This window comes from Kitasatospora purpeofusca (assembly GCF_000718025.1).
Classification (GTDB): Bacteria; Actinomycetota; Actinomycetes; order Streptomycetales; family Streptomycetaceae; genus Kitasatospora; species Kitasatospora purpeofusca.
The window spans coordinates 169199-226869 of record NZ_JODS01000020.1 but is presented as its reverse complement, the minus strand read 5'-3'; the positions used below and the strand labels follow the sequence as shown (position 1 = coordinate 226869).

The 57671-nt window shown below is 72.9% G+C and carries 53 protein-coding genes, 1 pseudogene and 1 riboswitch (2 of these 55 running past the window's edge); of the genes and pseudogenes, 9 read left to right on the top strand and 45 right to left on the bottom strand.

Annotated elements, in window-relative coordinates; genetic code table 11:
- Positions 1-33 carry the end of a transcriptional regulator BldD gene (gene bldD, locus IF01_RS0126560; RefSeq protein ID WP_030300254.1) on the top strand. 471 nt of this gene lie to the left of the window's left edge, so 33 of the gene's 504 nt are visible here — the last part of the coding sequence; its start codon lies beyond the left edge, outside the window; its stop codon occupies positions 31-33.
- 175 nt (positions 34-208) lie between these two features.
- Here the strand turns inward: bldD and IF01_RS0126555 are convergent, their stop codons facing one another.
- The 6 genes from IF01_RS0126555 to nicT all read right to left on the bottom strand — a co-directional run bounded on the left by IF01_RS0126555 (position 209) and on the right by nicT (position 5820).
- A complete protein-coding gene (locus IF01_RS0126555) occupies positions 209-1129 on the bottom strand; it encodes a DUF8829 domain-containing protein (RefSeq protein WP_030396068.1) in 921 nt (306 codons plus the stop codon).
- Between the two features lie 288 nt (positions 1130-1417).
- On the bottom strand, positions 1418-2257 hold the full coding sequence (locus IF01_RS0126550; RefSeq protein WP_030396067.1) for a thioesterase family protein: 840 nt from the start codon (positions 2255-2257) through the stop codon (positions 1418-1420).
- Positions 2258-2416: 159 nt separating this feature from the next.
- Positions 2417-2854, bottom strand: a complete 438-nt coding sequence (nusB, locus tag IF01_RS0126545) for a transcription antitermination factor NusB (protein WP_030396066.1) — start codon at positions 2852-2854, stop codon at positions 2417-2419.
- Positions 2855-2858: 4 nt separating this feature from the next.
- On the bottom strand, positions 2859-3422 hold the full coding sequence (gene efp / locus IF01_RS0126540; RefSeq protein ID WP_030396065.1) for an elongation factor P: 564 nt from the start codon (positions 3420-3422) through the stop codon (positions 2859-2861).
- Positions 3423-3488: 66 nt separating this feature from the next.
- Positions 3489-4595, bottom strand: a complete 1107-nt coding sequence (locus IF01_RS0126535; protein ID WP_030396064.1) for a M24 family metallopeptidase — start codon at positions 4593-4595, stop codon at positions 3489-3491.
- A gap of 64 nt (positions 4596-4659) precedes the next feature.
- Positions 4660-5820 (bottom strand): Nickel transporter NicT, encoded by a 1161-nt coding sequence (nicT, locus tag IF01_RS0126530; RefSeq protein ID WP_037781170.1) that lies wholly within the window; start codon positions 5818-5820, stop codon positions 4660-4662.
- Between the two features lie 32 nt (positions 5821-5852).
- Positions 5853-6045, bottom strand: a riboswitch (cobalamin riboswitch).
- Positions 6046-6128: 83 nt separating this feature from the next.
- On the opposite strand from nicT, the pseudogene IF01_RS0126525 reads away from it, so the two are divergent.
- Positions 6129-6464: pseudogene (locus IF01_RS0126525) on the top strand (ArsR/SmtB family transcription factor); the annotation flags it as partial.
- 139 nt (positions 6465-6603) lie between these two features.
- On the opposite strand, the gene IF01_RS0126520 reads toward IF01_RS0126525, so the two are convergent.
- From IF01_RS0126520 to IF01_RS0126460, 13 genes are all read right to left on the bottom strand, one after another.
- A complete protein-coding gene (locus IF01_RS0126520; protein ID WP_030396061.1) occupies positions 6604-7437 on the bottom strand; it encodes an Fpg/Nei family DNA glycosylase in 834 nt (277 codons plus the stop codon).
- Positions 7438-7544: 107 nt separating this feature from the next.
- Positions 7545-8402 carry an AAA family ATPase gene (locus IF01_RS0126515; RefSeq protein WP_375341002.1) on the bottom strand — a complete coding sequence of 286 codons (858 nt, stop codon included), beginning with the start codon at positions 8400-8402 and terminating at the stop codon, positions 7545-7547.
- A 230-nt stretch (positions 8403-8632) separates the two neighbouring features.
- A complete protein-coding gene (gene aroQ / locus IF01_RS0126510) occupies positions 8633-9061 on the bottom strand; it encodes a type II 3-dehydroquinate dehydratase (protein ID WP_030396059.1) in 429 nt (142 codons plus the stop codon).
- Between the two features lie 8 nt (positions 9062-9069).
- Positions 9070-10161, bottom strand: coding sequence for a 3-dehydroquinate synthase (aroB, locus tag IF01_RS0126505; RefSeq protein ID WP_030396058.1), 1092 nt, complete (start codon positions 10159-10161; stop codon positions 9070-9072).
- Positions 10154-10675 carry a shikimate kinase gene (locus tag IF01_RS0126500; RefSeq protein ID WP_030396057.1) on the bottom strand — a complete coding sequence of 174 codons (522 nt, stop codon included), beginning with the start codon at positions 10673-10675 and terminating at the stop codon, positions 10154-10156. Before IF01_RS0126500 ends, aroB begins: the two co-directional genes overlap by 8 nt.
- Positions 10672-11856: a chorismate synthase gene (aroC, locus tag IF01_RS0126495; RefSeq protein WP_078880310.1), complete on the bottom strand. Its 1185-nt coding sequence runs from the start codon at positions 11854-11856 to the stop codon at positions 10672-10674. The genes IF01_RS0126500 and aroC overlap by 4 nt, the downstream gene beginning before the upstream one ends.
- A 269-nt stretch (positions 11857-12125) precedes the next feature.
- Entirely contained in the window at positions 12126-12956 is an 831-nt protein-coding gene (locus IF01_RS0126490; RefSeq protein ID WP_030396055.1) for a shikimate dehydrogenase, read from the bottom strand.
- Between the two features lie 34 nt (positions 12957-12990).
- Complete coding sequence (mltG, locus tag IF01_RS47725; protein WP_063764303.1) at positions 12991-14985, bottom strand: endolytic transglycosylase MltG; 1995 nt, start codon at positions 14983-14985, stop codon at positions 12991-12993.
- A gap of 156 nt (positions 14986-15141) precedes the next feature.
- Entirely contained in the window at positions 15142-16428 is a 1287-nt protein-coding gene (mltG, locus tag IF01_RS45045) for an endolytic transglycosylase MltG (RefSeq protein WP_063764302.1), read from the bottom strand.
- A 109-nt stretch (positions 16429-16537) separates the two neighbouring features.
- A complete protein-coding gene (gene ruvX, locus IF01_RS0126475; RefSeq protein ID WP_030396052.1) occupies positions 16538-17017 on the bottom strand; it encodes a Holliday junction resolvase RuvX in 480 nt (159 codons plus the stop codon).
- A gap of 16 nt (positions 17018-17033) precedes the next feature.
- Positions 17034-19703, bottom strand: a complete 2670-nt coding sequence (alaS, locus tag IF01_RS0126470) for an alanine--tRNA ligase (protein WP_030396051.1) — start codon at positions 19701-19703, stop codon at positions 17034-17036.
- Positions 19703-20146, bottom strand: a complete 444-nt coding sequence (locus IF01_RS49360; protein ID WP_063764301.1) for a DUF6167 family protein — start codon at positions 20144-20146, stop codon at positions 19703-19705. Before IF01_RS49360 ends, alaS begins: the two co-directional genes overlap by 1 nt.
- A 4-nt stretch (positions 20147-20150) precedes the next feature.
- The gene (locus IF01_RS0126460) at positions 20151-20627 is read right to left on the bottom strand and encodes a DUF948 domain-containing protein (RefSeq protein WP_030396049.1); all 477 of its coding nucleotides are present in this window, start codon (positions 20625-20627) and stop codon (positions 20151-20153) included.
- 266 nt (positions 20628-20893) lie between these two features.
- On the opposite strand from IF01_RS0126460, the gene IF01_RS48510 reads away from it, so the two are divergent.
- Both IF01_RS48510 and IF01_RS0126450 read left to right on the top strand, forming a co-directional pair.
- Complete coding sequence (locus IF01_RS48510) at positions 20894-23056, top strand: ATP-binding protein (protein ID WP_030396048.1); 2163 nt, start codon at positions 20894-20896, stop codon at positions 23054-23056.
- 153 nt (positions 23057-23209) lie between these two features.
- A complete protein-coding gene (locus tag IF01_RS0126450) occupies positions 23210-23503 on the top strand; it encodes a tetratricopeptide repeat protein (protein ID WP_051742183.1) in 294 nt (97 codons plus the stop codon).
- 112 nt (positions 23504-23615) lie between these two features.
- Here IF01_RS0126450 and rpsD read toward each other — a convergent pair whose 3' ends face one another.
- From rpsD to ppk2, 3 genes are all read right to left on the bottom strand, one after another.
- Complete coding sequence (gene rpsD, locus IF01_RS0126445; RefSeq protein WP_030396046.1) at positions 23616-24230, bottom strand: 30S ribosomal protein S4; 615 nt, start codon at positions 24228-24230, stop codon at positions 23616-23618.
- Positions 24231-24552: 322 nt separating this feature from the next.
- Complete coding sequence (locus IF01_RS0126440) at positions 24553-26082, bottom strand: replication-associated recombination protein A (protein WP_244215630.1); 1530 nt, start codon at positions 26080-26082, stop codon at positions 24553-24555.
- Positions 26083-26186: 104 nt separating this feature from the next.
- Positions 26187-26972, bottom strand: coding sequence for a polyphosphate kinase 2 (ppk2, locus tag IF01_RS0126435; RefSeq protein WP_030396044.1), 786 nt, complete (start codon positions 26970-26972; stop codon positions 26187-26189).
- Positions 26973-27305: 333 nt separating this feature from the next.
- Here ppk2 and IF01_RS0126430 point away from each other — a divergent pair, with 333 nt between their 5' ends.
- Positions 27306-28292, top strand: a complete 987-nt coding sequence (locus IF01_RS0126430; RefSeq protein ID WP_030396043.1) for a LysR family transcriptional regulator — start codon at positions 27306-27308, stop codon at positions 28290-28292.
- Here IF01_RS0126430 and IF01_RS0126425 read toward each other — a convergent pair.
- From IF01_RS0126425 to IF01_RS0126410, 4 genes are all read right to left on the bottom strand, one after another.
- The gene (locus tag IF01_RS0126425; protein WP_030396042.1) at positions 28289-28795 is read right to left on the bottom strand and encodes a GNAT family N-acetyltransferase; all 507 of its coding nucleotides are present in this window, start codon (positions 28793-28795) and stop codon (positions 28289-28291) included. The two genes, IF01_RS0126430 and IF01_RS0126425, sit on opposite strands and share 4 nt — an antisense overlap.
- Positions 28796-28897: 102 nt before the next feature.
- Positions 28898-30688 (bottom strand): aspartate--tRNA ligase, encoded by a 1791-nt coding sequence (aspS, locus tag IF01_RS0126420; protein WP_030396041.1) that lies wholly within the window; start codon positions 30686-30688, stop codon positions 28898-28900.
- Entirely contained in the window at positions 30685-31947 is a 1263-nt protein-coding gene (gene hisS / locus IF01_RS0126415) for a histidine--tRNA ligase (protein ID WP_030396040.1), read from the bottom strand. Before hisS ends, aspS begins: the two co-directional genes overlap by 4 nt.
- 11 nt (positions 31948-31958) lie before the next feature.
- On the bottom strand, positions 31959-32666 hold the full coding sequence (locus tag IF01_RS0126410; protein ID WP_030396039.1) for an MBL fold metallo-hydrolase: 708 nt from the start codon (positions 32664-32666) through the stop codon (positions 31959-31961).
- Between the two features lie 279 nt (positions 32667-32945).
- Between IF01_RS0126410 and IF01_RS0126405 the strand changes: the two genes are divergently transcribed.
- Positions 32946-33779, top strand: coding sequence for a peptidylprolyl isomerase (locus IF01_RS0126405; protein ID WP_030396038.1), 834 nt, complete (start codon positions 32946-32948; stop codon positions 33777-33779).
- A 265-nt stretch (positions 33780-34044) separates the two neighbouring features.
- Positions 34045-35274 (top strand): DUF349 domain-containing protein, encoded by a 1230-nt coding sequence (locus tag IF01_RS0126400; RefSeq protein ID WP_030396037.1) that lies wholly within the window; start codon positions 34045-34047, stop codon positions 35272-35274.
- A gap of 72 nt (positions 35275-35346) precedes the next feature.
- Here IF01_RS0126400 and IF01_RS0126395 read toward each other — a convergent pair whose 3' ends face one another.
- From IF01_RS0126395 to pgsA, 16 genes are all read right to left on the bottom strand, one after another.
- The gene (locus IF01_RS0126395; protein WP_051756223.1) at positions 35347-37869 is read right to left on the bottom strand and encodes a RelA/SpoT family protein; all 2523 of its coding nucleotides are present in this window, start codon (positions 37867-37869) and stop codon (positions 35347-35349) included.
- A gap of 161 nt (positions 37870-38030) precedes the next feature.
- On the bottom strand, positions 38031-38582 hold the full coding sequence (locus IF01_RS0126390; protein ID WP_030396035.1) for an adenine phosphoribosyltransferase: 552 nt from the start codon (positions 38580-38582) through the stop codon (positions 38031-38033).
- 25 nt (positions 38583-38607) lie between these two features.
- Positions 38608-39708 carry a protein translocase subunit SecF gene (gene secF / locus IF01_RS0126385; RefSeq protein ID WP_030396034.1) on the bottom strand — a complete coding sequence of 367 codons (1101 nt, stop codon included), beginning with the start codon at positions 39706-39708 and terminating at the stop codon, positions 38608-38610.
- A 4-nt stretch (positions 39709-39712) separates the two neighbouring features.
- Positions 39713-41560: a protein translocase subunit SecD gene (secD, locus tag IF01_RS0126380; RefSeq protein WP_375341001.1), complete on the bottom strand. Its 1848-nt coding sequence runs from the start codon at positions 41558-41560 to the stop codon at positions 39713-39715.
- A 145-nt stretch (positions 41561-41705) separates the two neighbouring features.
- Complete coding sequence (gene yajC / locus IF01_RS42305) at positions 41706-42128, bottom strand: preprotein translocase subunit YajC (protein ID WP_051741811.1); 423 nt, start codon at positions 42126-42128, stop codon at positions 41706-41708.
- 271 nt (positions 42129-42399) lie between these two features.
- Positions 42400-43491: a Holliday junction branch migration DNA helicase RuvB gene (gene ruvB, locus IF01_RS0126370; protein ID WP_030396031.1), complete on the bottom strand. Its 1092-nt coding sequence runs from the start codon at positions 43489-43491 to the stop codon at positions 42400-42402.
- A 52-nt stretch (positions 43492-43543) separates the two neighbouring features.
- Positions 43544-44155: a Holliday junction branch migration protein RuvA gene (gene ruvA / locus IF01_RS0126365; protein ID WP_030396030.1), complete on the bottom strand. Its 612-nt coding sequence runs from the start codon at positions 44153-44155 to the stop codon at positions 43544-43546.
- The gene (gene ruvC, locus IF01_RS0126360; RefSeq protein ID WP_030396029.1) at positions 44152-44706 is read right to left on the bottom strand and encodes a crossover junction endodeoxyribonuclease RuvC; all 555 of its coding nucleotides are present in this window, start codon (positions 44704-44706) and stop codon (positions 44152-44154) included. The genes ruvA and ruvC overlap by 4 nt, the downstream gene beginning before the upstream one ends.
- A 129-nt stretch (positions 44707-44835) precedes the next feature.
- Positions 44836-45594, bottom strand: coding sequence for a YebC/PmpR family DNA-binding transcriptional regulator (locus IF01_RS0126355; RefSeq protein ID WP_030396028.1), 759 nt, complete (start codon positions 45592-45594; stop codon positions 44836-44838).
- Between the two features lie 92 nt (positions 45595-45686).
- Positions 45687-46304, bottom strand: coding sequence for a pyridoxal 5'-phosphate synthase glutaminase subunit PdxT (pdxT, locus tag IF01_RS0126350; protein ID WP_030396027.1), 618 nt, complete (start codon positions 46302-46304; stop codon positions 45687-45689).
- Between the two features lie 88 nt (positions 46305-46392).
- A complete protein-coding gene (gene pdxS, locus IF01_RS0126345) occupies positions 46393-47304 on the bottom strand; it encodes a pyridoxal 5'-phosphate synthase lyase subunit PdxS (protein ID WP_030300161.1) in 912 nt (303 codons plus the stop codon).
- A 212-nt stretch (positions 47305-47516) separates the two neighbouring features.
- The gene (locus tag IF01_RS0126340; RefSeq protein WP_078880321.1) at positions 47517-48017 is read right to left on the bottom strand and encodes a hypothetical protein; all 501 of its coding nucleotides are present in this window, start codon (positions 48015-48017) and stop codon (positions 47517-47519) included.
- Between the two features lie 74 nt (positions 48018-48091).
- Positions 48092-48460, bottom strand: coding sequence for a 5-carboxymethyl-2-hydroxymuconate Delta-isomerase (locus IF01_RS0126335; protein ID WP_030396025.1), 369 nt, complete (start codon positions 48458-48460; stop codon positions 48092-48094).
- Between the two features lie 105 nt (positions 48461-48565).
- Positions 48566-49750, bottom strand: coding sequence for a glycosyltransferase family 4 protein (locus IF01_RS0126330; RefSeq protein ID WP_030396024.1), 1185 nt, complete (start codon positions 49748-49750; stop codon positions 48566-48568).
- 64 nt (positions 49751-49814) lie between these two features.
- Positions 49815-50822: a phosphatidylinositol mannoside acyltransferase gene (locus IF01_RS0126325; RefSeq protein WP_244215629.1), complete on the bottom strand. Its 1008-nt coding sequence runs from the start codon at positions 50820-50822 to the stop codon at positions 49815-49817.
- A 16-nt stretch (positions 50823-50838) separates the two neighbouring features.
- A complete protein-coding gene (gene pgsA, locus IF01_RS0126320) occupies positions 50839-51486 on the bottom strand; it encodes a phosphatidylinositol phosphate synthase (protein WP_030396022.1) in 648 nt (215 codons plus the stop codon).
- 224 nt (positions 51487-51710) lie between these two features.
- Here pgsA and IF01_RS0126315 point away from each other — a divergent pair, with 224 nt between their 5' ends.
- On the top strand, positions 51711-53768 hold the full coding sequence (locus IF01_RS0126315; RefSeq protein ID WP_030396021.1) for an elongation factor G-like protein EF-G2: 2058 nt from the start codon (positions 51711-51713) through the stop codon (positions 53766-53768).
- Positions 53769-53821: 53 nt separating this feature from the next.
- Here the strand turns inward: IF01_RS0126315 and IF01_RS0126310 are convergent, their stop codons facing one another.
- Positions 53822-54247, bottom strand: a complete 426-nt coding sequence (locus tag IF01_RS0126310; protein ID WP_030396020.1) for a thiol-disulfide oxidoreductase DCC family protein — start codon at positions 54245-54247, stop codon at positions 53822-53824.
- Positions 54248-54433: 186 nt separating this feature from the next.
- Here IF01_RS0126310 and IF01_RS0126305 point away from each other — a divergent pair, with 186 nt between their 5' ends.
- The gene (locus IF01_RS0126305) at positions 54434-56077 is read left to right on the top strand and encodes an AbeC-like domain-containing protein (protein WP_051741816.1); all 1644 of its coding nucleotides are present in this window, start codon (positions 54434-54436) and stop codon (positions 56075-56077) included.
- A gap of 66 nt (positions 56078-56143) precedes the next feature.
- Here the strand turns inward: IF01_RS0126305 and IF01_RS0126300 are convergent, their stop codons facing one another.
- The gene (locus IF01_RS0126300) at positions 56144-56716 is read right to left on the bottom strand and encodes an HIT family protein (RefSeq protein ID WP_030396018.1); all 573 of its coding nucleotides are present in this window, start codon (positions 56714-56716) and stop codon (positions 56144-56146) included.
- A 72-nt stretch (positions 56717-56788) separates the two neighbouring features.
- Positions 56789-57671 carry the end of a threonine--tRNA ligase gene (gene thrS / locus IF01_RS0126295; RefSeq protein WP_030396017.1) on the bottom strand. Its footprint extends 1097 nt past the window's final position, so 883 of the gene's 1980 nt are visible here — the last part of the coding sequence; its start codon lies beyond the right edge, outside the window — the gene reads right to left on this strand; it ends in the stop codon at positions 56789-56791.

Genomic DNA, 57671 nt, shown 5'->3' with positions numbered 1-57671 from the left:
CGCCGTGCGGTGCGCGAGGAGGAGACGGGCTGAGTCCCGGCCCTCGGTTCCCCGCTCCCCGGTTCGCGGCCCACGAAACGGGAGCGGGAACGGCGAACACCAGCAGAAACGTCACGGCGCGGCCCCCGAACGGGGTGCCGCGCCGCGGCGTTCCCGGGCGGGCCCCGCCGCACCCTCCCGCGTGCCCGCGTGTACGCGTCCCCCTGTTTCAGCAGACCGTCTCCAGCCGGTAGCCCGGCTCGGCCGCCACGCCGTCCAGCCGCACCGGACCGGCCGCGGGCGTCCACACCCGCCCCTCGCTGGCCCAGGCCCAGGCGGTCTGCCGGTACTCCCCGCAGGCCGCCGCCGAGCCCTGCGCGCCGTGCAGCACCGCGAGACCGGGCAGCTCCCGGGCCAGCCCGGCGCAGAACACCGCGCAGAGCAGTTCGAGGTCCTCGTCGTTGATCCGCACCACGCCGTCCTCCCACTGGAGCACCCGGGCCGCCGCGGTCAGCCGCCCACCGGGCGCGTCCACCGACAGCCGCAGCTCGTAGACGCCGCTGCCGGCCCCCAGCAGCATCCGGCGGAACACCTCCGCGCCCTGCTCGTAGGCGCCGCGCACGGCCTCGTCGCGCTCACCGTGCAGGCGGCCGTCGAGCAGCAGGTCGGCGTGGCGCAGCGTCAGTCCGTTCTCCCGGGCCCGCACCAGCCGGGGCAGGAAGTCGCCGACCAGCTCCTCGCCCTGATAGGCCAACAGCTGGGTCTGCAGCGGCGGGTTGACCAGGTAGCGCTCACGGGCGGCCGGCTCGGCCGGGTCGAGGCCGTGCAGCAGACAGAACTCGGCGAAGTCCTGCGGGTGGAACATCCGCGCCCGGACGGTGTCGAACCGGCGCCGGGCGTCGGTGAGCAGCTCGGCGGTCTCGGCCAGGTACCGCTCGTGGTCCGGGGCGTCCGACAACTGCCAGGCGCGGGCCGCCTCGAAGTCCGCCGCGCTGGTGAGCACCCCGATCACGAACGCCTGGCCGGCCCCCTCGGACCGCTGCCGCTCGCAGCCCTCGGCCCGCTCGGCGGCGACGCGCGGACGGACCCGGGGGCGGTGGCCGGCGGCGGTGCAGTCGGGAGTGCGGCGGGCGCGGCCGTTGCGGCTCATCGGGGCTCCTCGGGCGGGGCGGGCGGGTCGGCGGCGGGTGCACCGCCGACCTTGTCCTCCCCAGCCCCGCGTGGCGCACACGTACGACGTGTCACAGGACTGTAACCGAGGGTGAATCGGATGTTTGGAGTCACGCACGGTTGTGCGCCCGAGCGGTCGCGCCCCGCGCATCCGCCCCGCGCGAGGCGCCGTCGTCACACCCCGTGCCCACCCGCTCACACCGTTTCAGCCATCCACGCCCGCGCACGCCCCGGCCCGCGCGCCCCCGGCCGAGCCCCCTCCTCCTGACTACCGCGGCACGCGCGCGAGTTGCCGGGACTGGGCGACCAGTCGGCCGGTCTCGTCCCAGACCTCGGCGTCCTCCTCGAAGTACCCGCCCGCCAGGTTCCGGGTCGCGTGCACGACCCGCAGCCAGCCGGGCGCGGGCCTGGCCCGCAGATGCACCGTCAGTTCCACGGTCGGCGCCCAGCCCGGCATCCCGAGGTCGAAGGTGACCGGCGGCAGCGCGTCGGCGACCAGCAGGAGCAGCAGCGGGTCGGGCTCGCGGCCGTCGGCGAGCCGGAACCAGCCCTGGATCCGGCCGGTGCCGGACGGCTGTCCGAGCGCCCAGCCGATGGTCGCCGGGTCGAGCCGCATGTCGAACCGCTCCAGCAGCGCGGCCTGCGCGATCAGTTCCTTGGGCGCGTGCTCGACGCCGACGCACTGGTCCGGCGGCGGCAGCTGCGGCGGGGCGGCGCTGGTCCGCACGTCCCCGTCGTGGGTGGCGAGGTCGCCGTGGGTGGCGAGCACCCGCAGGCGCTCCACACCGCCCTGGCTGAGCGCGGCGGTGCCGGTGGAGAGCGTGCGGCCGGTGCGGACGATGTCGGTGCGCACGGTGGCCGGTCCGGGGGTGGCGGCGGAGAGGTAGTAGCCGCTGATCGACACCGGGTCGGTGTGGTCGGCGCTCTCCGGGCGGGCCGTGTGCGCGAGCGAGAGCGCGTGGCCGGCGACGGCCAGCAGCATTCCGCCGTTGACGCCGCCGCCGATCTGCCAGCCGGCGCCGAGTTCGCCGTCGTACCGGTCGGGCTCGTCCGGGTGCGGGGTGAGGGCGATGCCCTGGTCGAACTCGCTGCGGATCGCCGTGGTCATGGGGGGTGGCCTGCCCTTCACTACGGGGTCGCCGACGGGCGTGGGCCGCCGGAGCACCAGGTTACTGGCGAGTAGTAACACCATACGCCGAACGGTTGAACACGCCGAACGGCCGCCGGACCGTTTCCGGTCCGACGGCCGTCGGTACAGGTGCGCGCCTCAGCGGCGGATGCTCGGCTTGAGCTCCATGAAGCGGGCCAGCAGACCGTTGACGAACGCCGGGGAGTCGTCGGTGGAGTACTCCTTGGCGATCTCCACCGCCTCGTCGACGACGACCGCGTCCGGGACGCTGTCCTCCCAGATCAGCTCGTAGGCACCGAGCCGCAGGACGTTGCGGTCCGCGATCGGCATCCGGTCGAGCGTCCAGCCGACGGCGTACTGCGAGATCAGCTCATCGATCCGGCGGGCGTACTGGACGTACCCCTCCACCAGCTCCATGGTGTACTCGCCGACCTGAGGCGTGCCCTCGTCCGGCTTGGGCTCCCGGGCCCGGGCCACCCAGTCGGCGAGGACCGTCAGCGGGTCGACCCCACGGTGGTCGGCCTCGAACAGGATCTGGAAGGCTCGCGTGCGGGCCTTGGTGCGTGCGGACGACACGGACTTACTTCACCCGGCCGAGGTAGCTGCCGTCGCGGGTGTCGACCTTGACCTTCTCGCCGGTGGTCACGAAGAGCGGGACCTGGATCTCGGCACCGGTCTCCAGCGTGGCCGGCTTGGTGCCACCGGTGGAGCGGTCGCCCTGGACGCCCGGCTCGGTCTCGGCGATGACCAGCTCGACGGCGGCGGGGAGCTCGATGTACAGCACCGCGCCCTCGTTCACGGCGACGAGCGCGTCGAAGCCCTCGAGCAGGTACTTGGCGGCGTCACCGACGACGACCGGCTCGATGGTCAGCTGGTCGAAGGTGTCCATGTCCATGAACACGTAGTTCTCGCCGTCCTTGTACGAGAACTGCATCGTGCGCTTGTCGACGTTCGCGGTCTCGACCTTGGTGCCGGCGTTGAAGGTCTTGTCGACGACCTTGCCCGTCAGGACCTCCTTGAGCTTGGTGCGCACGAAGGCCGGGCCCTTGCCGGGCTTGACGTGCTGGAACTCGACGACGGACCAGAGCTTCCCGCCGTCCAGCTTGAGGACCATGCCGTTCTTGAGATCGTTCGTGGAAGCCACGGGCGCACTAACTCCTGGATATAGCTGTCAAGGAACCAAGGGGTCGCGTCCTGGGACACGCCTGTGTCACAGGGCGAGGAGCTCCTTGGTGGTGATGGTGAGCAGCTCGGGCCCGCCCTCCTCAAGGGGGCGAACGACGAGCGTGTCCTCGATCCGGACCCCGCCGCGTCCCGGGAGGTGGACCCCCGGGCCGACAGTGACCGGCACGCGGCTGTCCAGTTTACCCATGTCCGTGGGGCCGAGACGCGGTGCCTCCCGGATCTCCAGCCCGATGCCGTGGCCGACCGGGTGCGGAGAGGTCTCCGTGTGCCCCGCCGACTGCAGGATCGCCCGCGCCGCCTGGTCGGGCACGTGCTGCTCGACCCCCGGGCCGAGCGCCTCCCGGCCGGCCCGCTGGGCCCGGAACACCAGCCGGTGCAACTCGACCTGCCAGGGGGCCGGGGCCGCCCCGATCACGAAGGTCCGGGCCGTCGAGACGCCGTAGCCCCGGTACCGGGCGCCGAGCACCACGGTCAGGAAGTCGCCCTCCTCGACCCGGCGGTCGGTGGGCTGGTGCGCCTGCTGGCCGGAGTGGCTGCCGGTGCCGACCGAGACCGGGAACGCCGCGCGGTCCGCGCCGTGGTCGATCATCCGGCGCTCCAGCTCCATCGCCAGGTGCCGCTCGGTCCGGCCGACCAGGATCGACTCCAGCAGCTCGCCGAGCGCCTGGTCGGCGATCTCGGCGGCGATCCGCAGATCGGCGATCTCGTACTCGTCCTTGACCACCCGCAGCCGCTCGACCGCCTGTCCGACGTCCGCCAGCCGGGTGCCCTCGACCAGCCCGGCCACGGCCCGGTGCCGGGTGACCGTCAGATCGTGCTCCTCCACCGCCAGCCCGGCCACCCGCAGCCCCGCCGCGGCACCGGCCGCGGCCAGCGCGGTGTCCGCCCCGGCCGCCACCTCCAGCCGGGTCACCTCGGGCGAGATCAGGTGCTCCCCGGTGTCGTCCGGCGGCAGGTCGTCGGGCAGCGCCAGCACCGCCCGGTCCCGGGTCAGCAGCAGGGTCGCCCCGCACGGCGGACACCCGGTGAGGTACCGCACGTTCGCCGCCCGGGTGATCAGCGCCGCATCGGCCCCGGACGCACCGCAGTGCTCCCGCAACCGCTCCCGCCGGCCCGCGTACGCATCAGCCATGCGTCGAGCCTACGAACCCCACCCCCGATCCGCCCGCCGAACGCCCCCACCCGGGCCCGGAGGGCTACTCGGCGGGCGCCGGGGCGGGCGCCGGGGCGGGTTTCTGGACAGCAGCGGGGGCGGCAGGGGCGGCCCACTTCTGCTCGACGCCGGCGAGGCGCCAGTAGGCGATGGCGGCGCCCCAGACGACGACGAACAGGCCGACGATGGCGTAGCCGACGTTGTCCAGGGTGATGTCCGCGATCCAGCCGGTCACCGGGTCGGTGAGGTCCAGCTTCTCGTGCAGGACGCCGACGAGTTCGATGGTCCCGATGATGAACGCCACCGCGATGGACAGTCCGGTGATGGTCAGGTTGTAGTACACCTTGCGCACCGGGTTGGAGAACGCCCACTGGTAGGCGAAGTTCATGAAGGTGCCGTCCAGGGTGTCGAACAGGCTCATGCCGGCCGCGAACAGCAGCGGCAGGCAGACGATCGCGTACCAGGGCAGGCCGGAGGCCGCGCCTGAGCCGGCCATCACCATCAGGGTGACCTCGGTCGCGGTGTCGAAGCCCAGGCCGAGCACCATGCCGACCGGGAACATCTGGCCGGGGCGGGTGATCGAGCGGGTGGCCCGGTTCAGCACCCGGGCCAGCAGGCCGCGCGAGTTGAGGTGGTCCTCCAGCTCGGCCTCGTCGAACCGGCCCTCCCGCATCGAGCGGAAGACCTTGAGGATGCCGAACAGCGCGGCCAGGTTGAGCGCGCCGATCAGGTAGAGGAAGGCCCCGGAGGCCGAGGTGCCGACCACACCCAGCCACTGGTGGGTGGTGGACTCGTCGTCCATCAGGGTGCTGGCCAGCTGCGCGCCGCCCGCCACCAGGGCGGCCATCAGCACCACCATCGAAGAGTGTCCGAGCGCGAACCAGAAGCCGACCGAGACCGGCCGCTTGCCGTCCGCCATCAGCTTCCGGGTGGTGTTGTCGATCACCGCGATGTGGTCGGCGTCGAAGGCGTGCCGCATGCCGAGGGTGTAGGCGGTGATGCCCAGGCCCACCCCGAAGACCTGGGTGCCCACCTCGTACTTCTCCGGCGCGACCAGGAAGATCAGCGTCCCGAAGGCCACCACGTGCATGGCCAGGATCACGGCCATCAGGCCGGCGGTCCGTACGGTGTCCTCCCGCCGCCATCGGAAGGTGGGCAGGGCGGTGGGCGCCGCCGGGGCGGCGACGGTTTCGGGCAGGGTCATCCTGGGATCACGCTCCAGCACCTCGTGGAAATACTTCGTGAGATGCCGCGGCCGGTCTCCTGGCTGACGGGGCTCCCGTACCCGCCTTCCCAGACGCGCGAGGCGCCCAGTGGCGACATGGGTACGGACACTTCCCCCCGATCACAGTGGCGAGGGCCGCTCCGGACTGGGACCCCTGGGGGTCTGTCACCGGTCTTCCCGAGCACCACGGCGGGCAACACCGTAGGGGGCGGGCGGTGACCCTTGCAAGGCTGCGCACCTGCGCAGGTGTCCAGGATCACAGCGTCCCGCCTGCGAGAATGGCCCGTATGCATCTCGTACCGGCCGACCGCGCGGGCCACCGCACCATCGACGGGCACCGGGTCTGCGAGGCCATCGCGGCGATCGGCGACACCGCCCACGTCCGCTCCTGGGCCGAGCGCTTCTCGCTGCTCGCCGACCCCGGCCGCCTCGCCCTGCTGCTCGCGCTGCACCGCACCGGGCCGCTCGCCGTCACCGACCTGGCGGTCGCCACCGGCATGCGCGACCCCGCCGTCTCCCAGGCCCTGCGGCTGCTCCGGACGGCCGGGGTGGTGACCGGCGAGAAGGAGGGACGTGTCGTGCGCTATCGGCTCGTGGACGCGAACCTGCGCCCCCTGCTGGACGCGTGCGCCGTCGACTCCCCCGAGCACCACGAGCACGACGAGCACCCGGAGCACCCCGAGCACCCGGAACGCCCAGGGCACGACGAGCACCCCGAGCACGACGCGGCCACCGGCTGACCCGGCCCGGTCAGCGGCCCGGTCAGCGGGCCGGGGTACCCGCCGGCTGGCAGGACGGGCACCAGAACAGATTGCGGGAGGCGTGCTCCTCCGCCCGGACCTCGGTGGCGCAGACCAGGCACGGCATCCCGGCCCGCCGGTAGACGTACACCTCGCCGCCGTGGTCGTCGACCCGCGGCGGGCGGCCCATCGCCTCGGGGGTGTGCTCGGGGCGCACGGTGTCGATGCGGCCCGCGCCGGCGCCCTCGCGCATCAGCGCGACCAGGTCGGCCCAGATCGCGTCCCACTCGGCCCGGAGCAGCTCGCGGCCCGTCCGGTGCGGATCGATGCCGTGCCGGAACAGCACCTCGGCGCGGTAGACGTTCCCCACCCCGGCCAGCACCTTCTGGTCCATCAGCAGGGCGGCGACCGTCGTTCGGCTGGCCGCCATCCGCCGCCAGGCGGCCTCCGGGTCGGCGTCGGCGCGCAGCGGGTCGGGGCCGAGCCTGGCGGCCACCGCGGCCTTCTCGGCGCCGGTGATCAGCGCGCAGGTGTTGGGGCCGCGCAGATCGGCGACGTGCTCGTCGTTCTCCAACCGCAGCCGGACCAGCCCGACCGGCGCCGGCACCGGGCCGTCGCCGATCGCGGCGAAGCCGAAGCCCCCGTACAGGCCGAGGTGGATGTGCACCCAGGCGTCCTCGCCGAAGCCGAGGAACAGGTGCTTGCCGACGGCCTCCGCCGCCTCCAGCTCCCGTCCGTCGATCAGCGCGGCGCCGTCCGCGAACCGCCCCTGCGGGCTGCTGGCACGGACCGCCCGGCCGCCGAAGGCACGGTGGTTCTCGGCGGCGAGGCGGTGGATGATGTGGCCTTCCGGCACGGGCGCGGCTCCCCCGGTCGAACGTTCAGGACCCGTCCATCATCGCAGTCGGCACCGACACACCCGCCGGGCCGGCGGGCCCCCGGAGCACCCGGCCACCGGGCCCCTCAGCGGACCGGGATGCCCATCAGCCGGGCCAGGATCACCCGGTCGAGCTCGGCGGCGGTGGCGGCCACGTCGAGGTGGGAGTTGTCGATGATCGGCAGCCCGGAGTTGTACCAGCCGGCCATCCGGCCGTGGATCCGCGCCACCTCCTCGTCGCCGAGCCGGCGGTTCCCGCTGCGCCGGGCGTTGCGGTGGAGCACCGAGTCGAGGCTCGGCAGCAGCACCACCGGGATCATGCCGGGCCCGATGTGCCGCTTCCAGCCGCCGAGGCCGATCGCCGGGCGGTCGGGGAAGACCGCGTCGTCGATGATGCAGGAGATGCCGTTGGCGAGGTAGTTGCGGCAGGCGAAGCCGCAGGTCCGGCGGGCCAGCCGGTACTGCGCCTCGGAGGCGTTGTTCCAGCCGGACTGCGGGTTGGCGAAGCCGGACTGCACCCACTCCCGGACGTCGTCGAGGCTGATGTGCGCGGTCGGGGTGGGGCGCCGCTCGGCCCAGTGCCGGGCGACGGTGGTCTTGCCGGCGCCGGCCGGGCCGATCAGCAGCACCGCGATCGGGCCGGCGGGCGCGTGCTGCTGCGGCGGCCGGGCGGGCAGCTGGACGGGCGCGCCGGAGGGCAGCAGGAAGTGCCCGGTGGAGCCGGCGGGCACCGGGGCGGGCGCGGGCGGCGCAGCCTGAGCCGGGGCGGGCGCGGGCGCGGGCGCCGGGGCGGGCACCGGTCCGGGCGGAGGGGACGGCAGCACCGGCAGCGGAACGGTCGGCGGCCCCGAGGAGTCGCCCGCGACGGCCACCGCAGCAGGCACCGCAGCACGCACCGCGGCAGGCACCGGCGCAGGCAGCGGAACAGGCACCGCAGCAGGCACCGCAGCAGGCAGCGGAACGACCAGTGGCACGACCGTCGGCACAGGCACCGTCCCGGCCGCCACCGGATACCCCGGCACCGGCGGAGCGACGGGACGTGGGGGGACGGATCCACCCCCGGCGTACTGCGTCACGGCACCTCCCGACTTCCTTCAGCGGGACACTACACGGCGGTGCGGCGGTGGACACAGCCCACCGCCGCACCGCCGCCGGTCACCCACCGGGCCCGGCGTCAGCCCGCGGCGAGCTGCTCGGCGAGCGCCCGCAGGGCCAGCTCGTACGAGCCGATCCCGAACCCGGCGATCGTGCCGGAGGCCACCGCGGCGATCACCGAGGTGTGCCGGAAGGTCTCCCGGGCGTACGGGTTGGAGATGTGCACCTCGACCAGCGGCGCGGTGCGCTGCGCGGCGGCGTCCCGCATCGCGTACGAGTAGTGCGTGAACGCGCCCGGGTTGATCACCACCGGCACCCGGCCGTCGGCGGCCTCGTGCAGCCACTCCACCATCTGCTGCTCGGAGTTGGTCTCGTGTACCTCGACCTCGAAGCCGAACTCCTTGCCGAGCGCGGTGCAACGCTCGACCAGCCCGGCGTACGAGGTGGCGCCGTAGACGTCGGGCTCGCGGCTGCCCAGCCGGCCCAGGTTGGGGCCGTTGAGCACCATCACCCTGGTCACGCGGACACCTCCGCGTAGGCGGCGACCAGCAGGGACGGGTCGGGGCCCTCCAGCACGGAGGTCTTGGCGAGGCCGTCCAGCACGATGAAGCGGATCAGGTCGCCGCGCGACTTCTTGTCGATCTTCATCGCGTCCAGCAGCTTCGGCCAGGCGTCCGCCCGGTAGGTCAGCGGCAGGCCGACCGAGGCCAGCACCGAGCGGTGCCGGTCGGCCGTCGCGTCGTCCAACCGGCCGGCCAGGCGGCCCAGTTCGGCGGCGTACACCATGCCGATCGAGATCGCCGCGCCGTGCCGCCACTTGTAGCGCTCGTTGCGCTCGATGGCGTGGCCGAGGGTGTGGCCGTAGTTGAGGATCTCGCGCTGCCCGGACTCCTTGAGGTCCCCGGAGACCACGTCGGCCTTGACCTGGATGGCGCGGCGGATCAGCTCGACGGTGTGCGGCCCGGCCGGGCTCCTGGCACCCTCGGGGTCGGCCTCGATCAGGTCGAGGATGGCCGGGTCGGCGATGAAGCCGCACTTGATGACCTCGGCGAGCCCGGAGACGTAGTCGTGCTTGGGCACGGTCTCCAGGGTGCCGAGGTCGGCCAGCACGCCCACCGGCGGGTGGAAGGCGCCGACCATGTTCTTGCCCTCGGCGATGTTGATGCCGGTCTTGCCGCCGACCGCCGCGTCGACCATGCCGAGCAGCGTGGTGGGCATCGAGATCCAGCGCACCCCGCGCAGCCAGGTGGCGGCGACGAAGCCGGCCAGGTCGGTGGTGGCACCGCCGCCGAGACCGACGACGACGTCGCTGCGGGTGAACCCGGTCTGCCCGAGCACCGACCAGCAGTACGCGGCCACCTCGGCGCTCTTCGCCTCCTCGGCGTTCGGCACCTGCAGCGCGATGGCGTCGTAGCCCTCGCCCGCCAGGTCCTCGCGGATGGCGTCGGCGGTGGCGGACAGCGCCTCCGGGTGGATGATCGCGACCCGCTTGGCCCTGGTCCCGATCAGCGGGGACAGCTCACCGAGCAGCTGGTGCCCGATCAGCACGTCGTACGGGTCGTGGCCGGCGCTTCCGGCGACGTGGATCCTGACGGTGGTGTCAGTCATGGGGGGTCTTCAGCTCCAGTGCTTCCATTACGGCGTCCGCGACCTGCTCGGGGGTGCGGCCGGCGGTGTCGACGACGGCGGTGGCCACCTCCAGGTAGAGGGGGCGGCGGGCCTCCATCAGCTCGCGCCAGCGGGCCCGCGGGTTGACCGCCAGCAGCGGGCGCGGGGCGTCCAGGCCGACCCGCTTGACCGCGTCGGCGAGCGGGACCTCCAGGAACACCACCGGCAGGTCGCGCAGCAGCTCACGGGTCGGCCCGGCCATCACCGCGCCGCCGCCGAGCGCCAGCACCCCGGTGTGGGTCCCGGCCGCGGCGCGCACGGCGGCCTGCTCCAGCTCGCGGAAGTGCGGCTCGCCCTCGTCCACGAAGATGTCCGGGATCGGCTTGCCGGCCCGCGCCTCGATATCGGCGTCGGTGTCCCGGAAGTCCACTCCGAGGCGCTCGGCGACGGCCCGCCCGACGGTGGACTTGCCACTGCCGGGCGGACCGACCAGCACGAGGACCGGAGCGGTCATCGGACGATCAGGTTGTCGAGGTAGCTCTGCACGTTGCGCCGGGTCTCCGACACGTGGTCGCCACCGAACTTCTCGTTCACCGCGTCGGCGAGCACCAGGGCCACCATCGCCTCGGCGACGATGCCGGCCGCCGGCACCGCGCAGACGTCGGAGCGCTGGTGGTGCGCCTTGGCGGGCTCGCCGGTGCGCACGTCCACGGTGCGCAGCGCGCGCGGGACGGTCGCGATCGGCTTCATCGCGGCGCGCACCCGCAGCAGCTCCCCGGTGGACAGACCGCCCTCGGTGCCGCCGGAGCGGCCGGAGACGCGCTTGGCGCCGTCGGGGCCCGGCACGATCTCGTCGTGCGCCTGCGAGCCGGGGACGCGGGCGAGGTCGAAGCCGTCGCCGACCTCGACGCCCTTGATCGCCTGGATGCCCATCAGCGCGGCGGCCAGCCGGGCGTCGAGGCGGCGGTCCCAGTGCACGTGCGAGCCGAGGCCGACCGGGACGCCGTAGGCGAGGACCTCGACGACGCCGCCGAGGGTGTCGCCGTCCTTGTGGGCCTGGTCGATCTCGGCGACCATCGCCTTCGACGCGTCGGCGTCCAGGCAGCGCACCGGGTCGGCGTCCAGCTTCGCCTCGTCGGAGGGCAGCGGCAGCACCCCGGCCGGGGCCTTGGCGGCGGCCAGCTCGACCACGTGGCTGACGATCTCGATGCCGCAGGTCTCCTTGAGGTAGGAGCGGGCGACGGCGCCGAGCGCGACGCGGGCGGCGGTCTCCCGGGCGCTGGCGCGCTCCAGGATCGGGCGGGCCTCGTCGATCGAGTACTTCTGCATGCCGGCCAGGTCCGCGTGGCCGGGGCGCGGGCGGGTCAGCGCCTCGTTGCGGCCGAGACCGGCCAGCACCTCGGGGTCGACCGGGTCGGCCGACATGACCTGCTCCCACTTGGGCCACTCGGTGTTGCCGACCATGACGGCCACCGGGCTACCCATGGTGAGCCCGTGCCGGACGCCGCCGAGGAAGGTCACCTCGTCCTGCTCGAACTTCATCCGTGCGCCGCGACCGTAACCGAGCCGGCGGCGCGCCAGGGCGTCGGCCACCACCGCGGTGGTGACCGGTACACCGGCGGGCAGGCCCTCCAGAGTCGCGACGAGTGCGGGGCCGTGCGACTCCCCCGCCGTCAGCCAGCGCAACGTACCCAACGGAGCTCCTTCATCAGCGGACCGGCGCGGGGCTGCCGCACCCGTCCGGGCGTGCCTTCTCTCCCCGAATCCTTTCATGCCGGACGGCCGACCGGACCTGGAGTCCGATCACCGGACATCATTCGGCCGACCGGCGGACGGGAATGGCCGGTCACCGCGCGACCGTCGGCCGGCCGGCGGGACACCACCACGCCCCGGGCACAGTACGGACACGGTGGGCGCACCGCGGACGCACACCGTCCGTGCACCACCCACGGTGCGGGCGGCGGTCAGCCCGCCGCGAGCGCCGCCTCGCCGGCCGCGCGGACCGCCGCCAGCGGACCGGGGGTGTGCCCGGTGAAGAGCTCGTTCTGCAGGACCGCCTGGTGCACCAGCAGGTCGAGGCCGCCCAGCACGGTCGCCCCGCGGTCCGCGCAGGCGGCGGCCAGCGCGGTCGGCCACGGGTGGTACAGCACGTCGAACAGCGCGCCCGGCCCGGCGGTCAGGCGCGCCGCGAAGGCGTCGGTGGCCCCGACCGGGGTGGTGGCCACGGTGAGCGGGTGGGCCAGCGCGTCGGCGCCGCGCTCCCAGTCGGCGGTGCGCACCGCCACGCCGAGCCGTTCGCCCAGCGCGGCCATCTCCCGGGCCCGCTCGGGGGTGCGGACGTAGACGGTCACCTCGCGGGCGCCGAGCCGGGCCAGCGCGGCCAGCGCCGAGGAGGCGGTGGCCCCGGCGCCGAGCACCGCCGCCGCCGGCACCTCGGTGATGCCGCGCTCGCGCAGCGCGTTGACCAGGCCGGGCACGTCCGTGTTGTGGCCCTCGCGCCGGCCGTCGGCGGTGAAGACCAGGGTGTTCACCGCGTCGACCGTCCGGGCGGTCCCGCTCACCTCGTCGAGCAGCGGGATCACCGCCCGCTTGAGCGGCATGGTCAGCGAGCAGCCGGCCCACTCGGCCTCGTCCAGCCCGGCGACGAAACCGGGCAGGCCGGCCTCGTCGACCTCGAACCGGTCGTAGCGCCAGCCGTCCAGACCGAGCGCCGCGAAGGCGGCCCGGTGCAGGGCGGGCGAGAGCGAGTGGGCGATCGGCGAGCCGAGGACGGCCGCCCGGTGCTTGCTGGTCACGCTGCTCACTTCCTCCGTCGCCTCCCGGCGGTCGTCACTTGGTGGTGCAGTGGACGGAGGCTGCGTCGAACTTCTGCCCCGCCGCCAGGCAGTAGGACTCGACGTTCTTGGCGTGCTCCGCGTCCGTGTCGGCGAACAGCGTCTGGGTCGGGGACATCGCGATGAAGTACAGCCACTTGCCGTCCGCCGGGTTCAGCGTGGCCTTCAGCGCGGCGTCGCCCGGGTTGGAGATCGGGGTCGGCGGCAGGCCGGCGTTGTAGTAGGTGTTGTACTTGTTGGACGCGTCGTTGATGTCCCTCTTGTCCAGCGTCTTGCGGCCCAGCGCGTACTGCAGCGTGGTGTCCATGCCGAGCTTGCCGTTGACCTTGCCCTTGTCGGCCAGCCGATTCTGGATGGTCCGGGCCATCTTGGCGAAGTCCTCGGGGTTGTTGCCCTCGGCCTGCAGGATGCTGGCCTCGATGACCACCTCGTAGCCGGTCTTCAGCCCGATCTTGGACGCCTCGGCGTCCAGGCTCGCGTAGCGGTCGACGGCGTTCTTGACCATCTGCTTGAGCAGTTCCTCGGGCTTCATGCCCTCGGTGATCGAGTAGCGGGTCGGCCAGAGGAAGCCCTCGATGTTGCCGTTGGCGTACGGCGGGAGGCCGAGCGTGGCCACCTGCTCCTTGGCGACGGCCGCGGTGGTGCCCTTGGCCAGCTTCAGCTTGTCGTCGATCTTGACGTAGGTGGCCGCGGCGGTCAGGCCCTCCTGGACGATCAGCTTCTCACCGCCGTTGGCGTCCACCAGGAACTGCACGGCGCCGTCGGCGGACATCTCCGTCGGCATGCTGTAGGTGCCGGGCTGGATGGTGGTGCACTTGACGTTCTTGTCGCAGGCCTTGCTGAAGGCGTCGACGCTCTTGACCACGCCGGCCTGCTTCAGCGCCAGGCCCATCTGGCTGCCGGCCGCGCCCTGCTTGATCTCGACCTTGACCGAGCCGCTGCCCGGGCCGGGGAAGTCCGGCGGCGGGCCGAAGTGGTCCTTGTAGAAGCCGTAGCCCCACCAGCCGGCGCCGCCCATGATCCCGAGCAGCACCAGGGCGACCACCAGGCAGGCGCCGCCGTTGCGCCGGCCCGACTTCTTGCCGTTCTCCTTGCGCTTCTTCTTGGCCTCGCGGGACTGGTCCTCCTCGCCGAGGAAGCCGTTCCCGTCCTCGTCGGAGCCGTCGCCGCGGTACTCGTCCTCGGCGTACTCGTCCTCGTGGCCGTCCCACTCGCCCTCGGCGTGCCCGGCCTCCTCACCGGCGCCGACCGGGTCGGCCCCGGCCTCCAGCGCGGCGGCCTCCGCCTCCCAGTCGATGCCGTCCGGTCCGGGGCCCGCGGGCCGCGCGGCGGCCGGCTGCTTCTGCTCCGCCGGAACGGCCCGGCCGGGGCCGCCGGGCGCACCCTGCTGCGGCAACTGCTGCTGGGGCGCGCCCTGCTGGGGCATCTGCTGGGGAGTGCCCTGCTGCGGCATCTGCTGCTGCGGGTAGCCCGGCTGGCCGCCGCCGTACTGCTGCTGACCCTGAACGCCCTGCTGCGGACCCTGGCCGCCCTGCTGCTGCGGATAGCCCTGCTGACCGCCCATGCCCTGCTGCTGGGGGTACCCCTGCTGACCCATCCCCTGCTGCGGGTAGCCCTGCTGGCCCATGCCCTGCTGCTGCTGCGGATAGCCCTGCTGCTGCGGGTAACCCTGCTGGCCACCGTACTGCTGCTGGCCCTCGACGCCCTGCTGCTGCGGATAGCCCTGCTGACCGCCCATGCCCTGCTGCTGGGGGTACCCCTGCTGACCGGCGCCGTACTGCTGCTGACCCTGAACGCCCTGCTGCTGGGGATAGCCCTGCTGCCCCATGCCCTGGCCGCCGTCGCCGTACTGCTGCTGCTGCTGCTGGGGATTCTGCTGCCACTGCCCGTCCTGCTGGCCGGGGACCGGCTGCTGACCGCCGTACCCGGGGTCTCCCGGATGCCACGGCTCGGAGCCCTGGGGGCCGTAGCCCCGACCCAGATCGGTCATTGATCCCCTTATACCGACGGAGACGACCGGAGGATCGGCCCGGTCGCCCGGGACGGCGTCCCGGCTGCTTGTCGAACCGGCGTGCTAGCGCAACACCTGGACGGAGACGCTACCGTACCGCAGTCGGCCGTCCGGCCGGGGCCGCAGCCGCTGCGCTCAGTGACCGCCCGCGCCCGAGGGCGCCCCCGCCCCGGCGGAGCCCGACGCGGGCGCCGACCCGGAGGACGCGCCCGAGGACGAGCCGGACGCCGGGGCCGAACCCGAGGCCGTCGCGGACGGGCTCGCGGCCCGGGTCGCGTTGAACTCGGCGACGTTCTTCTGCTGCACCTCGAAGCTGTCGGTGAACCGGGTGTCCCCGGGCTTCACGGTCACGAAGTAGAGCCAGTCCCCCGGCGCCGGGTCCACCGCCGCCATGATCGCCTGCCGTCCCGGGTTGGAGATCGGGGTCGGCGGCAGCCCGGCGTGCTTGTAGGTGTTGTAGGGGGAGTCGAGCCGGGTGTCCGTGACGCTGGTGTTCAGCGTGGAGCGTCCGAGCGCGTAGTTGATGGTGGAGTCCAGCTGGAGCGGCATGTTCTTGGCCAGCCGGTTGTAGATCACCCGCGCGACCTTGGCCATGTCCTCGGAGTTGTCGGCCTCGCCCTGCACCATGCTGGCGATGGTCACCAGCCCGTACAGGCTCTGCCCGAGATTGGTCGCGACGACCTCCGCGTCGTCCCGGGCGAACTCCTTCCCGGCCCGGTCGACCATCTGCTTCAGCAGCTCGGCGGCGGTGGTGTCCTCGGTGACGCTGTAGGTCGCGGGGAACAGATAGCCCTCGGGGGTGCCGTTGGCGTTCTCCGGCAGGCCCAGCTCGGCGGCCTGGTCCTTGGCCGTCTGCTCGGTGGTTCCCGCGGCCAGCTGCAGCTTCTTGTCGATCGCCGCGAAGATCTGGCTGCCGCGCCAGCCCTCGGGGATGGTCAGACCGTTGGCGTTGGCCGGGTCGACCAGGACGGCGAGCGCCGCGGCCGCCGACATCCGCTGCCGCAGGGTGTACGTGCCCGGCTGGATCCGCCCGGCCGCCGCCGCGCTGCCCTTCGCCGCCCGGGTAAAGGCCAGCGAGCTGGCCACCACGCCGTTGCGCACCAGGGCGGAGGCGATCTGGCTGAGGCCGGCCCCCTCCGACACCGAGACCTGCACCGACCCGGACCCGCCGCCCGTGAAGTCTGCGGCGGCCGGCGGCTTGCGCTGCCCCTGCAGCCAGCTGAAGCCCGCCAGCCCGATCCCGCCGAACACGACCACCAGCGACAGCGCGGTCAGCAGGCAGGCCAGTCCGTTGCGCCGCCGGTGCGGGTCCGGCGGTTCGGGGCGCGGGGCGGGCGGGCCCGGCGGACGGCCCTCCGGTTCGATCACCGGCGCACCGAGGTGCCCGGGGCTCAGGCCGGGTGTGAGGTCCAGGTCGGTCACGGCACGCCCCCTCGGCGGTCCGCACGGAGTGCGGCACGACGGCAATGGCAGAGGGGTCCGTGCGGACGCGTCCGCACGGACCCCTCACCGGGACGTTAGAACAGGCCGGTCAGCCCGCCACCTCGACGCTCTCACCGGGCGGGCGTCCGCTCACCCGTTCGGACTCAAGGGCGGTCTGCAGGATCACCACCGCGGCGGCCTGGTCGACCACCGAGCGGCCCTTCTTGGCCTTGACCCCCGAGGCGCGCAGCCCGTGGGTCGCGGTGACGGTCGACATCCGCTCGTCGACCAGCCGGACCGGGACGGGCCAGAGCCGGTTGGCCAGCCGGACCGCGTAGCCGCGGACCTTCTCCGCCGCCGGGCCCTCCTTGCCGCTGAGCGAGCGCGGCAGACCGACGACCACCTCGATCGCGCCGTACTCCTCGACGATCGCGGCGATCCTGGCCTGCGACTTCACTCCGGCCGGGACGGTCTCCACCGGGGTGGCGAGCACCCCGTCGGGGTCGCAGGACGCGACCCCGATCCGGGCGTCCCCGACGTCGACGGCGATCCGCCGCCCGCGCCGGAAGGGCTTCTCCTCGATCTCCATCAGAACGCGGACCCCATCAGGAGGCACGCTCCGCGACCAGGCCGCGCACGGCGGCGACGGCCTTGTCGATCGCGGTCGCGTCGGTGCCGCCGCCCTGGGCGACGTCGTCCTTGCCGCCACCGCCGCCGCCGAGGGTCTTGGCCGCGGTGCGGACCAGCTCGCCGGCCTTGATGCCGCGGCCGCGGGCGTCCTCGTTGGTGGCGATCACGGTCAGCGGGCGGTCGTTCGCCACGGTGAAGGCGGCGACCACGGCCGGGCGCGAGCCGAGCCGGCCGCGCACGTCCAGGACCAGCTTGCGCAGCTCGTCCGCGCCGACGCCGTCGGCGACCCGGGCGGCGACCACGGCGATGCCGTGCACGTCCTCGGCCGAGTCGGCGAGACCCGCGGCGGCCGCGAGCACCTTCTCGGCGCGGAAGCGCTCGATCTCCTTCTCGGCGTCCTTGAGCTTGGCGAGCATGCCGGAGATCTTCTCCGGCAGCTCCTCCGGACGGCCCTTGACCAGCTCGGTCAGCTGGGCGACCACGGTGTGCTCACGGGCCAGGAAGCGGTAGGCGTCGGCGCCGACCAGCGCCTCCACCCGGCGCACCCCGGAGCCGATCGAGGACTCGCCGAGCAGCTTCACCAGACCCAGCTGGGCGGTGTTGCCGACGTGGGTGCCGCCGCACAGCTCCTTGGAGAAGTCGCCGATGGTGACGACCCGGACCTCGTCACCGTACTTCTCGCCGAACATCGCGATGGCGCCGGCCTTGCGGGCCTGGTCCATCGTCATGACCTCGGCGGTGACCTCCAGCTCCCGGGTCAGCACGTCGTTGATCTTCTGCTCGACGTCGGTCAGCACGCTGCCGGGCACGGCGGCGGGCGAGCCGAAGTCGAAGCGGAAGCGGCCCGGGGCGTTCTCCGAACCGGCCTGGGCGGCCGTCGGGCCGAGCGCGTCGCGCAGCGCCTGGTGGGTCAGGTGGGTGGCCGAGTGGGCGCGGGCGATCGCCCGGCGGCGGTCCACGTCGATCGTGGCGTACGCCGAGGCGCCGAGCACGACCTCGCCGAACAGCACGCCGCCGGAGTGCACGACCACACCCGGCACCGGCTGCTGGACGTCGCGGATCTCGACGACCGCGCCGGAGTCCAGCCGGATCCGGCCGTGGTCGGCGAGCTGGCCGCCGCCCTCGGCGTAGAACGGGGTGCGGTCGAGGATGAGCTCGACCTCGTCGCCCTCGGAGGCGGCCGGCGCCGGGACGCCGTCCACCAGCAGGCCGACCACGGTGGCCTCGCCCTCGGTGAGGGTGTAGCCGGTGAAGACGCTGGCGCCGGACTTGTCGGCGACCTCGCGGTACGCGGCGACGTCGGCGTGGCCCATCTTCTTCGCCCTGGCGTCCGCCTTGGCGCGGTCCCGCTGCTCCTGCATCAGGCGGCGGAAGCCGGCCTCGTCGACCTGGAGGCCCTGCTCCTCGGCCATCTCCAGGGTCAGGTCGATCGGGAAGCCGTAGGTGTCGTGCAGCTTGAACGCCTGGTCGCCGGAGAGCACCGCGCCGCCGGACTGCTTGGTCTCGGTGACCGCGGCGTCGAGCAGGCTGGTGCCGGCCTTCAGGGTCTGCAGGAAGGCCGACTCCTCGCCGACCACGACCGTCTCGATGCGCTTGCGGTCGGCCTCCAGCTCCGGGTACTGCGGGGCCATCGCCTTGATCGCGACATCGGTGAGGTCCTTGGCGACCACGCCGGTGGCGCCCAGCAGGCGCATGTTGCGGATCGCCCGGCGCAGGATGCGGCGCAGCACGTAGCCGCGGCCCTCGTTGCCGGGGGTGACGCCGTCGCCGATCAGCATCAGCGCGGTGCGGATGTGGTCGGTGACCACGCGCAGCGAGACGTCCGACTTGTGGTCGGCGCCGTAGGTGTGGCCGGTCAGCTCGGCGGCCCGGTCCAGGATCATCCGGCTGGTGTCGATCTCGAAGAGGTTGTCGACGCCCTGCAGGATGGCGGCCAGACGCTCCAGGCCGAGGCCGGTGTCGATGTTCTTGCTCGGCAGGTCGCCGAGGATCTCGAAACCGTCCTTGCCGTCGCCGTGGCCGCGCTCGTACTGCATGAAGACCAGGTTCCAGATCTCCAGGTAGCGCTCGCCGTTGACGGCCGGGCCGCCCTCCTCGCCGTAGGCGGGGCCGCGGTCGTAGTTGATCTCCGAGCACGGGCCGCACGGGCCGGGGACGCCCATCGACCAGAAGTTGTCCTTCATGCCCAGGCGCTGGATCCGCTCCGACGGGACGCCGATGACGTCACGCCAGATCTGCTCGGCCTCGTCGTCGTCCTTGTAGACGGTGATCCAGAGCTTCTCCTTCTCCAGGCCGTAGCCACCGTCCGCGACGGGAGTGGTGAGCAGCTCCCAGGCGAACTTGATGGCTCCTTCCTTGAAGTAGTCGCCGAAGGAGAAGTTGCCGCACATCTGGAAGAAGGAGCCGTGCCGGGTGGTCTTCCCGACCTCCTCGATGTCCAGGGTGCGCACACACTTCTGGACGCTGGTCGCGCGCGAGAACTGCGGCTTGACCTCGCCCAGGAAGTACGGCTTGAACGGCACCATGCCGGCGTTGACCAGCAGCAGGGTGGGGTCGTCGGCGACCAGGGACGCCGACGGAACGACGGTGTGGCCGCGCTCCTCGAAGAAGCGCAGCCAGCGGCGGCGGATCTCTGCCGACTCCATTAGTGGTCCTTCCGGTTCGTACCGCCCCGCGGCGGAATCGCGCGCCGGGGCGTTCTCTCGATGGCTTGGGGGGTGGTGCCCGTACCGTCCTCGGACGAGGCGCGGGCACGGCTGGGCGGAGGCAGGGCGGCGGCCGGGCTACCGGGCGCCGCCGAGATAGCTCGGTACTGGGGCTCGCCGCGCAGCGCTCCGCGGCGGCGCGGCTCGACGACGGCGGTGCCGTCCAGCCCGAGGTCCTCTCGCAGCTGCTCCTCGCGCTCGGTCATGCCGCTCCGGACGTCCTGGGCGAACTGCTTGGCGAGGTCGCCCAGGTGCAGCGCGCCGCGTGCGGCGGTGCCGGACAGGCTGTCCGGGGTGAGCCGGTGCACGGCCTCGTTGGCCTTGTTCATGGCCCAGACGGTGGCACCGGCGCCGACCGCCATCCAGAAGATGCGTCGCACCATGCCGTCAGCCCCTCACCGCGCGCCGGACCCGGGACAGCAGGCCGGTCTTCGGCGCGGTCGCGGCGCGGACCTCGGCCCGGATCAGCCGGGCCAGTTCCTCGCGCTCGGACGGCTGGGTGGGCAGCGTCGCGGTGCCCTGCTGCTTGGCGACCGCCTTGCGCACGCCGTAGCTGAACGCCGCGACCTTGACCAGCGGGCCGCCGAGGGTCGCCGCGACGGTGGAGGAGAGCGCGTTGGCGTTGGCCGCCGCGTCCTGCACATTGGCGGTGATCTCGTCCACCCGCTCCAGCTGCTCGTTGGCGCTGCGCACGGCGGCGCCGGCGTCGGTCAGCAGCGGCACGGCCTGCTCGGTGACGGCGGAGACGAGGACGGTGGCTTCCTTGAGCACCCGCGACAGCCGGACCAGCACGACCGCGAGCAGGGTGACCAGGACCGCCCAGAACACGGCGACGAGCAGACCGGCCAGCTCTCCCACGGACACCTTTGCGCGCTCCCTCGCCTTGCTGTTTCCCAGGGGGAACCCTATCGCGACCGCACCGGGTTTCCGGACCGGGTTTCCCCCGCGGGCCGCGCGGCGAACCGACCGGGTGTGCGATCCGCGCGCGTAACCTACCCGCCGGTCACCTCGTTCTGCCAGGCAGGTCGCCACCCACGCGGCCGCGCCGGACGCCCGGGCCGAACCGGCCCGGGCCTCGAAACGGGGAGCAGGGGTTGGATCGGGATTCCACACCACGGCCGGACCGGCCGGTGCCGGGGCGGCTCCCGGCGGAGGTCACCAGCTTCGTCGGCCGGCAGCGCGAGCTGACCGAGCTGGCCCTGCTGCTGGCCGAGCGGCGGCTGGTGACGGTCACCGGCCCGGGCGGGGTCGGCAAGACCCGCCTCGCCCTGCGGGCCGCCGCGCGGGCGGCCGGGGCGTTCCCGGACGGCACCTGGCTGGTCGAGGCGGCCCCGGTGCAGGACGGCCAGCTGCTCGGGCACGCCGTGCTGGAGGCGCTGCGGCTGACCGACGGGACGACGCGGGCCCCGGTGGAGGTGCTGACCGAGCGGCTCGCCGGGCGCCGGCTGCTGCTGGTGCTGGACGGCTGCGAGCACCTGGTGCCGGCCTGCGCCGAGCTGGCCGTGGCGCTGCTGCGGGCGCTGCCGGGGCTGCGGGTGCTGGCGACCAGCCGGGTGGCGCTGCGGACGGCCGGGGAGCACCTGCTGAACCTGGCGCCGCTGCCGGTCGGCGCCCCCGGCGCGATCGCCCCGGGGGCACTGCCGGACGCGGTGCTGCTGTTCGCGGACCGGGCCCGGGCGGTGCTGCCGTCGTTCGCGGTCACCGCCGCGAACGCGGAGGGGATCGCCCAGCTGTGCCGGCGGCTGGACGGCATCCCGCTGGCGGTGGAGCTGGCCGCGGGGCGGCTGCGGGCGCTGTCGGTGGAGCAGATCGGCGCCCGGCTGGACGACCGGTTCCGGCTGCTGACCGGCGGCGATCCGGCCGCGCTGCCGCGCCATCAGACCCTGCGGACGACGATCGGCTGGAGTCACGAGCTCTGCACGGAGCAGGAACGTTTACTCTGGGCGCGCCTCTCGGTCTTCGCGGGCGGCTTCGACCTGGACGCCGCCGAGTACGTCTGCGGCGGCGCGGGCGTCGATCCGGACGAGCTGCTGGACCTGCTCACCGAGCTGGTCGCCAAGTCCGTGGTGCTGCGCGAGGACAGCCCCTTCGGCGTCCGGTTCCGGCTGCTGGACACCCTCCGCGAGTACGGACTGCGCTGGCTGCGCGCGGCCGGCGAGGAGAACCGGCTGCTGTGCCGGCACCGCGACTGGTACCTGGGCGTGGCCACCTGGGGCGAGGTCGAGTGGTTCGGCCCCCGGCAGGCCGAGACCGCCGAGCGGACCGAGCTGGCGCACACCAATCTGCGGGCCGCCCTGGAGTTCTGCCTGGCCGAGCCGGGCGAGGAGCAGATCGCCCTGCTGATGGCCGGCACGCTGTGGTTCTACTGGGTCGGCTGCGGCCACCTCGGCGAGGGCCGGCACTGGCTCGACCGGGCCCTCGCCCTCGCCCCCGAGCCCACCGAGGCCCGGGCCAAGGCGCTCTGGGTGACCGGCTACACGGCCACCCTGCAGGGCGACCTGGTCTCCGCCCGGCCCGCGCTGGAGGAGTGCCGCCGCCAGGCGCTGGCCACCGGCGACGACCGCGCGCTCGCCTACGCGGTGCACCGGCAGGGCTGCGCGGCGCTGATCGGCGACGAACCGGCCCGGGCGGCCGAGCTGTTCGAGGAGGCGCTCTGGCACTACCGCACCATCGGCGAGCTCAACAGCAACGTCCTGATGGCGATGTTCGAGCTGGGCATCGCCTACCTGTTCCAGGGCGACCAGGACAGCGGGGAGCTGTGGCTCGCCCAGATCCGCGAGCTGTGCGAGGAGCACGGCGAGCAGTGGGCGTACGCGTACGGGCTGTACGCATACGCGTACTCGCACTGGCTGAACGGCGAGGTCCGCCCGGCCCGGGCGCTGGCCCGGGAGAGCGTCCGGCTCAACCACCTCTTCAACGACCTGCTGGGCATCGTGCTGGCGATCGACCTGCTGGCGCTGCTGGAGACCGAGCCGGCCGGCCCGGGCGAGCCGGGGGACCTGCGCGAGGCCCGGGTGCTGCAGGGCGCGGCGCACCGGATCTGGCAGGCGGTCGGCAAGCCGTTCTTCGGCTCCCGCACCTTCAACGGCCCGCACCGGGCCTGCGAGGAGCGCGCCGTCGCCGGGCTGACCGAGCAGGAGTACGCCGACTTCTTCACCACCGGCACCCGGCTCGACCTGGACGCCGCCGTGCACCGCGCGCTGGGCGGCGGCGAGCACCCGGGCGGCCCGGGGGCGCGGCCGGGACCGGGGCCGCTGCCGCCGGCCCCGCAGCCCTCGCCGGTGGGCCGGTGATCCCGGTGAAGCCTGCGGGTGCCCGGTGAAGCCTGCGGGTGCCCGGCACCGCCCCGGGAATAGTTGAAACTTGTCCCTTGCTGGAGGGGGCGGAACAACCGGCCCGTTCGGAAGGAGCACCCCGTGGCCACCAACCTCGCCGACGAGTACCGCATGGCGAACTTCTACTTCGACTCCAAGGCGTACACCGACGCCGCCCGGATGCTGGAGGGAGTGCTCGCCGAGGAGCCGGCCAACCTGTCGGTCCGGCTGCTGCTGGCCCGCAGCTACTTCCACTCCGCCCAGCTCCGCCGGGCCGAGGCGGAGCTGCGCCTGGTGCTGGACGCCGACCCGGCCGAGGACTACGCCCGGCTGATGCTGGGCCGCACCCTGGAGCGCCAGGGCCGCCACGAGGAGGCCCGGCCGCACCTGCGGCTGGTCGCCGCGATGACCGGCGAGCAGCTCTGACGAACCCGGTACACCCGGTACGAGGCAGAACCTCCCCCGCACAGGGGCGAGCCCCCGCCGCCACAAGGGCGACGGGGGCTCGCTGGGTACCGCAGGTGATACCGCTCGCGGGTCAGCGCGAGTAGTACTCGACGACGAGCTGCTCGTCGCAGATCACCGGGACCTCCTTGCGCTGCGGCGCGCGGTCCAGGCGGAAGGCCAGGGCCTTCAGGTTGACCTCGAGGTACTTCGGGGTCTGGCCCTCGCCCGCGTTGCCACCCTCACGGGCGACCTGGAACGGGACCTTCTCCTTGCTGCGCTCGCGGATGGTCACCACGAAGCCCGGCTTCATCTGGAACGACGGCTTGTTGACCTTGCCGCCGTTGACCTCGACGTGGCCGTGGACGACCATCTGACGGGCCTGGTAGATGGTGCGGGCGATGCCCGAACGCAGCACCAGCGAGTCGAGGCGGGTCTCCAGCTCGGCGACGAGCGCCTCACCGGTCTTGCCCTCGGCCTTCTTCGCGCGGTCGAACGCGCGCGCCATCTGCTTCTCGCTCAGGTCGTACTGAGCGCGCAGACGCTGCTTCTCGACCAGACGGACCTTGTAGTCCGAGTTCTGCTTGCGACCACGGCCGTGCTGGCCGGGCGGGTACGGGCGGGCCTCGAAGTACTTGACGGACTTCGGGGTCAGCGGCACGCCGAGCGCACGCGCGATCTTGACCTTGGGACGCTTCTGGTTCGCCATGAACCAAACCTTCCTTACTGACGACTACGGCTTCACCAGGTGTTGACGGAGGTCGCATGTCGCGGCCCGGAGAAAACCCCACCGCCCTGAGGCAGTGCGATCAGCCGCTCTCCGGAGCCGGGCACGAATGTGCTGGTCACACGGGCGGGCCGGGAACCGGTCGCCCGCGACACCGAGACGGTGCGCGACGCTCCTGGTGCGGACCCCCCGGAGGGGGTCTACGGCCGATGTCCCGCTGGTGCGGCCGGTCGGTCGGGTCTCCCCCACCGCCGTCCCGGGACATGGCACTCCGGCCGAGTATACCGGCAGATCACCGGCCCCCTCACCCGGCCTCCCGGTCCCCCTCCGTCACACTCTCCGGGGCCGCTTCCGATCCCGCCTTCGGGTCCGCCTTGCTCTCCGGCTTCGGTTCCGGCTCGGGTTCCGGCTTCGGCTCTGCCTTGGGTACCGCCTTGGGTACCGCCTTCGCCGCGCCCCTCGACTCCGCCTTGGCCGGCCCGGCCGGCTCGCCCCGCAGCCGCCCCCTGGTCCACTCCACGACGTCCGCGTACCGCGCCTCCCCGCCGCGCCGGGTCGGCCGGTAGTACGCCCGCCCGTGCACCGCGTCCGGCGCGTACTGCTGGCTCGCGATGCCCTCCGGCAGGTCGTGCGGGTACTGGTAGCCCTTGCCGTGCCCCAGCTTGCCCGCGCCCCCGTAGTGCGCGTCCCGCAGATGCGGCGGCACCGGCCCGGCCAGGCCCTGCCGGACGTCCGCGAGCGCCGCGTCGATCGCCAGGTAGGCGGCGTTGGACTTGGGCGCCAGGGCGAGCGCGATGGCCGCCTGGGAGAGGATGATCCGCGCCTCCGGGAAGCCGATCAGCGCCACCGCCTGGGCCGCCGCGACCGCCGTCGGCAGCGCCGTCGGATCGGCCAGGCCGATGTCCTCGCTCGCCGAGATCATCAGCCGGCGGGCGATGAAGCGCGGGTCCTCCCCCGCCTCGATCATCCGGGCCAGGTAGTGCAGCGTGGCGTCGACGTCGCTGCCCCGGATCGACTTGATCAGCGCGCTGGCCACGTCGTAGTGCTGGTCGCCGTCCCGGTCGTAGCGGACGGCCGCCTGGTTGACGGCGGTCTCGGTGCTGGCGAGGGTGATCTCCGGCTCGCCCTGCTCCAGCGCCGCCCCGGCCGCCGCCTCCAGCGTGGTGAGCGCCTTGCGGGCGTCGCCGCCGGCCAGCCGGACCAGGTGGTCCTCGGCCTCCGCGGTCAGCTCCACCGCGCCCCCCAGACCGCGCTCGTCCACGACCGCGCGGCGCAGCAGCGCCCGGACGTCGTCGTCGGTCAGCGACTCCAGGGTGAGCAGCAGCGAGCGGGAGAGCAGCGGGGAGATCACCGAGAAGTACGGGTTCTCGGTGGTCGCGGCGATCAGGGTCACCCAGCGGTTCTCCACCGCCGGGAGCAGGGAGTCCTGCTGGGCCTTGGAGAAGCGGTGGATCTCGTCGAGGAAGAGCACCGTCTCCCGGCCGCTCATGCCGACCGCGCGCCGGGCGCCGTCGATGACCGCGCGGACCTCCTTGACCCCGGCGGTGATCGCGGACAGCTCGACGAAGCGGCCCTCGACGGCCTGGCTGATGACGTGCGCGAGCGTGGTCTTCCCGGTGCCCGGCGGGCCCCAGAGGATCACCGAGCTGGTCGCCGCGGGGCCGCGCGACCCCGACACCAGCCGGCGCAGCGGGGAGCCGTCCTTGAGCAGTTTCCGCTGACCGGCCACCTCGTCGAGGGTGCGCGGGCGCATCCGCACGGCGAGCGGTGCCCGTCCGGGCTCCTTGGCCTGGCGTTCCTCGGCGGCGGCGGTGAAGAGGTCCGGTTCGTCCACACCGGAAGCCTATGCGAGCCCTCCGACAGCCCGCCCCGGATCCGCGGCGACCGCGACCGCGACGGCGGCCGCCCCCGGCTCCGGCTCCGGCCCCGGGAGAGGCGCTACCCGTCGAGCCGGGCCGCGTGGTCCGGCACGTACTTCTGGAGGTCCCGCGGCGGCCGCCGGTAGCCCTGCGAGGCCGGGCGCTCCGGCAGCTCGATCGGCCGCGGGCCCACCTCGCGGTAGGGGACGGTGGAGAGCAGGTGGGCGATCATGTTGATCCGGGCCCGCCGCTTGTCGTCGCTCTCCACCACGTGCCAGGGCGACTCCGGGGTGTCGGTGTGCAGGAACATCTCGTCCTTGGCCCGCGAGTAGTCCTCCCAGCGGGTGATCGACTCGACGTCCATCGGCGAGAGCTTCCAGCGCCTCATCGGGTCCGCCAGCCGGTCCCGGAAGCGCCGCTCCTGCTCGGTGTCGCTGACCGAGAACCAGTACTTGCGCAGCAGCAGTCCGGACTCGGCGAGCATCCGCTCGAAGATCGGGGCCTGGTGCAGGAACTGCCAGTACTCCTCCTCGCTGCAGAAGCCCATCACCCGCTCCACCCCGGCGCGGTTGTACCAGCTGCGGTCGAACAGCACGATCTCCCCGGCGGCCGGCAGGTGCTCGACGTACCGCTGGAAGTACCACTGGGTGCGCTGGCGCTCGGTCGGCGCGGGCAGTGCGGCGACCCGGGCGATGCGCGGGTTCAGATACTCCGTCACCCGCTTGATCGCACCGCCCTTGCCGGCCGCGTCCCGCCCCTCGAACACCACCACCAGCCGGGCGCCCTCGGCGCGCACCCATTCCTGGAGCTTCACCAGCTCGTGCTGGAGCCGGAGCAGTTCGCGCTCGTACGGCTTCCTCGCCAGCCTGTCGGCCCGACCGCCGGGCCCGTCCGGACCGGCCGGCCGGTCCTGGGTGCTCCGCCCCTCGGGGGCGCTCCGCTCGCGCTGGGCCTTGGCTGCCACCTGGGCGTCTCCGTTCGGCGGGGTGCTGATGATCCCTCACCGTACGTCCTGGGGCGGGCGCCCGCAGGTCCCGGCCGGGCGGCGGCAGCGCGCCGGGAGGGTTCCGGCCCGGCACCGGCGGCCCCCTGAACCGTCGCTGCCGGGCTCCCCCGTCGACCGGTCCGAAGACCGAACGACCCACCATGACCCAGCCCTGCCGAACGGGTCCAATCGCCGGTTCCATAACCTGGGGGCATGGATGTCGACACCCGTCTGCTGCGCGGCTTCGCCGCGGTCTGCGAGGAGGGGCAGCTGACCGCGGCGGCGGCCCGGCTGCTGGTCTCCCAGCCGGCGCTGACCAAGCAGATCCGGCAGCTGGAGACCCTGCTCGGGGTCGAGCTGTTCGAACGCTCGCGGCACGGCATGACCCCGACCCGGGCCGGCCTGGCGCTGGCCGCGCACACCGACGCGCTGATGGCCGGCTGGGAGGAGGCGCTGCGCGCCACCCGGGCGGCCTCGGCGGAGCACGGCTCGACGCTCCGGGTGGGCTTCGAGGGCGGCATCATCAACCTGATGACCCGGCGCACGGTCGCGGACTTCGCCCGGCGGATGCCGGGCTGGCAGGTGGAGCTGCGGCAGAACAACTGGTTCGACCCGACCTCCGGCCTGGCCACCGGCGAGATCGACCTGACCCTCTGGCACGCGCCGCCCTCGCTGGCCCGGCGCTACAACGTGGCCGTGCTGGGCGAGGAGCCGCGCTGCGCGGCGCTGCCGGCCGGGCACCGGCTGGCCGGGCGTGCGGTGATCGACTTCGAGGAGCTGCTCGACGAGCCCTTCGTGGCGATCCCGCACGAGTCCGGGCACTGGCGGGACTACTGGCTGGCGGTCCGGGAGCGGGGCGGGCGACCGGTGCGGATCGGCGCGGTGGCGCACAACACCGACGAGTGGCTGGCCGCGGTGGTGTGCGGCCAGGGCGTCGGCTTCGCCCCGGAGACAATGAGTCGGCTGGCACCGCGCGAGGATGTCGCGTACCGGCCGGTGCGAGGGTTGAGCCCGAGCCAGGTCGGGCTGTACTGGCCCAAGGACCGGACGCCGACACCTGCCATGGCCGCGTTCGTGCGCAGCTGCCGGGCCACGGTAGGTCTCGGGAACCGGGTCGACGGGCGGGGGGCTCGGGACACCCCGCCGGGCCCGTCGCAGGACGCGCCCCAGGAGGCCCCGGAGAGCCCCGGAACGTCCTAGACGGCCTCGAAGGGCTCCGGGTAGCGGCACAGGCCGCTCGGGGAGCCGTCGTAGCCGGGCAGGGCGAGCGTCTGGAAGTACCCCTCGGGCACCTCGAACGGGCCGCTCACCTCGTGCCGCTGGGCCGGGATGAAGCCGAAGCGCCCGTAGTAGTCCGGGTCGCCGAGCACGACGACGAGCTTCTCGCCGGCCTCCTCGGCGGCCGCCAGCGCGGCCCGGACCACCAGCTCGCCGACTCCCTTGCGCTGCCACTCGGGCGCGACGGCGACCGGCGCGAGCGCCAGCCCGGCGCCCTCGCCGACCCGCAGCCGGGACAGCAGCGCGTGGCCGACGACCAGCCCGGTGTCGTCGACGGCGACCACCGACAGCTCCGGCACCCAGGCCGGGTCGCGGCGCAGCGCGTCGACCAGGTCGGCCTCGTCGGGGCCGGGGAAGGCGGCCATGTGGACTCGTCTGGTGGCAGGAGCGTCCTCGGGACACTCGATTCTGGTACTGACCTTCACAGGGGATCCCTCTCTCTGTCGCACGCCGTTGTGGACCGGCCCCGGACAGCGCGGTTGCTGTCCGGGGCCGTGAAAGGTTAGCCGATGCCGGCCGACGGAATGTCAGGCCTTCGGCTGCGCCTCGGACTTGGCGTCCTCGCGGACCTTCGGCTGGGCGTCCACGCCGGCCTCGCGGCGCTGCGCCGGGGTGATCGGGGTGGGGGCGCCGGTCAGCGGGTCGCCGCCGGTGGACGTCTTCGGGAAGGCGATGACGTCCCGGATGGTGTCGTACCCGCCGAGCAGGGTGACGATCCGGTCGAGGCCGAAGGCGACGCCACCGTGCGGCGGCGGGCCGTAGTTGAAGGCGTCCAGCAGGAAGCCGAACTGCGAGGCGGCCTCCTCCTCGGAGAGGCCGATCGCGTCGAACGCCCGCTTCTGCACGTCGCGCTGGTGGATACGGATCGAACCGCCGCCCAGCTCCGAGCCGTTGAGCACGAGGTCGTAGGCGTTGGACAGGGCGCTGCCCGGGTCGGTGTCGAAGGTCGCCAGCGACTCGGCGGTGGGGGCGGTGAACGGGTGGTGCACCGCGTGCCAGCCCTGGAAGGCGCCCTTGTCGTCCTCGATCGGCTCGAACATCGGGAAGTCGACGACCCAGAGGAAGGCCCACTGGGACTCGTCGATCAGCTCGCAGCGGCGGCCGATCTCCAGTCGGGCGGCGCCGAGCAGCTCCTGCGAGGGGCGCTCCTTGCCGGCCGCGAAGAAGACCGCGTCGCCGTTCTTGGCACCGGCGGCGGCGGCGAGGCCGGCCAGGTGCTCCTCGGAGAGGTTCTTGGCGACCGGGCCGCGCAGCTCGCCGGTCTCGGCGTCGATGAGCACGTAGGCGAGGCCCTTGGCGCCGCGCGCCTTGGCCCAGTCCTGCCAGGCGTCGAGCTGCTTGCGCGGCTGCGAGGCACCGCCGGGCATGACCACGGCGCCGACGTACGGGGCCTGGAAGACGCGGAACTCGGTGCCCCGGAAGTACTCGGTGAGGTCGGTGAGTTCCTGGCCGAAGCGGACGTCCGGCTTGTCCGAGCCGTAGCGGCCCATGGCGTCGGCGTAGGTCATCCGCGGCAGCGGGTTCGGGACCTCGTAGCCGTGGACCTCGCGCCAGATCGAGCCGATGATCTTCTCGCCGAGGGCCAGGATGTCCTCCTGGTCGACGAAGGAGGCCTCGATGTCGAGCTGGGTGAACTCCGGCTGGCGGTCGGCGCGGAAGTCCTCGTCGCGGAAGCAGCGGGCGATCTGGTAGTAGCGCTCCATGCCGGCCACCATCAGCAGCTGCTTGAACAGCTGGGGCGACTGCGGCAGGGCGTACCAGTGGCCGGGCTGGAGGCGGACCGGGACCAGGAAGTCGCGGGCGCCCTCGGGGGTGGAGCGGGTGAGGTACGGCGTCTCGATGTCGAGGTAGTCGTTGTCCTCCATCACCCGGCGGATGATGTTGTTGACCTTGGAGCGCAGGCGCAGGCCCTTGGCCGGGCCCTCGCGGCGCAGGTCGAGGTAGCGGTAGCGGAGGCGGACCTCCTCGTTGACCGTGCCGGGCTCGTACTCGGCGACCGGGAACGGCAGCGGAGCGGCCTCGGAGAGGACCTCGATCGCGCTGACCACGACCTCGACGGCGCCGGTCGGGATGTCGGGGTTCTCGTTGCCCTCGGGGCGGACCCGGACGTCGCCGACCACCTTGACGCAGTACTCGGCGCGCAGGCCGTGCACCGAGTCGAGGTCGCGGACCACGATCTGCACGGTGCCGGAGGCGTCGCGCAGGTCGATGAAGGCGACGCCGCCGTGGTCGCGGCGGCGGGCGACCCAGCCGGCCAGGGTGACGGTGGTGCCTGCGTGCTCCGGGCGGAGCGTGCCCGCGTCGTGCGTGCGGATCACAGCTGCTTCTCCTTCAGGGTGGTGACGAGTGCGTCGAGGGCGACGGGGTTCTGCTCGCCGGTGGTGAGGTCCTTGAGCTGGACCACGCCCTCCGCGAGGTCCCGGTCGCCGGCGACCAGGGCGAAGCGGGCGCCGGATCGGTCGGCGGACTTCATGGCGTTCTTGATGCTCTTGACGCCGAAGGCGAGGTCGGTGGCGACGCCGGCCCGGCGCAGCTCGACCACCTTGGCGAACAGGACGTTCTTGGCCTCCTCGCCGAGCGCGACGGCGTAGACGGAGGTGGCGGCCGGCAGGTCGAGGGCGACGCCCTCGGCCTCCAGGGCCAGGAAGGTGCGGTCCACGCCGAGCGCCCAGCCGACCGAGGGCAGCGCGGGGCCGCCGATCATCTCGGACAGGCCGTCGTAGCGGCCGCCGCCGCCGATGGCGGACTGGGCGCCGAGGCCGTTGTGGACGAACTCGAAGGTGGTGCGGGTGTAGTAGTCCAGCCCGCGGACCAGCTTGGGGTCGTCGGTGAAGGCCACGCCGTTGGCGGTGAGCAGCTCGCGGACCTTCTCGTCGTACGACTTGCAGTCCTTGCAGAGGTAGTCGCGCAGCATCGGGGCGCCGACGAGCTGGGCCTGCACGGACTCGCGCTTGTCGTCGAGGACGCGCAGCGGGTTGATCTCGGCGCGGCGGCGGGTGTCCTCGTCGAGGTCCAGGCCGGCCAGGAAGTCGATCAGGGCGGTGCGGTAGACCGGGCGGCACTGCTTGTCGCCGAGGCTGTTGAGCAGCAGCGAGTAGTCGCTCAGGCCGAGCGCGCGGAAGGCGTCGTCGGCGAGGATGATCAGCTCGGCGTCCAGCGCCGGGTCCTCCGCGCCGATCGCCTCGGCGCCGACCTGCGAGAACTGGCGGTAGCGGCCCTTCTGGGCGCGCTCGTAGCGGTAGTACGAGCCGGAGTACCAGAGCTTGACCGGCAGGTTGCCCTGCTTGTGCAGGTTGGCCTGGAGCGCGGCGCGCAGCACGGAGGCGGTGCCCTCGGGGCGCAGCGCGAGCTCGTCGCCGCCCTTGGTGGTGAGGGTGTACATCTCCTTGGAGACGATGTCGGTGGACTCGCCGACACCGCGGGAGAACAGCTTGACGTCCTCGAAGACCGGGGTCTCGATGTACCCGTAGCCGGCCCGGCGGGCGGGGGCGGCGATGGCCTCGCGGATCGCCAGGAAGGTCGCGGAGCTGGGCGGCAGCAGGTCGTAGGTGCCCTTGGGGGCGGTGAAGGTGCTCAACTTCTCTTCCGTCACATTCCTCGTCGCGGGAAGGCCGGGGCGCCGTCCGCCCCCGCTGCCTGTCGGAGGTAGGGGTTGGTGGCGCGCTCGCGGCCGATGGTGGTCTGTCCGCCGTGGCCGGAGAGGACCACGGTGGCGTCGTCGAGGGGCAGGCACACCCGGGCCAGCGAGCGCATGATCGCCTCGCTGTCCCCGCCCGGGAGGTCCGTCCGCCCTATGGAGCCGGCGAAGAGCAGGTCGCCCGAGAAGAGCACCGGAGGGAGTTCCTCGGCGCCGGGCGTCCGGAACGTCACCGACCCCCCGGTATGGCCGGGGGCGTGGTCGACGGTGAGCGAGAGGCCCGCGAGCTCCAGCACGCTGCCGTCGGTCAGCTCGCGGACGTCGTCCGGCTCGCCGACGGTGAGCTCGCCCATCAGCTGGGTGCCCAGGGAGCGGCCGAGCGCCCGCTCGGGGTCGCTCATCATGTAGCGGTCCTCGGGGTGGATCCAGGCCGGGACGCCCTTGGCGCCGCAGACCGGGACCACGGAGGCGACGTGGTCGATGTGGCCGTGGGTGAGCAGTACCGCGACCGGCTTCAGCCGGTGCTCGCGGACGAGTTCCTCGACGCCGGCGGCGGCCTGGTGGCCCGGATCGACGATGACGCACTCCTCGCCCGGTCCCGGCGCGACCAGGTAGCAGTTGGTGCCCCAGGCTCCTGCGGGGAATCCGGCGATGAACACGCGCGTCCTTCGGTGTCGGTCTCGGTCTCTCGGGCTTCGGCCGCCGCGGTGGCTCCGGCTGCTGCTACAAGCTGTGACTGCAGGGGCAGCCTACCGGCGGTCCGGGTCCGGTTGCGAACCAGATCCGGGTGACAGGTTCACTTCGACCTGACAGGTTCACCCCGTTCTTACGGTCGCGGTCCCTACACTTGGCCGCCGATGGGTGCGATGATCCGCATCGGCATCGCACACACGAGGCCCACACATCAGCGACCAGCACATCCGTAGGAGACAAAGCCGGTGGTCACCAGCGAACAGCGGCGGCGGCAGCTCGCCCGGGACAAGTACGAACGCCAGGCGGAGCGCCGGGCCGCCGCGGCGGCCGCGCGCAAGCGCCGCAACAGCGTGCTCGGCGCGGCGTTGGCGGTGGTCGTGCTGGCCGGCGGCGGCACCCTGTTCGCGACCGGCGCCTTCGACTCGGACGACAAGAAGAAGAGCGACCCCGCCGCCCAGGCCGCGCCCACTCCGACCGAGCCGTCGGTCCCGACCCGCAAGGCGGTCGAGGGCTGCGGCGAGGCCGCCCCGGGCGCCCCGAACGGCAAGCAGTGGCAGGCCGAGCCGGCCATGACCGTGGACGCCAAGGCGACCTACACCGCGACGCTGGACAGCAACTGCGGCAAGGTGACGCTGGCGCTGGACGCCGCCAAGGCCCCGCACACGGTCAACTCCTTCGCCTTCCTGGCCGGCGAGCAGTACTTCGACCACACCAAGTGCCACCGCCTCACCACCGACGGCATCTTCGTGCTGCAGTGCGGCGACCCGACCGCCAGCGCGACCGCCCCCGGCGGCACCGGCGGCCCGGGCTACAAGTTCGCCGACGAGAACCTCACCGGCGCGACCTACCCGGCCGGCACCGTGGCGATGGCCAACTCCGGCCCCGGCACCAACGGCAGCCAGTTCTTCCTGGTCTACAAGGACACCCAGCTGCCGCCGAACTACACCCCCTTCGGCAAGATCACCGGCGGTCTGGACGTGCTCCAGAAGATCGCCGCCGCGGGCACCCTGGAAGGCGGCACGGACGGCCACCCGATGGCCGACGTCACCCTCAACTCGGTGACCGCCGCCAAGGGTTGATCCACCCCGGGACCGGCCCGGCGGCGCCCCCGCGGCCCGCCGGGCGGCCCCGGACCCGAAATCGCCCGGCCCGGATGCGGACAGCACCGGGCCTGGTCGCCTATGTTGGCGTTGTATAGGGTGCCCAGACCCGCCGGCCGTCACCCTCGGCAAGCAGGACACGGCGGACGGGGACGGCGGACTCATCGGTCCGCCGCACATCAACTGTGGACGACGGACGCCTTCCGCCCCGGCGGTGGGCGCGACGTCATGTGGAGGACGCGCTATGAGCAGCGACCCGTGGGGCCGTGTCGACGAGCAGGGCACGGTCTACGTCAGGACCGCGGACGGCGAACGCGTCGTCGGCTCCTGGCAGGCCGGCTCGCCCGAGGAGGCGCTCGCCTACTTCGAGCGCAAGTACCAGGGCATCGAGGTGGAGATCGGCCTGCTGGAGAAGCGGGTGCGCACCACCGACCTGGCCGCCAAGGACGCGCAGGCCGCGCTGGAGCACCTGCGCGAGCAGGTCACCGAGGCGCACGCGGTGGGCGACCTGGCCGCGCTGGCGAAGCGCCTGGACACGCTCACCGGCGAGATCGACAGCCGTCGCGAGGAGCGCAAGGCCGCCCGCGCCAAGGCCCAGGACGAGACCCGCGCCGCCAAGGAGGCGCTGGTCGCCGAGGCCGAGCAGCTCGCCGAGTCCACCCAGTGGCGGGAGGCCGGCGACCGGCTGCGCGCCCTGGTGGACACCTGGAAGGCCCTGCCCCGGCTGGACCGCAAGAGCGACGACGAGCTGTGGCACCGCTTCTCGCACGCCCGCTCGGTCTTCTCCAAGCACCGCAAGTCGCACTTCGCGTCGCTGGACGCCGAGCGCGAGCAGGCCCGGCTCACCAAGGAGCAGCTGGTCACCGAGGCCGAGGCGCTCTCTTCGTCCACCGACTGGGGCGACACCGCGGCCGGCTACCGCGACCTGATGGCGCGCTGGAAGGCCGCCGGCCGCGCCCAGCGCGACATCGAGGACGAGCTGTGGGCGCGGTTCCGCGGCGCCCAGGACGTCTTCTTCCAGGCGCGTTCGGCGGTGTTCAGCGAGCGTGACGCCGAGCAGGTGGCCAACCAGAAGCTCAAGGAGGCGCTGGCGGCCGAGGCCGAGACCATCCTGCCGATCACCGATCTCAAGGCCGCCAAGGCGGCGCTGCGCGAGATCAACGAGCGCTGGGAGGCCATCGGCCACGTGCCGCGCGACGTCCGCCCGAAGCTGGACGGCCGGCTGAACACGGTCGAGCGGGCGATCCGCGAGGCCGAGGAAAACGAGTGGAAGCGCTCCAACCCGGAGGCCAAGGCCCGCGCGGCCGGCATGGTCGGCCTGTTCCAGGCCAAGGCCGACAAGCTCCGCACCGACCTCGACAAGGCCCGCGCGGCCGGCAACGCCTCCCGGACGGCGAAGCTGGAGTCCGAGCTGGCCGGCGTCGAGGAGCTGCTGCAGCAGGCCCACCGCAGCCAGGAGGAGTTCAGCGGCTGATCCGGCCACTGACAGCGTGCGAAGGGCCCCCGGGGAGCGCTCCCCGGGGGCCCTTCGCGCTGTCGGCGGCCGCTACTTGCGGGCCGAGGTGACGCGGTAGACGTCGTAGACGCCCTCGACGCCGCGGACCGCCTTGAGGACGTGGCCGAGGTGCTTGGGGTCGCCCATCTCGAAGGTGAACCGGCTCATCGCCACCCGGTCGCGGGAGGTCTGCACCGCCGCCGACAGGATGTTGACGTGCTGGTCCGACAGCACCCGGGTGACGTCCGAGAGCAGCCGGGAGCGGTCCAGCGCCTCGACCTGGATCGCCACCAGGAAGACCGAGGACTGGGTGGCCGCCCACTCGACGTCGATCATCCGCTCGGGCTGCTGGCTGAGCGCCTCCACGTTGACGCAGTCGGCGCGGTGCACCGAGACGCCGTTGCCGCGGGTGATGAAGCCCACGATGCCGTCGCCCGGGACCGGGGTGCAGCAGCGCGACAGCTTCACCCAGACGTCCTCGACGCCCTTGACGATCACGCCCGGGTCGCCCTTGGCCCGGCGGCGCGCCGCGCGCCGGTTGTCGTGCGTGGGCGTGGCCGTCTCGGCGAGGTCCTCGGTGGCGCCCTCCTCGCCGCCCAGCGCCTGCACCAGCTTCTGGACGATGTTCTGCGCCGCGACATGGCCCTCGCCGATGGCCGCGTACAGCGAGGAGATGTCGGGGTAGCGCATCTCGTGGGCGAGGGTGACCAGCGAGTCCCCGGTGAGGATCCGCTGGATCGGCAGGCCCTGCTTGCGCATCGCCCGGACGATCGCCTCCTTGCCCTGCTCGATCGCCTCCTCGCGGCGCTCCTTGGAGAACCAGGCCCGGATCTTGTTGCGGGCCCGCGGCGACTTGACGAAGCCCAGCCAGTCCCGGGAGGGTCCGGCGTTCTCCGCCTTGGAGGTGAACACCTCGACGGTGTCGCCGTTCTCCAGGGTCGACTCCAGCGGCACCAGCCGCCCGTTCACCCGGGCCCCTATGGTGCGGTAGCCGACCTCGGTGTGCACCGCGAACGCGAAGTCCACCGGGGTGGCGCCGGCCGGGAGCGCTATGACGTCGCCCTTGGGCGTGAAGACGAAGACCTCGTTGCTGGCCAGGTCGAAGCGGAGCGACTCCAGGAACTCGCCCGGGTCGGCGGTCTCCTTCTGCCAGTCCAGCAGCTGCCGCAGCCAGGCCATCTCGTTGACGGCGCCGGCCTTGTCGTCCTTGCGGGTCTGGGTCGGGGTGTCGGTGCGCACCTTGGAGGCGCCGGCCACCGCCCGCTGCTTGTACTTCCAGTGCGCGGCGATGCCGTACTCGGCCCGGCGGTGCATGTCGAAGGTGCGGATCTGCAGCTCGACCGGCTTGCCCCCGGGACCGATCACCGTGGTGTGCAGCGACTGGTACATGTTGAACTTGGGCATCGCGATGTAGTCCTTGAACCGCCCCGGCACCGGGTTCCACCGCGCGTGGATGGTGCCCAGCGCCGCGTAGCAGTCGCGGACGGTGTCGACCAGGACCCGGATGCCCACCAGGTCGTAGATCTCGGCGAAGTCCCGGCCCCGGACGATCATCTTCTGGTAGACCGAGTAGTAGTGCTTGGGTCGGCCGGTGACGGAGGCGGTGATCCGGGCGCCGCGCAGGTCGCCCTGGACCTGGTCGATGACGGTCGCCAGGTACTCGTCCCGCTTGGGGGCGCGCTCGGCGACCAGCCGGACGATCTCGTCGTACATCTTGGGGTAGAGGATCGCGAAGGCGAGGTCCTCCAGCTCCCACTTGATGGTGTTCATGCCCAGCCGGTGCGCCAGCGGGGCGTAGATCTCCAGCGTCTCGCGGGCCTTCTTCTCCTGCTTCTCCCGCTTGAGGTAGCGCATGGTGCGCATGTTGTGCAGCCGGTCGGCCAGCTTGATCACCAGGACCCGGGGGTCCTTGGCCATCGCGACGACCATCTTGCGGACGGTCTCGGCCTGCGCGGCCTCGCCGAACTTGACCCGGTCCAGCTTGGTGACGCCGTCGACCAGCAGGGCCACCGAGTCGCCGAAGTCCTTGCGCAGGGTCTCCAGGCCGTAGTCGGTGTCCTCGACGGTGTCGTGCAGCAGCCCGGCCATCAGGGTCGGGGCGTCCATGCCCAGCTCGGCCAGGATGGTGGCGACCGCCAGCGGGTGGGTGATGTAGGGGTCGCCGCTCTTGCGCTTCTGCCCGCGGTGCCACTTCTCGGCGACCGCGTACGCCTTCTCGATGTCCCGCAGCAGCGCCGGATCGGCCTTGGGGTCGTTGGCCCGGATGGAGCGGAACAGCGGCTCCAGCACCGGGTTGAGGACGCTGGAGCGCTGGCCGCCGAGACGGGCGAGGCGGGCGCGCATGCCGCCGGCGGTGGGGGCCCGGCCGCCCGGCGCGGACGGGCGGGACGGGGTCGGCGCCGGGCGGGCCGGGGTGGCCCCCGAGGGCGTGGGACGGTTCTCGGGGGCGGCCGCAGCGGCCTTGGGCACAACCTCGTCGGGCAAGGACACTCCTCGGGGCACTCGGCCTGCCCCCCGCGGGCGCCGTGCGGCTCGAACCGCGCCTCGCACAACCGGGAGGGGATGAATCTTCATGGTACCGAGCCTGGCGCCGGGCCGTTCGGTCGGCCGGGCCCCGCACACGGACCGGACACACCCCGGACACAACGACGGGCGGCGGCCGGATGATTCCGACCGCCGCCCGTCCGGGTCGTGCGTCCTCGGACCGTGACCGGTACCGGAGGACCACGACCGTGTCAGACCATGACCAGCGTCTCCAGCGGAGCGCCGCCCAGGTGCGGGGCGAGCCGCTCGCGGCCGCCGAGGAAGCCCAGCTCCATCAGCACCACCACCCCGGCGAGCTCGGCCCCGGCCTCCCGGACCAGGTCCAGCGAGGCACCGACGGTCCCGCCGGTGGCCAGCACGTCGTCCACCACCAGCACCCGCTCACCGGGCGCGAAGGCGTCGCACTGCACCTCCAGCGTCGCCGAGCCGTACTCCAGCTCGTACGAGCGCCGGAACACCTCGCCGGGCAGCTTGCCCGCCTTGCGGATCGGCACGAAGCCGAGCCCGGCCGCGAAGGCCGCCGGGGCCGCCAGCACGAACCCGCGTGCCTCCAGACCGACCACCTTGGTGGCCCCGAGCTCCCGCGCCCGCTCCGCCAGCACCCGGGTGAGCGCGGCGAAGGCCTCGGCGTCGGCGAGCAGCGGCGCGATGTCCTTGAACAGCACGCCCGGCTTCGGGTAGTCCGGGACGTCCCGGATCCGGCTGGTGAGCAGCTCGGTCAGCGCGGTGTCGGCGGTGGTCACGAAGGGTCCTTACGGTCGGCGGGGATCAGCGCTTGGTGGACGGACGGCCCTTGGCACGCGTGGTGCCGGCCGCCCGGCCGCGCTGACCGACCATACCCGCCGGCAGGTCCTCGTCCGCGATCTCCTCGCCGTCGCCGGCCTCCGCCGCCGCGGCGGCCTTGGCCTCGGCGGCGCGGCGCTGGGCCACCCGCTTGGCGAGGGCCTTCATCTCCGGCTGCTCCTCCTTGAGCTGCGCGAGCAGCGGGGTGGCGACGCAGATGGAGGAGTAGGCACCGGCGGCGAGACCGATGAACAGGGCCAGCGAGATGTCGTTCAGGGTGCCGGCACCGAGCAGACCGCCACCGATGAACAGCAGCGCCGCCACCGGGAGCAGGGCGACCACCGTGGTGTTGAGCGAGCGGACCAGGGTCTGGTTGAGGCCCGCGTTGGCCGCCTCGCTGTAGGTGATCCTGTTCTGCTTGGTGAGCCCCTTGGCGTTCTCCTTCACGGTGTCGAAGACGACGACCGTGTCGTAGAGCGAGTAGCCGAGGATGGTCAGGAAGCCGATCACGGTACCCGGGGTGACCTCGAAGCCGACCAGGGCGTAGACGCCGATGGTGATCAGGAGGTCGTGGATGAGGGCGACCAGGGCGGCCACCGCCATCCGCCACTCGAAGGCGATCGCCAGGTAGATCGTGACCAGGATCATGAAGATGACCAGGCCGGTGATCGCCTTGTTGGAGATCTGCTCACCCCAGCTGGGGCCGATCACCTGGGTGTCGATCTCGGCGGCGGGGACGCCGATCGCCGGGGCGAGCTTGCTGGTGAACTCCGAGGCGGTGGTCTTGTCCTCGGAGGAGATCTGGATCCGGATCTTGCCGTTGTCGGTCGACTGCACCAGCGGGTGCGAGGACACGATCTTGTCGACGGCGTCCTGGGCCTGCGACACCGAGAGCCCGGGCTTGGTCACGGTGTAGACCGAACCGCCCTTGAACTCGATGCCCAGGTGCAGGCCCATCGCCAGACCGATCGCGGCGACCAGGACGATCACACCGGAGATGCTGTACCAGAGCTTGCGACGGCCGACGAAGTCGAAGCTGACCTCGCCCTGGTAGAGCCTGTGGCCCAGATTGGAGAAGCGCGACACGGTGTCAGGCCCCCTTCACGGCGGCGGAGGAAGAAGGGTTGCGACGACGGGTGCTGCGCAGCGGCGGACGGGCGCCCAGCCGCTTCGGGTCCAGACCGGACCACGGGTGGCCGTCGGAGAAGAACTTCCGGCGGGCCAGCAGCGTGATCAGCGGCTTGGTGAAGAGGAAGATCACCACGACGTCGAGCGCCGTGGTCAGGCCCAGCGTGAACGCGAAGCCCTGCACCTTGCCGACCGAGACCACGTAGAGCACGGCGGCACAGAGGAAGGAGACGAAGTCCGACACCAGGATGGTGCGCCGGGCGCGCGGCCAGGCCCGCTGGACGGCCGGGCGCAGCAGCGCCCCCTCGCGGACCTCGTCGCGGATGCGCTCGAAGTACACGATGAAGGAGTCCGCGGTGATACCGATGGCGACGATGGCGCCGCAGACCGCGGGCAGGTTCAGCGCGAAGCCGATCCCGCCGCCGAGCAGGCTCATGATCGAGTAGGTCAGGGCCGCCGAGACGAGCAGACCGGCGATCGAGACCAGGCCCAGGCCGCGGTAGTAGACCAGCGAGTACAGGACCACCAGGATCATGCCGATCAGACCGGCGACCAGGCCGGCCTTCAGCTGGTCGCCGCCGAGCTGCGGGGAGACCGTGGTGACGTCGCTGGTGGTGAACTCCAGCGGCAGGGCGCCGAAGCTCAGCACGTTGGCGAGGCTCTGCGCCTCCTCCTGGCCGAAGTTGCCGGAGATCACGGCCGAGCCGCCGGGGATGGCGCCGCGGACGTACGGGTGGGAGACGACCTGGCCGTCCAGCACGATGGCGAACTGGTTGGTCGGGTCCGGCTGGGTGGCCAGCTGGCCGGTGACGGCGGTGAACGCGTCGGTGCCCTTGCCGTCGAACTGCAGCTGGACCTGCCAGCCGCCGCCCTGCTGGGTGTCGATGCTCGCCTGGGCCTTGGACACGTTCTTGCCCTCGACCGCGACGGGGCCGAGCGCGAGCTTGTAGAACAGGCCCTTCTCGTCCTTCTGCGTGCAGGCGACGGTCGGCGCGCCGTCCTCGCCCTGGTAGTTCTTGTTCCGCTGCTCCGGCTTGCTGCAGTCCAGCGCGGCGAACTGCGCGGCCAGCGCGGGGGGCACGGTGCCCGAGGTCATCGCGGCGGAGAGGTCCGGGGTGGCCGGGGGGGTGGCGGCGGCCGACGGCGCGCCGGTCGCGGCGGCCGGGGCGGCGCTCGGGGTGGCGGAGGCCGCGGCACCGGTGGTGGCGACCGGCGACGGCGTGTTGTCGGCCGCGAGGGCCTCACCGGCCGGGCGGCCCTGCTTGGTGGCGCTCGCGCTCGGCGTGCCGGCGGCGGCGCTCGGGGCGGCGGTGCCCGTCCCGGTCGCGGCGGGCGCGGCAGCCGGGGTGCCGGTCGCGGCCGGGGTGCCGGTCGCGCCGGTGGACGGGGTCGCGCTCGGGGCCGGGGCCTGGACGCCGCTCGGGGCGAGGGCGAGGACCGGGCGGAAGAACAGCTTCGCGGTGGTGCCGACCTGGTCGGCCGCGGTCTGCTTGTCCCCGCCCTTGGGGATGTTCACGATGATGTTGCGGTCACCCTGGGTCTGCACCTCCGCCTCGGAGACGCCCATCCCGTTGACCCGCTGCTCGATGATCCCGGTGGCGATGTCCATGTTGGACTTGTTGATCGCCTTGGGGTCGCTCGACTTCGCACTCAGCGTGATGCTGGTACCGCCGGCGAGGTCGATCCCGAGGCGGGGCTTGGTGTTGCCCGTCCCGAACATGAGGGCGACCAGTCCGACGGTGACGACCAGGATGAGGGCCAGCGCCCGCCCTGGGTAGCCGTCGCGCGGGCGCGACTTGGGTGTTGCCACCTTGCTCGTTTCTCCCTGTCCATGCCACTTCCCCCCACCGGACCCCGCCCGGCTCGTGGCTGGACGGGGTGTGGCGGAACTGCGGCCCTGAGTCCTGTGGGCTCGCGGCGTTGCGCCGCGCGACCGGGCGGGTTGCCCGGCCGTACTACTTGCTCGCGGGAGCGCCGCCCTCGGCCTCGGCCTTCGCGTCGCCCTTGGCGGCGTCGTCCTTGGTGAACGACAGCGGCTCGGCCGCGACCGGCTCGATCTCGGCGTCCACGGCGTCCGCGGCGTCGACCGGCTCGTCCTCGGCGGGGCGGCCGTTGATGATCGCGTCGTAGTCCGCGGGGTCCATGACCGCCGCGATCGCACTCTTGGTGAAGTGGCTGACCACGCCCGGCGCGATCTCCAGCTCGACGGTCTCCTCGTTGACCGCCTTCACCCGCGCGTACAGACCACCGATGGTCCGGACTCCCGCCCCGGGCTCCAGCGCGGTCTGCATCTGCTGCATCTGCGACTGGCGCTTCTTCTGCGACCGGAACATGAGCACGATCGCGAGGATCGGGAGGAGAAGGATGATGAGGTTCACTGCAGCCAGGGTCCTTTACGGGCCGCCGGCCGGCGGCCTGTGTGGTAATGGTCGTCCCGTCGGGTGAGAGGGGCGGTCCGGCGGAGTCTAGGCGACCCCGAACTGATCGGACAACGCCAAGCATCGCATCCTGCCGCCGAAAGTGGCGAGCCTCCGCCTGCACAGTTTCCCGGGACTTCTCCCCCGGATCCCGCACCTGCCCCGACAGCGGGCGCACACGCTCCGCATACGCTCCGCCCTCACCCGTTCGGCCTCCCGCCCGGGTTCCCGCTCAGTTCTCGGGGCTCCGGGGCCCGCCGGGGGCGAAGAGCTCGGGCTGGGCGGGCACCGCGCCGCGGCCCGCCCGGTCCGGCGGGACGAGGCCCAGGTGCTGCCAGGCCGCGGCGGTGGCGATCCGCCCGCGCGGGGTGCGGGCCAGCAGGCCCTCCCGGACCAGGAACGGCTCGGCGACCTCCTCGACCGTCTCGGCCTCCTCGCCGACCGCGACCGCCAGGGTGGACAGCCCGACCGGGCCGCCGCCGAAGAGCCTCAGCAGGGCGCCCAGCACCGCGCGGTCCAACCGGTCCAGACCACGGGCGTCGACCTCGTAGACCTCCAGCGCCCGGCCGGCGATCTCGGCGGTCACCACGCCGTCGTGCCGCACCTGCGCGTAGTCCCGGACCCGGCGCAGCAGCCGGTTGGCGATCCGCGGCGTCCCCCGGGAGCGGCCAGCGATCTCGGCCGCGCCGGCCGGGTCGATCTCCACGTCCAGCAGCGCCGCCGAGCGGTGCACCACCCGCTGCAGCTCGGCCGGGGCGTAGAACTCCATGTGGCCGGTGAAGCCGAACCGGTCCCGCAGCGGCGGCGGCAGCAGACCGGCCCGGGTGGTCGCGCCGACCAGGGTGAACGGCGGCAGCTCCAGCGGGATGGCGGTCGCGCCCGGCCCCTTGCCGACGATCACGTCGACCCGGAAGTCCTCCATCGCCATGTAGAGCATCTCCTCGGCGGGCCGGGACATCCGGTGGATCTCGTCGAGGAAGAGCACCTCCCCCTCGGCGAGCGAGGAGAGGATCGCCGCGAGGTCCCCCGCGTGCTGGATCGCCGGCCCGGAGGTGATCCGGATCGGGGCTCCCAGCTCGGCCGCGATGATCATCGACAGGGTGGTCTTGCCGAGCCCGGGCGGGCCGCTGAGCAGCACGTGGTCGGGCGCGGAGCCGCGCCGGCGGGCCGCCTGGAGCACCAGCGACAGCTGCTCGCGCACCCGCTCCTGGCCGATGAACTCGTCCAGGAGCTTGGGGCGCAGCGCCGCCTCGACGGCCTGGTCCTCACCGTCGGCGGCGGCGGTCACCAGCCGGTCGGCGGGCTCGGAGTCGTACGGGCTCATCGGCGGGGGCTCCCACATCGGTGTCGACAAAGTGACGGGTCGTCAGCTGGCTTCAGCGCGAACGGTTGAGGCCGCGCAGCGCGAGCCGCAGCAGCGCTCCGACGTCCGGCGTCGACTGGGCCTCCGCCTCCGGGGTGACGGCGGCGACCGCCTCGTCCGCCTCGCGGGGCGCGTAGCCGAGACCCACCAGCGCGGAGTGCAGCTGCTCGCCCCAGGGCGCCGGCCCGGTCGCGACCGGCTTCTGCGCCGGCACCGCGCCGTGCGGCGCGCCCAGCTTGTCCTTGTACTCCAGCAGCAGCTTGGCCGCCTTGGCCTTGCCGATGCCGGGCACCGCCACCAGCGCCTTCTCGTCGCCGCTCGCCACCGCGGCGCGCAGCGCGTCCGGGCTGTGCACCCCGAGCACGGCCTGCGCCAGCTTCGGGCCGACGCCGGGCGCGGCCTGGAGGATCTCGAAGACGGCGCGCTCGTCGTCGTCCGCGAAGCCGAACAGGGTCAGCGAGTCCTCCCGGACCACCAGCGAGGTGGCCAGCCGGGCCGGCTCGCCCAGCCGCAGGCTGGCCAAGGTGGCCGGCGTGCACTGCACCGCCATGCCGACACCGCCGACCTCCACCACCGCGAGGCCGGCGGAGATCGCCGCCACGGGTCCTTGCACGAAGGCGATCATCGGAGGGTTCCTTTCGGGCCGGGCGAGGGGGTGGTGCGGGCGGCCGCCTTGATCGCGGCCTCCAGGCGGTTGGTGGCGCCGCCGCGCCAGATGTGGCAGATGGCCAGCGCCAGCGCGTCGGCGGCGTCGGCCGGCTTCGGCGGCGCGTCGAGCCGCAGCAGCCGCTGCACCATCGCCGTGACCTGGGCCTTGTCGGCCCGGCCGGAGCCGGTGACGGCGGCCTTGACCTCACTGGGGGTGTGCAGGGTGACCGGTATGCCGCGCCGGGTGGCGCAGAGCATCGCGACCGCGCTGGCCTGCGCGGTGCCCATCACGGTGCGGACGTTGTGCTGGGCGAAGACCCGCTCGACGGCCACCAGCTCCGGCTCGTGCTCGTCCAGCCAGGCCTCGATGCCCTGCTCGACCAACAGCAGCCGCGGCCCGATCTCCGCCTCCGCGGGGGTGCGCACCACCCCCACCCCGAGCATCCGCAGCGGCCGGCCCGGCGCGCCCTCGACCACGCCGATCCCGCACCTGGTCAGCCCCGGATCGACCCCCAGCACCCGAACCAAGGCTCCCCCTTTTCCCGTCCCGACCTTGCACGTGCTCCGACCTGCGAAGGCTACCGTCCACCACCGACAGCGCCACCGACGACACCGGCCCGGCGGTCCTGGGGACCGCCGGGCCGGGAGGGGGCGCAATCACTCGGAGTCGAGCTGCGCACCGACCTCGTCGCTGATGTCGAAGTTGGCGAAGACGTTCTGCACGTCGTCGCTGTCCTCCAGGGCGTCGATCAGCTTCAGGATCTTGCGGGCGCCGTCGACGTCCAGCTCGACCTGCATGCTCGGCAGGAAGTTGGCCTCGGCCGAGTCGTAGTCGACACCGGCGTCCACCAGGGCGGTGCGGACCGCGACCATCTTGGATGCCTCGGACACGATCTCGAAGGAGTCGCCGAGGTCGTTGATCTCCTCGGGCTCCTGGTCGAGCACGACCTCGAAGAGCTTGTCCTCGTCCACGCCGTCGGCCTTGGGGACGATCACGACGCCCTTGCGGGTGAACAGGTACGAGACCGAGCCCGGGTCGGCCATCGAGCCGCCGTTGCGGGTCATCGCCACGCGCACGTCGGAGGCGGCACGGTTGCGGTTGTCGGTGAGGCACTCGATGAGCACCGCGACACCGTTCGGGCCGTAGCCCTCGTACATGATGGTCTGGTAGTCGGCGCCGCCGGCCTCCAGACCGCCACCGCGCTTGACGGCGCGGTTGATGTTGTCGATCGGGACCGAGCTCTTCTTCGCCTTCTGGATGGCGTCGTAGAGGGTCGGGTTGCCGCCCACGTCGGGACCGCCGGTGCGCGCCGCCACCTCGATGTTCTTGATCATCTTGGCGAAGAGCTTGCCGCGCTTGGCGTCGATCACGGCCTTCTTGTGCTTGGTGGTAGCCCACTTAGAGTGGCCGGACATCGCCAGCTCCTTTACGTCGCCAATGGGAAATGAACAGATGAGATCTTACCGGTGCGGTCGGTCCTCGCCCGCACACGGTCGTTCGCGCACCGTCACGCGGCGGCGAGGTGCTCCTCGACCATCCGCACGAAGTAGGCGTGCACCCGGTGGTCGCCGGTGAGCTCGGGGTGGAACGAGGTGGCCAGCAGGTTGCCCTGGCGCACCGCGACGATCCGGCTGTCCGGCCCGTCGGCGGCCGGCAGCTCGGCCAGCACCTGGACACCCGCGCCGACCGCCTCCACCCACGGGGCGCGGATGAAGACGCCGTGCACCGGCGCCTCGTCCAGACCCTCGAAGGCGACGCCCGACTCGAAGGACTCGTTCTGGCGGCCGAAGGCGTTGCGGCGCACGGTCATGTCGATCCCGCCCACCGTCTCCTGGTCCTCGCGCCCGTCCAGGATCTTGTCGGCCAGCATGATCATGCCGGCGCAGGTCCCGTACACCGGCATCCCGGCCGCCACCCGCTCGCGCAGCGGGCCCATCACGCCGAACAGCAGCGCCAGCTTGGACATCGTGGTGGACTCCCCGCCGGGGATCACCAGCGCGTCGACCTCGGCCAGCTCCTCCACCCGGCGGACCGGACGGGCCAGCGCGTCGGCCTCGGCCAGCGCGATCAGGTGCTCACGGACGTCGCCCTGCAGGGCGAGGACGCCGATGACTGGAGTGGACACTTCTCGTACCTCTTGACTCTCGAACGGACGACGCGCAGCGGCCCGCCGCGCCGATGATCACACCGTGCGGCGGGCCGTGGGAGGCGTATTACCAGCCGCGGTTGGCGTAGCGCTCGGTCTCCGGCAGGGTGTCGCAGTTGATGCCGACCATGGCCTCGCCCAGGTTGCGGGAGGCGTCGGCGATGATCTTCGGGTCGTCGAAGAAGGTGGTGGCCTTGACGATCGCGGCGGCACGCTTCGCCGGGTCGCCCGACTTGAAGATGCCCGAGCCGACGAAGACGCCCTCGGCACCCAGCTGGCGCATCAGCGCGGCGTCGGCCGGGGTGGCCACACCACCGGCGGAGAACAGCACGACCGGCAGCTTGCCCAGCTCGGCGACCTCCTTGACCAGCTCGTACGGGGCGCGGAGCTCCTTGGCGGCGGCGTACAGCTCGTTGTTGTCGAAGCCGCGCAGCTTGGCGATCTCGTTCTTGATCTGGCGCAGGTGGCGGACCGCCTCGACGACGTTGCCGGTACCGGCCTCGCCCTTGGAGCGGATCATGGCCGCACCCTCGGCGATGCGGCGCAGCGCCTCGCCCAGGTTGGTGGCACCGCAGACGAAGGGCGTGGTGAACGCGAACTTGTCGGAGTGGTTGACCTCGTCGGCCGGGGTCAGCACCTCGGACTCGTCGATGTAGTCGACACCCAGCGACTGGAGGACCTGGGCCTCGACGAAGTGGCCGATCCGGGACTTCGCCATGACCGGGATCGAGACCGCGGCGATGATCTCCTCGATCATGTTCGGGTCCGACATGCGGGCCACGCCGCCGTCCTTGCGGATGTCGGCCGGCACGCGCTCCAGGGCCATGACGGCCACAGCGCCGGCGTCCTCGGCGATCTTCGCCTGCTCGGCGTTGACCACATCCATGATCACACCGCCCTTGAGCTGCTCGGCCATGCCGCGCTTGACCCGGGCGGTACCGATCTGCGGCTGGTCTGCGGTGGTGGGGGTGGTGGACACGTGAGACCTCACTCGAAGATGAACCAGTGCTATCGCCCTATGGTAGGCGGAAGAAACGGCCCCTCCATGCGCCACCAAGTCCAGCGTGGGTGACGGGATACGACAAACAGGCCGGATCCGGACCCACCCGCCGCAGCGGGTGAGACACACCCCACCCGGCCGTGCCGGACTTGCCCCGTCCGGTCCCCGCCGCGCGCCCCGCGCCCACGCACCTACGCCGGCGCGCCCTCCGGAGTGAGCGCCGACGGCGGCGCGTCGTCCATCTCGAACGCCATCGGGAACGGCGCCCGGCCCGCCAGCCGGAAGTACCGCACCAGCCGGTGCTCCCGCACCGCCCGCGCCGCCCGCACCGCGTCGTTGTGGAACCGCCGCGCCATCGGCACCCGCCGCACCGCCGCCGTCAGGTCCCGCACCGCCTCCTCGCCGCCCTGCTCGGCCACCAGCACCGCCACCTGCTCCGGCTCCGCGAACACCGCCCGCAGCGCCAGGCTCAGCTGGCTCTCGGCCACCTCGCGCTGCTCGTCCTCCGCCTGCCGGGCCGCGTGCGCCGCGTCCAGCAGCAGCAGCGAGGCCGCCGGGTCCAGCAGCGAGGACGTCGCCAGCTCCATCGCCACCGACGCCCGGCGGACCAGCTGCGCGTCCAGCGCCGCCCGGGCGGCGTCGATCCGGGCGTGCAGCCGGTCCAGCCTCCCGGCCGTCCAACTCAGGTACATGCCGAACAGCACCACGGCCACGCCGGCCCAGATCCACGTAGTCACGGGGCGCTACGCTACCGGGTGTCTCCGGTTCACCCCTCGACCGCCGTGTTCCGGTACGCCTCGCGGTCGATGTCGCGCACGTCCACCGCGAGCTGCAGCCGCTCCCCCGGCGCCGGCGCCACCCGCTCGGCCAGCAGCGCCAGCACCGCCTCGGTGAGCGCCGCCTTCGCCTCCGGGGTCCGCCCCGGGAAGATCTGGAACTGCACGAACAGCTGGGCCTCGGCCCGCTCACCGAAGCCCACCACGACCTCCGGATCGGTCTGCCGGAAGACCGTCTTGCAGCCCTCCGGCTTCGCGCCGATGGTCTCCACCGCGAGCCGGTTGATCGCCACCCCCAGCTCACGGCGGTCGAAGGAGCCGGCCAGGCTCGGCGAGTAGTCGACGGAGATCTGCGGCATCGGGGGCCTCCGGAGGCACGGTCGGGACAGCGGACAGGACGTCGGACGTCGCACCGGACATCCGACGCGACAACCGTCCGACCCTATCCGCGCCCCGCCGCCGGCTCAGTCCCGGGCCAGCCCGAACCGGCCCCGCCGGCCGCTGCGCTCGTCCTCCTCGACCACCGCCGCCGCGCCCGCCGTCACCGTCTCGTAGACGGCCAGGATGTCCGCGCCCACGGTCGACCAGTCGAACCGGCGCACATGCCGCGACGCCGCCTTCCGCAGCTCCTCCAGCCGCCCCGGGTCCCCCAGCAGCCGCAGCGCCGTCCGCGCCAGCGCGTCCGCGTCCTCCACCGGGAACAGCTCGCCCGCGTCCCCGCCGTCCAGCACCTGCTTGAACGCGTCCAGGTCGCTCGCCAGCACCGGCGCGCCCGCCGACATCGCCTCGACCAGGATGATCCCGAAGCTCTCGCCGCCGGTGTTGGGCGCCACGTACAGGTCCACGCTGCGCAGCAGCCGGGCCTTGTCCCGGTCGCTCACCATGCCGAGGAACTCCACCTGCGCGCGGACCTCCGGCGCCAGCCCGGCGACCGCCTCCTCCTCGTCGCCCTTGCCCGCGACCAGCAGCCGCACCCCGGGCCGCTCCGCCAGGATCCGCGGCAGCGCCGCCAGCAGCGTCGGCAGCCCCTTGCGCGGCTCGTTGATCCGCCCGATGAAGCCGATCGTCCCCGGCCCGCCGTCGGCCGCCCCGCCGGTCCAGCGCGCGTCCGGCTCGGCCTCCGCGAAGAAGCCCACGTCCACGCCGTTGGGGATCACCACCGCGTCCCCGCCCAGGTGCTCCACCAGGGTGCGCCGCGCGTACTCGCTCACCGCGATCCGGGCCCGCATCTTCTCCAGACCCGGCTGGAGGATCGGCGAGGCCGCGATCATCGCCCGCGAGCGCGGGTTCGAGGTGTGGAAGGTGCCCACCATCGGCCCCGAGGCCGACCAGGCCGCCAGCATCGACAGGCTCGGCGAGGCCGGCTCGTGCACGTGCAGGATGTCGAACCGCCCGTCGTGCAGCCACCGCCGCACCCGGGCCGCCGACAGGATCCCGAAACTGAGCCGCGCCACCGAACCGTTGTACGGCACCGCCACCGCCCGCCCCGCCGAGACCACGTACGGCGGCAGCGCCTCGTCGTCCTCGGCCGGCGCCAGCACCGACACCGCGTGGCCCAGGCCGATCAGGTGCTCGGCGAGGTCCCGGATGTGGAACTGCACGCCACCGGGGACGTCCCAGTCGTACGGGCAGACGATGCCGATCTTCACGGGTCTCCTCGAAATCCTGCGGACGGTGCGGGCGGTACGGGCGGCGCGGACGACGGGCAGGGCCTCAGGCCCCCGAGGCCTCGGCGGCCCGGTCCGCGACCACCGGATCGGCGGCGACCGGGGCCGCGACCACCGGGGCCGCGGGGCGGGCCGGCCCCGCTTCCACCGTCTCACGGACCGGGAGGTCGGCCAGCCAGAAGCGCTGCAGCATGTGCCAGTCCTCCGGGTGCTCCCGGATCGCTTCCTCCCAGACGTCGGCCATCGCCTGCGTCATCACCCTGGTCTTCTCCGCCCGGTCGCCCTCCGCCGGCACCGGCACCTCCGGATGGATCCGGCCCCGCAGGATCCGGCCCTCGTACCAGAGCGAGACCGGCATCAGCGCCGCCCCGGTCCGCTGGGCCAGCGCCGCCGGACCGGCCGGCATCCGGGTCGCCTCACCGAAGAACGACACCCCGATGCCCGCCTCCGACAGGTCGCGGTCCCCCACCAGGCAGACCAGCTTCCCCGCCCGCAGCCGGCGCGCCAGGGTGCCCACCACGTTGACCGAGCCGCCGGTCAGCGGCAGCACCTCCATGCCCAGGCTCTCGCGGAACGCCACGAACCGGTCGAACAGCCGCTCCGGCTTCAACCGCTCCGCCACCGTCGTGAACGGATACCCCAGCGAGGCCACCCAGGCCCCCGCCAGGTCCCAGTTGCCCATGTGCGGCAGCGCCACCACCGCGCCCCGCCCCGACTCCAGCACCTCCCGCAGCTCCTCGAAACCGTCCACCCGGACGTCCCGCAGCACCCGCGCGCGGCCCCAGACCGGCAGCCGGAACGACTCCTGCCAGTACCGCATGTACGAACGCATCCCGGCCCGCGACAGCTCCCGCAGCCGGGCCTCGTCCGCGTCCGGGCACACCCGCAGCAGATTCGCCTCCAACTGCAGCACCCGCTTGCCGCGCCGCCGCCACGCCGAGTCCGCCAGCCGGTCGAACAGCGCCCGCGCCGCCGGCTCCGGCAGATGCCTCAGCGCCGCCCAGCCCGCCGCGTACGCCGAGTACACCAGCCGGTCCACCACTCGTTCCTTCACCGCGGCACCGCCCCCTTCAGCTTCCGGCCGACGCGCGGTCCGCCTCGAACGCCTCGCGGCGCACCGTCACCATCCGCTGGACCACCGTCACCAGACTGCCGGCCGCCACCAGCCACAGCGCCACCGGCAGCAGCCACTCCACGTACGGCACACCGAACGTCGCGAGACCCGCCACACCGGCCGCCACCAGGCTGATCACCAGCCGCTCGGCCCGCTCCACCAGCCCCGACACGTCGCACGGCAGGCCCTGGCTCTCGGCCCGCGCCTTGGTGTACGACACCACCAGCCCGCTCGCCAGACAGAACACCGCCACCGCGCACAGCAGGTCGTTGTCGCCCTTGCCCGCGTACCACATGGCCAGGCCGCCGAAGATCGCGGCGTCCGCGACCCGGTCCAGCGTCGAGTCGAGGAACGCCCCCCACTTGCTGGTCCGGCCCAGCTGCCGCGCCATGTTCCCGTCCACCAGGTCCGAGAAGATGAACAGCGTGATCGTGATGGTGCCCCAGAAGAACTCCCCGCGCGGGAAGAACACCAGGGCGCCCGCCACCGAACCGGCCGTACCGACCAGCGTCACGGTGTCCGGGCTCACACCCAACCGGATCAGGAACGCGGCGAACGGGGTCAGGACACGTGTGAAGAAGGCACGCGCGTATTTGTTGAGCATGGCCTTCCCGACCGCTCCGATCTCCCTGGTACCCGCCTGCGGCGGAGAATGCGGCAGACGACCCGACGGATCAGCCCGCCCGGCGCACCCATCGTAGCCACGCCCGCCGACACTCCCCGCCCACCGACCGCTCGCGCGCCCCCCGACGCCTTGCACCGCGCCCCCCGACGCCGTCGACCCTAGACTTTCACCGACAGCCCCCGGCGCGACGGGAGGAGACCCCGATGCCCGACCGCAGCACCGCCCGGGCCGGCCAGGCCCCCGCCGTCACCGGACCGCGCGACCTGCGCAACGTCGTCCTCGTCGGCTGCGCCGGTGTCGGCAAGACCACCCTCGCCGAGTCCCTCGCCCTCGCCGCCGGCGCCGTCGGCCGCCCCGGCAAGGTCGCCGACGGCACCACCGTCTCCGACCACGAACCCTTCGAGCACCAGCAGCAGCGCTCCGTCCAGCTCTCCGTGCTCCCCCTCGAATGGCGCGGCGTCAAGATCAACCTGATCGACCCGCCCGGCCACCCCGACTTCGCCGCCGACCTGCACGCCGCCCTGCACACCGCCGACGCCGCCGTCTTCGTGGTCTCCGCCACCGACCCGGTCACCGCCCCCACCCGTGCCCTGTGGCGGCAGTGCGCCGCCGAGAACATCCCGCGCGCCGTCGCCGTCGCCAAACTCGACATCGCCCGCGGCAGCCTCGACGAGATCCTCACCGCCTGCCACGACGCCTTCGAGCTGGGTCCCGACACCCTCCGGCCGCTCTTCCTCCCGGTCCACCACGACGGCCGCCCCGACGGCAGCGTCGACCTCCTCAACGGCCACACCTACGGCCGCACCGACCCCCTCCCCGACACCGGGCCCGCCCGCGAGAGCCTCGTCGAAGCCATCTCCGGCCAGGACGACACCCTCATGGAGCAGTACCTGTCCGGCGACACCCTCGACACCGACGCCCTCGAAGCAGGCCTGCGCCGCGAAGTCCTCAGCTGCGCCCTCCACCCCGCCGTCCCCACCAGCGAGCACGGCCTCGGCGCCACCGAACTCCTCGACCTCATCGCCGACGCCTTCCCCGACCCCACCGAACGCACCCGCCCCGGCCCCGCCTGCGACCCCGACGCCCCCCTCGCCGCCCAGGTCGTCCGCGTCACCGGGGACGCCTACGTCGGCCGCGTCAGCCTGCTGCGCGTCTGGGCCGGCACCCTGCGCCCGGACACCCGGATCCGCCTCACCGGCCCCCACCACCCCGCCGACCAGGACGCCGAGGAACGCGTCACCGCCCTCACCAGCCCCTTCGGCAAACTCCAGCGCCCCGTCCCGCACGCCGTCGCCGGCGACCTCGTCTGCGTCGCCAAACTCACCACCGCCCGCTCCGGCGACACCGTCCAGGAACCCGGCCACCCCGTCGAACTCGACACCTGGCCGCTCCCCGACCCGCTGCTGCCGATCGCCGTCGAGGCCCACAGCAAGGCCGACGACGACAAGCTCTCCCAGGCCCTCGCCCGGCTCGCCGCCGAGGACCCGGCTCTGCGCCTCGAACAGAACCCCGACACCCACCAGCTCGTCCTCTGGTGCACCGGCGAGGCCCACGCCGAGACCCTCCTCGACCGCCTCCGCAACCGCCTCGGGGTCCACGTCGACACCGTCCCCCACAAGGTCGCCCTGCGCGAGACCTTCGGCACCGCCGCGGCCGGCCACGGACGCCTCGTCAAACAGTCCGGCGGCCACGGCCAGTACGCCATCTGCGAACTGGAGGTCGAACCCCTGCCCGCCGGCTCCGGCTTCGAGTTCCAGGAGCACGTCGTCGGCGGCGCCGTCCCCAAGCACTTCATCCCCTCCGTCGAGAAGGGCGTCCGCGCCCAGCTCGCCAAGGGCGTCGCCACCGGCCACCCGCTCGTCGACATCCGGGTCACCCTCACCGACGGCAAGGCGCACTCCGTCGACTCCTCCGACTCCGCCTTCCAGAACGCCGCCGCCCTCGCCCTGCGCGACGCCGCCGAACACGCCGTCATCCGGCTGCTCGAACCCGTCGCCGCCGTCCGCGTCCTGCTGCCCGACGACTACCTCGGCGCCGTCCTCGGCGACCTCTCCGCCCGCCGCGGCCGCGTCCTCGGCACCGAGACCGCCGGCCCCGGCCTCACCCTGCTGCGCGCCGAGGTCCCCGAACTCGAACTCGCCCGCTACCCCGTGGACCTGCGCTCGCTCACCCACGGCACCGCCGAGTTCGCCCGCTCCCACCTGCGCCACGAACCCATGCCCGCCGCCCTCGCCGCCCGCTTCGCCGACCAGGACGACTGAACCGCCGACCGCCGGGGCCCGGCTGCCGGTGCCCCGCCGTCAGCGCCCCGCCGTCACCTCCGGGGCAGCGCGCAGGCCGCCGTGCCACCCGGCATCCGGTGCCGGTAGCGCGCCACCCAGCGGTACACCAGCCCCGCCACCGGCCGCACCGGCGCCAGCGCCAGCACCCCGCCCAGGTACGCCCACGCCCCGCCCGAACGCATCAGCAGCCGCGCCACCGCCTGCGCCCCGCCGTACACCCGGCCGGCCGGCGTCACCCAGAGCACTTCGCGCTCCGCGCGCTCCCACGACACCTCGCCGCGCCCCCCGGCCAGGGCGTCCAGCCCCGCCAGGTCCGCGAACTGGAACGGCACCGCCTCCCAGCCGCCCGACGCCAGTGTCTGCCGCAGATACCGCTCGGCCCAGGTCGCACACGTCGTGCAGAACGCGCAGTCCCCGTCGAAGACCAGAACCGGATCCGTCAGCGCATCGCTCTCCATACCGCCCATCGTGCCCCATCCCTCCCGGCCGAAGGGCCCCGGGGCGCGTCGAACAGCCGAAACGTGGGCATCATGCCCCACGGGCCCGACGTGGCCCGTTCGTGACGCCAGTTCAGACGATCATCCGCGCACCGGTACCCCGGCGCGGTACCCTGCCGCAGGACAAGGGGAGGAGGGGACGCCACCGTGACCACACTCGACATGACCCCGGGTGCGCAGATACCCCGGACCGACGCCGGCCCGCAGACCGCCGGCACCCAGGCGCTCTCCTCGGCCGCGTACCGCGACGCCGAACTCACGGGCGACGCCGGGAAGCTCGACGGGGCCACCGCCAAGAAGGGCCGCTTCGCCCTCTTCGCGCCCAACTTCGGCGAGGCCTTCAGCAAAGCGCTCATCTCCCGTGCGCTCAACGGCGACCGCAAGCCCCTGGTGCCCGCCTTCGGCGTCGACACCCGCCAGGTCGTCGAGCACTGCCTCGCCGCGGAGGAGATCCGCCGCGGCCGCGACCGGCAGCTGTCCACCGTCTCCGTCGTCACCGGCCTGCTCTTCCTGCCCGGCACCCTGATCTGGCTCGGCGCCTTCCAGCTCCGCGCCTGGCTCAAGCGCGACAACCCCAAGAACGCCGGCGTGTACGGGGGCGTCGTCCTCTTCCTCGCCGCCGCCGTCGCCGTGCTGCTCGCGATCAAGCCCCCGGCCGGCGGCATCCTCGGCCTCTACCTGCGCATCGTCATGCTGGCCCCGGTCGTCGGCTGGTACCTCGCCAAGCGCATCGTCGTCCGCACCGCCCTCGACCTGCGCGGCCGCTGGCTGCAGCTCGTCGAGGGCAACGCCGTCGCCGCGACCGTCCCGATGGCCGTCCCCCGCGACGACCTCGACAAGAAGGCCGCCGACCTGCGCGCCAAACTCGGCCGGCTGGAGTCCGAGCAGGAGACCAACGTCCACCACTACGCCGGACCCAAGGGCATCCTCGGCGCCGGCCGCCGCTGGGGCGAGTGGAAGCTCATCGACACCCTGCGCCCCGCCGAGGGCCAGATCGACTTCCGCCAGTTCCACCCCTGGGACCTCGTCCGCAAGATCTCCGGCCACCTCAAGGCCCTCGGCATCAGCGAGGTCGCCAACAGCGGCATCCCCGATGTCCGGATCAAGCAGTGGGTGGTCTTCGAGGTCGGCGAGAACGCCGACGAGATCAGCCGTCCCGGCAGCGCCGACATGGACGGCGACCACATGCGCGACTTCGCCGTCCAGGCCATCGCCGACAAGCAGACCTTCGGCGGCGGCCCCCGGCACTACCTCGCCACCCAGTTCATCACCCACGACGGCAAGCTCGTGCTGACCTTCACCGTCACCGTCGCCCTGCTCGCCAACACCCTCAACGTCACCGTCGCGGCCTTCGCGCTCGGCCCGATCAACGGCTACTTCTTCGACAAGCCCAAGGACAAGGAGAAGTCCGTCGCCAAGACCGTGCGGTTCTGGGAGGAGCGCACGGTCAAGCTCCCGCTGATCGACAACGACGAGGTCGTCCGGCAGGCCGTCCGCGCCCCCTTCTACCGGATGCCGAGCCTGCTGTCCTGGCTCGGCGGCGGCCTCGGCCTGCCCGAACCCTTCGGCCTGCGGCACATCTGGGCCGGCCAGCCCTGGGACACCCGCACCATGGCCGACAACGCGCTCAATGTCTCGCACCCGGTGATCGGCGCCGTCCACACCGCGACGATGGAGTTCCTCGCCGAGCACGACCTCGACACCGAACGCGCCTTCAAGGGCCGCGCGGCCGGCCTCAAGGCCGAGGCCCAGGGCAGCCGGCCGTTCAAGGTCGACCGCTACGACGCCTGACCGGGCCGCCCCGCGACACGAGGAGGGCCCCGCCGACCCGGAACGGTCGGCGGGGCCCTCCTCGTGTCAGGCGCGGGTCCAGTCCACCGGCCAGGCCTCGGCCAGCATCTTCCGGGTGTCCGCCAGCAGCTGCGGCAGCACCTTGGTGTGGCCGACCACCGGCATGAAGTTGGTGTCCCCGCCCCAGCGCGGCACCACGTGCTGGTGCAGGTGCGCGGCGATACCGGCCCCCGCCGCGGCGCCCTGGTTCATCCCGATGTTGAAGCCGTGCGCGCCCGAGGCCGCGCGCAGCGCCGTCATCGCCTTCTTGGTGAACACCGCCAGCTCGGCCGTCTCCACCTCGTCCAGCTCGGTGTAGTCCGCCGCGTGCCGGTACGGGACCACCATCAGGTGCCCGCCGTTGTACGGGTACAGGTTGAGCACCGCGTACACCGCGTTCCCGCGCGCGACGACCAGCCCGTCCTCGTCGGTGAGCGCCGGGATCGAGCAGAACGGACAGCCGTCGTCCGGAGCCGGGCCGGTGGGCTTGTTCTCGCCCTGGATGTAGGCCATCCGATGGGGGGTCCACAGGCGGCGGAAGCCGTCCGGCTCCCCGACGCCCCGCTGCAGTTCCGGCTCAGTCGTCATGCTGATCAGCATATTCGCCCACCCCCGCTTGCAAAGCGCGCGGGGCGGACTCCCGAAGGAGCCCGCCCCGCGCACACGGTCGGGTCAGACCTGGATGCGGCGCTCCACCGCGTCCACGATCTCCTGCACGGCCTCGGCCAGCGGGACGCCGTTCTTCTGCTCGCCGTTGCGGTAGCGGAAGGAGACCGCGCCCGCCTCGACGTCGTCGTTGCCGGCGATCAGCATGAACGGGACCTTGGTCTTCTGGGCGTTGCGGATCTTCTTCTGCATCCGGTCGTCCGAGGTGTCCACCTCGACCCGGACCCCGCGCTTCTTCAGCTCGGCCGCGACCTCCAGCAGGTACGGCACGTGCTCGTCGGTGATCGGGATGCCGGTGACGGTGACCGGGGCCAGCCACGGCGGCATGGCACCGGCGTAGTGCTCCAGCAGCACCGCGAAGAACCGCTCGATCGAGCCGAACAGCGCCCGGTGGATCATGACCGGCCGCTGGCGCGAGCCGTCCGCCGAGGTGTACTCCAGGTCGAAGCGCTCGGGCAGGTTGAAGTCCAGCTGGATGGTCGACATCTGCCAGGTCCGGCCGATGGCGTCCCGCGCCTGCACCGAGATCTTCGGGCCGTAGAAGGCCGCGCCGCCCGGGTCCGGGACCAGCGGCAGACCCTGCTTCTCGGCCACGGCGGCCAGGACCGCGGTGGCCTCCTCCCAGGCGTCGTCGCTGCCGACGAACTTCTCCGGGTCCTTGGTGGACAGCTCCAGGTAGAAGTCGGTCAGACCGTAGTCGCGCAGCAGGTTGAGCACGAAGGTGAGGGTCGAGTCGAGCTCGTCCGCCATCTGCTCACGGGTGCAGTAGATGTGCGCGTCGTCCTGGGTGAAGCCGCGGGCGCGGGTCAGGCCGTGCACCACGCCGGACTTCTCGTACCGGTACACGGTGCCGAACTCGAACAGGCGCAGCGGCAGTTCACGGTACGAA

Coding starts and splice junctions, on each gene's coding strand:
- IF01_RS0126555 (WP_030396068.1), bottom strand. CDS start 1,129: ATGAGCCGCAACGGCCGCGCCCGCCGCACTCCCGACTGCACCGCCGCC.
- IF01_RS0126550 (WP_030396067.1), bottom strand. CDS start 2,257: ATGACCACGGCGATCCGCAGCGAGTTCGACCAGGGCATCGCCCTCACC.
- IF01_RS0126535 (WP_030396064.1), bottom strand. CDS start 4,595: ATGGCTGATGCGTACGCGGGCCGGCGGGAGCGGTTGCGGGAGCACTGC.
- nicT (WP_037781170.1), bottom strand. CDS start 5,820: ATGACCCTGCCCGAAACCGTCGCCGCCCCGGCGGCGCCCACCGCCCTG.
- aroQ (WP_030396059.1), bottom strand. CDS start 9,061: ATGGTGCTCAACGGCCCCAACCTGGGCCGGCTGGGCAGCCGCGAGCCC.
- aroB (WP_030396058.1), bottom strand. CDS start 10,161: ATGACTGACACCACCGTCAGGATCCACGTCGCCGGAAGCGCCGGCCAC.
- IF01_RS0126500 (WP_030396057.1), bottom strand. CDS start 10,675: ATGACCGCTCCGGTCCTCGTGCTGGTCGGTCCGCCCGGCAGTGGCAAG.
- mltG (WP_063764303.1), bottom strand. CDS start 14,985: ATGACCGATCTGGGTCGGGGCTACGGCCCCCAGGGCTCCGAGCCGTGG.
- ruvX (WP_030396052.1), bottom strand. CDS start 17,017: ATGGAGATCGAGGAGAAGCCCTTCCGGCGCGGGCGGCGGATCGCCGTC.
- alaS (WP_030396051.1), bottom strand. CDS start 19,703: ATGGAGTCGGCAGAGATCCGCCGCCGCTGGCTGCGCTTCTTCGAGGAG.
- IF01_RS49360 (WP_063764301.1), bottom strand. CDS start 20,146: ATGGTGCGACGCATCTTCTGGATGGCGGTCGGCGCCGGTGCCACCGTC.
- IF01_RS0126450 (WP_051742183.1), top strand. CDS start 23,210: ATGGCGAACTTCTACTTCGACTCCAAGGCGTACACCGACGCCGCCCGG.
- rpsD (WP_030396046.1), bottom strand. CDS start 24,230: ATGGCGAACCAGAAGCGTCCCAAGGTCAAGATCGCGCGTGCGCTCGGC.
- IF01_RS0126430 (WP_030396043.1), top strand. CDS start 27,306: ATGGATGTCGACACCCGTCTGCTGCGCGGCTTCGCCGCGGTCTGCGAG.
- IF01_RS0126400 (WP_030396037.1), top strand. CDS start 34,045: ATGAGCAGCGACCCGTGGGGCCGTGTCGACGAGCAGGGCACGGTCTAC.
- IF01_RS0126395 (WP_051756223.1), bottom strand. CDS start 37,869: ATGAAGATTCATCCCCTCCCGGTTGTGCGAGGCGCGGTTCGAGCCGCA.
- ruvB (WP_030396031.1), bottom strand. CDS start 43,491: ATGAGCCCGTACGACTCCGAGCCCGCCGACCGGCTGGTGACCGCCGCC.
- ruvA (WP_030396030.1), bottom strand. CDS start 44,155: ATGATCGCCTTCGTGCAAGGACCCGTGGCGGCGATCTCCGCCGGCCTC.
- IF01_RS0126355 (WP_030396028.1), bottom strand. CDS start 45,594: ATGTCCGGCCACTCTAAGTGGGCTACCACCAAGCACAAGAAGGCCGTG.
- IF01_RS0126340 (WP_078880321.1), bottom strand. CDS start 48,017: ATGTACCTGAGTTGGACGGCCGGGAGGCTGGACCGGCTGCACGCCCGG.
- IF01_RS0126335 (WP_030396025.1), bottom strand. CDS start 48,460: ATGCCGCAGATCTCCGTCGACTACTCGCCGAGCCTGGCCGGCTCCTTC.
- pgsA (WP_030396022.1), bottom strand. CDS start 51,486: ATGCTCAACAAATACGCGCGTGCCTTCTTCACACGTGTCCTGACCCCG.
- IF01_RS0126315 (WP_030396021.1), top strand. CDS start 51,711: ATGCCCGACCGCAGCACCGCCCGGGCCGGCCAGGCCCCCGCCGTCACC.
- IF01_RS0126310 (WP_030396020.1), bottom strand. CDS start 54,247: ATGGAGAGCGATGCGCTGACGGATCCGGTTCTGGTCTTCGACGGGGAC.
- IF01_RS0126300 (WP_030396018.1), bottom strand. CDS start 56,716: ATGCTGATCAGCATGACGACTGAGCCGGAACTGCAGCGGGGCGTCGGG.